The sequence below is a fragment of the Streptomyces soli genome (assembly GCF_003999195.1).
Lineage (GTDB): Bacteria > Actinomycetota > Actinomycetes > Streptomycetales > Streptomycetaceae > Actinacidiphila > Actinacidiphila soli.
The window spans coordinates 1-57,671 of sequence record NZ_RJVR01000056.1 but is presented as its reverse complement, the minus strand read 5'-3'; the positions used below and the strand labels follow the sequence as shown (position 1 = coordinate 57,671).

General features: G+C 65.5%; 40 protein-coding genes and 3 pseudogenes (1 of these 43 running past the window's edge). 29 read left to right on the top strand and 14 right to left on the bottom strand.

What is annotated here, in order from left to right; translation table 11 throughout:
• Both EFK10_RS03920 and EFK10_RS03915 read right to left on the bottom strand, forming a co-directional pair.
• Positions 1 to 803, bottom strand: the 5' portion of a protein-coding gene (locus EFK10_RS03920) for an S-adenosylmethionine:tRNA ribosyltransferase-isomerase (protein WP_127354371.1). It extends 274 nt beyond the left edge of the window; only the first 803 of its 1,077 coding nucleotides appear in the window; its start codon is at positions 801 to 803; the stop codon falls past the left edge of the window.
• Positions 800 to 1,507, bottom strand: coding sequence for an SDR family NAD(P)-dependent oxidoreductase (locus tag EFK10_RS03915; RefSeq protein ID WP_127354370.1), 708 nt, complete (start codon positions 1,505 to 1,507; stop codon positions 800 to 802). Before EFK10_RS03915 ends, EFK10_RS03920 begins: the two co-directional genes overlap by 4 nt.
• A gap of 189 nt (positions 1,508 to 1,696) precedes the next feature.
• On the opposite strand from EFK10_RS03915, the gene EFK10_RS03910 reads away from it, so the two are divergent.
• The 4 genes from EFK10_RS03910 to EFK10_RS03895 all read left to right on the top strand — a co-directional run bounded on the left by EFK10_RS03910 (position 1,697) and on the right by EFK10_RS03895 (position 4,316).
• Positions 1,697 to 2,845 carry a GAF domain-containing sensor histidine kinase gene (locus EFK10_RS03910; RefSeq protein ID WP_127354369.1) on the top strand — a complete coding sequence of 383 codons (1,149 nt, stop codon included), beginning with the start codon at positions 1,697 to 1,699 and terminating at the stop codon, positions 2,843 to 2,845.
• Positions 2,838 to 3,479 carry a response regulator gene (locus EFK10_RS03905; protein ID WP_127354368.1) on the top strand — a complete coding sequence of 214 codons (642 nt, stop codon included), beginning with the start codon at positions 2,838 to 2,840 and terminating at the stop codon, positions 3,477 to 3,479. The genes EFK10_RS03910 and EFK10_RS03905 overlap by 8 nt, the downstream gene beginning before the upstream one ends.
• Before the next feature lie 164 nt (positions 3,480 to 3,643).
• Positions 3,644 to 3,892 (top strand): chaplin, encoded by a 249-nt coding sequence (locus tag EFK10_RS03900; protein WP_127354367.1) that lies wholly within the window; start codon positions 3,644 to 3,646, stop codon positions 3,890 to 3,892.
• 184 nt (positions 3,893 to 4,076) lie between these two features.
• Positions 4,077 to 4,316: a chaplin gene (locus tag EFK10_RS03895; RefSeq protein WP_127354366.1), complete on the top strand. Its 240-nt coding sequence runs from the start codon at positions 4,077 to 4,079 to the stop codon at positions 4,314 to 4,316.
• Positions 4,317 to 4,405: 89 nt separating this feature from the next.
• Here EFK10_RS03895 and EFK10_RS03890 read toward each other — a convergent pair whose 3' ends face one another.
• Entirely contained in the window at positions 4,406 to 5,194 is a 789-nt protein-coding gene (locus EFK10_RS03890; protein WP_127354365.1) for a hypothetical protein, read from the bottom strand.
• Positions 5,195 to 5,275: 81 nt separating this feature from the next.
• Here EFK10_RS03890 and EFK10_RS03885 point away from each other — a divergent pair, with 81 nt between their 5' ends.
• The 4 genes from EFK10_RS03885 (at position 5,276) to EFK10_RS03870 (ending at position 8,485) form a co-directional block, all read left to right on the top strand.
• A complete protein-coding gene (locus EFK10_RS03885) occupies positions 5,276 to 6,085 on the top strand; it encodes an ABC transporter ATP-binding protein (protein ID WP_127354364.1) in 810 nt (269 codons plus the stop codon).
• A gap of 72 nt (positions 6,086 to 6,157) precedes the next feature.
• Positions 6,158 to 6,580, top strand: a complete 423-nt coding sequence (locus EFK10_RS03880; RefSeq protein WP_127354363.1) for an NfeD family protein — start codon at positions 6,158 to 6,160, stop codon at positions 6,578 to 6,580.
• 124 nt (positions 6,581 to 6,704) lie between these two features.
• Positions 6,705 to 7,649 (top strand): SPFH domain-containing protein, encoded by a 945-nt coding sequence (locus tag EFK10_RS03875; protein ID WP_127354362.1) that lies wholly within the window; start codon positions 6,705 to 6,707, stop codon positions 7,647 to 7,649.
• Between the two features lie 83 nt (positions 7,650 to 7,732).
• Positions 7,733 to 8,485 (top strand): sulfite exporter TauE/SafE family protein, encoded by a 753-nt coding sequence (locus tag EFK10_RS03870; RefSeq protein ID WP_127354361.1) that lies wholly within the window; start codon positions 7,733 to 7,735, stop codon positions 8,483 to 8,485.
• 4 nt (positions 8,486 to 8,489) lie between these two features.
• Here the strand turns inward: EFK10_RS03870 and EFK10_RS03865 are convergent, their stop codons facing one another.
• The 3 genes from EFK10_RS03865 to EFK10_RS03855 form a co-directional block, all read right to left on the bottom strand.
• Positions 8,490 to 8,996, bottom strand: coding sequence for an HNH endonuclease (locus EFK10_RS03865; RefSeq protein WP_127354360.1), 507 nt, complete (start codon positions 8,994 to 8,996; stop codon positions 8,490 to 8,492).
• Positions 8,997 to 9,338: 342 nt separating this feature from the next.
• Positions 9,339 to 9,893: a YbhB/YbcL family Raf kinase inhibitor-like protein gene (locus EFK10_RS03860; protein WP_127354359.1), complete on the bottom strand. Its 555-nt coding sequence runs from the start codon at positions 9,891 to 9,893 to the stop codon at positions 9,339 to 9,341.
• A 46-nt stretch (positions 9,894 to 9,939) separates the two neighbouring features.
• Entirely contained in the window at positions 9,940 to 10,722 is a 783-nt protein-coding gene (locus EFK10_RS03855) for a sporulation protein (RefSeq protein ID WP_127354358.1), read from the bottom strand.
• An 86-nt stretch (positions 10,723 to 10,808) separates the two neighbouring features.
• Between EFK10_RS03855 and EFK10_RS03850 the strand changes: the two are divergent.
• From EFK10_RS03850 to EFK10_RS03800, 11 genes and pseudogenes are all read left to right on the top strand, one after another.
• Positions 10,809 to 11,063: pseudogene (locus tag EFK10_RS03850) on the top strand (DNA-3-methyladenine glycosylase); the annotation flags it as partial.
• A 526-nt stretch (positions 11,064 to 11,589) separates the two neighbouring features.
• Entirely contained in the window at positions 11,590 to 12,345 is a 756-nt protein-coding gene (locus EFK10_RS03845) for a recombinase family protein (RefSeq protein WP_127354357.1), read from the top strand.
• Between the two features lie 903 nt (positions 12,346 to 13,248).
• Positions 13,249 to 14,184, top strand: coding sequence for a hypothetical protein (locus EFK10_RS03835; protein WP_127354356.1), 936 nt, complete (start codon positions 13,249 to 13,251; stop codon positions 14,182 to 14,184).
• Positions 14,185 to 14,918: 734 nt separating this feature from the next.
• The gene (locus EFK10_RS03830) at positions 14,919 to 16,736 is read left to right on the top strand and encodes a coiled-coil domain-containing protein (RefSeq protein ID WP_127354355.1); all 1,818 of its coding nucleotides are present in this window, start codon (positions 14,919 to 14,921) and stop codon (positions 16,734 to 16,736) included.
• A gap of 217 nt (positions 16,737 to 16,953) precedes the next feature.
• Positions 16,954 to 17,540, top strand: a pseudogene (locus tag EFK10_RS52535) (tyrosine-type recombinase/integrase); the annotation flags it as partial.
• 367 nt (positions 17,541 to 17,907) lie between these two features.
• Positions 17,908 to 18,459, top strand: coding sequence for a hypothetical protein (locus EFK10_RS03825; protein ID WP_127354354.1), 552 nt, complete (start codon positions 17,908 to 17,910; stop codon positions 18,457 to 18,459).
• 388 nt (positions 18,460 to 18,847) lie between these two features.
• Positions 18,848 to 19,060, top strand: a pseudogene (locus EFK10_RS03820) (helix-turn-helix domain-containing protein); the annotation flags it as partial.
• A gap of 520 nt (positions 19,061 to 19,580) precedes the next feature.
• Entirely contained in the window at positions 19,581 to 19,766 is a 186-nt protein-coding gene (locus tag EFK10_RS48430) for a hypothetical protein (protein ID WP_206305293.1), read from the top strand.
• A 121-nt stretch (positions 19,767 to 19,887) separates the two neighbouring features.
• Entirely contained in the window at positions 19,888 to 20,163 is a 276-nt protein-coding gene (locus EFK10_RS48425) for a hypothetical protein (protein ID WP_206305292.1), read from the top strand.
• A gap of 123 nt (positions 20,164 to 20,286) precedes the next feature.
• A complete protein-coding gene (locus tag EFK10_RS03810; RefSeq protein WP_127354353.1) occupies positions 20,287 to 20,973 on the top strand; it encodes a transposase in 687 nt (228 codons plus the stop codon).
• A gap of 433 nt (positions 20,974 to 21,406) precedes the next feature.
• Positions 21,407 to 23,149, top strand: coding sequence for an AIPR family protein (locus EFK10_RS03800; protein ID WP_127354352.1), 1,743 nt, complete (start codon positions 21,407 to 21,409; stop codon positions 23,147 to 23,149).
• A 394-nt stretch (positions 23,150 to 23,543) separates the two neighbouring features.
• On the opposite strand, the gene EFK10_RS03795 is transcribed toward EFK10_RS03800, so the two are convergent.
• Entirely contained in the window at positions 23,544 to 24,581 is a 1,038-nt protein-coding gene (locus tag EFK10_RS03795) for a hypothetical protein (RefSeq protein WP_127354351.1), read from the bottom strand.
• Positions 24,582 to 26,022: 1,441 nt separating this feature from the next.
• On the opposite strand from EFK10_RS03795, the gene EFK10_RS03785 reads away from it, so the two are divergent.
• From EFK10_RS03785 to EFK10_RS03770, 4 genes are all read left to right on the top strand, one after another.
• Complete coding sequence (locus EFK10_RS03785; RefSeq protein WP_164835813.1) at positions 26,023 to 29,133, top strand: helicase-related protein; 3,111 nt, start codon at positions 26,023 to 26,025, stop codon at positions 29,131 to 29,133.
• On the top strand, positions 29,130 to 31,907 hold the full coding sequence (locus tag EFK10_RS03780; RefSeq protein ID WP_127354348.1) for a DUF1156 domain-containing protein: 2,778 nt from the start codon (positions 29,130 to 29,132) through the stop codon (positions 31,905 to 31,907). Before EFK10_RS03785 ends, EFK10_RS03780 begins: the two co-directional genes overlap by 4 nt.
• Before the next feature lie 2 nt (positions 31,908 to 31,909).
• Positions 31,910 to 34,885: a DUF499 domain-containing protein gene (locus EFK10_RS03775; RefSeq protein WP_127354347.1), complete on the top strand. Its 2,976-nt coding sequence runs from the start codon at positions 31,910 to 31,912 to the stop codon at positions 34,883 to 34,885.
• Positions 34,886 to 35,168: 283 nt separating this feature from the next.
• Positions 35,169 to 35,546 carry a hypothetical protein gene (locus tag EFK10_RS03770; RefSeq protein ID WP_127354346.1) on the top strand — a complete coding sequence of 126 codons (378 nt, stop codon included), beginning with the start codon at positions 35,169 to 35,171 and terminating at the stop codon, positions 35,544 to 35,546.
• 357 nt (positions 35,547 to 35,903) lie between these two features.
• On the opposite strand, the gene EFK10_RS03765 is transcribed toward EFK10_RS03770, so the two are convergent.
• Positions 35,904 to 36,062, bottom strand: a complete 159-nt coding sequence (locus EFK10_RS03765; protein ID WP_127354375.1) for a LexA family protein — start codon at positions 36,060 to 36,062, stop codon at positions 35,904 to 35,906.
• Positions 36,063 to 37,953: 1,891 nt separating this feature from the next.
• Here EFK10_RS03765 and EFK10_RS03755 point away from each other — a divergent pair.
• A complete protein-coding gene (locus EFK10_RS03755; RefSeq protein WP_164835812.1) occupies positions 37,954 to 38,964 on the top strand; it encodes a helix-turn-helix domain-containing protein in 1,011 nt (336 codons plus the stop codon).
• Positions 38,965 to 39,483: 519 nt separating this feature from the next.
• Positions 39,484 to 40,581, top strand: coding sequence for a HEAT repeat domain-containing protein (locus EFK10_RS03750; protein WP_164835811.1), 1,098 nt, complete (start codon positions 39,484 to 39,486; stop codon positions 40,579 to 40,581).
• 1,894 nt (positions 40,582 to 42,475) lie between these two features.
• Here the strand turns inward: EFK10_RS03750 and EFK10_RS03745 are convergent.
• Positions 42,476 to 43,972 carry an AAA family ATPase gene (locus tag EFK10_RS03745; protein WP_240676972.1) on the bottom strand — a complete coding sequence of 499 codons (1,497 nt, stop codon included), beginning with the start codon at positions 43,970 to 43,972 and terminating at the stop codon, positions 42,476 to 42,478.
• A gap of 883 nt (positions 43,973 to 44,855) precedes the next feature.
• Between EFK10_RS03745 and EFK10_RS03740 the strand changes: the two genes are divergently transcribed.
• Positions 44,856 to 46,790, top strand: coding sequence for an AAA family ATPase (locus tag EFK10_RS03740; protein ID WP_127354343.1), 1,935 nt, complete (start codon positions 44,856 to 44,858; stop codon positions 46,788 to 46,790).
• Between the two features lie 698 nt (positions 46,791 to 47,488).
• Here the strand turns inward: EFK10_RS03740 and tnpC are convergent.
• The 4 genes from tnpC to EFK10_RS03720 all read right to left on the bottom strand — a co-directional run bounded on the left by tnpC (position 47,489) and on the right by EFK10_RS03720 (position 50,888).
• Positions 47,489 to 48,994 (bottom strand): IS66 family transposase, encoded by a 1,506-nt coding sequence (gene tnpC / locus EFK10_RS03735; RefSeq protein ID WP_127354342.1) that lies wholly within the window; start codon positions 48,992 to 48,994, stop codon positions 47,489 to 47,491.
• Between the two features lie 42 nt (positions 48,995 to 49,036).
• Positions 49,037 to 49,276 carry an SMI1/KNR4 family protein gene (locus tag EFK10_RS03730; RefSeq protein ID WP_127354341.1) on the bottom strand — a complete coding sequence of 80 codons (240 nt, stop codon included), beginning with the start codon at positions 49,274 to 49,276 and terminating at the stop codon, positions 49,037 to 49,039.
• A 622-nt stretch (positions 49,277 to 49,898) separates the two neighbouring features.
• Positions 49,899 to 50,360, bottom strand: coding sequence for a hypothetical protein (locus EFK10_RS03725; RefSeq protein ID WP_127354340.1), 462 nt, complete (start codon positions 50,358 to 50,360; stop codon positions 49,899 to 49,901).
• Between the two features lie 147 nt (positions 50,361 to 50,507).
• Positions 50,508 to 50,888, bottom strand: a complete 381-nt coding sequence (locus EFK10_RS03720) for a hypothetical protein (protein WP_127354339.1) — start codon at positions 50,886 to 50,888, stop codon at positions 50,508 to 50,510.
• A 953-nt stretch (positions 50,889 to 51,841) separates the two neighbouring features.
• Here EFK10_RS03720 and EFK10_RS03715 point away from each other — a divergent pair.
• The 3 genes from EFK10_RS03715 (at position 51,842) to EFK10_RS03705 (ending at position 54,683) form a co-directional block, all read left to right on the top strand.
• The gene (locus EFK10_RS03715) at positions 51,842 to 52,405 is read left to right on the top strand and encodes a hypothetical protein (protein WP_127354338.1); all 564 of its coding nucleotides are present in this window, start codon (positions 51,842 to 51,844) and stop codon (positions 52,403 to 52,405) included.
• Positions 52,398 to 53,507, top strand: coding sequence for a S1 family peptidase (locus EFK10_RS03710; RefSeq protein ID WP_127354337.1), 1,110 nt, complete (start codon positions 52,398 to 52,400; stop codon positions 53,505 to 53,507). The genes EFK10_RS03715 and EFK10_RS03710 overlap by 8 nt, the downstream gene beginning before the upstream one ends.
• A gap of 627 nt (positions 53,508 to 54,134) precedes the next feature.
• On the top strand, positions 54,135 to 54,683 hold the full coding sequence (locus EFK10_RS03705; protein WP_127354336.1) for a GNAT family N-acetyltransferase: 549 nt from the start codon (positions 54,135 to 54,137) through the stop codon (positions 54,681 to 54,683).
• Positions 54,684 to 55,006: 323 nt separating this feature from the next.
• On the opposite strand, the gene EFK10_RS03695 is transcribed toward EFK10_RS03705, so the two are convergent.
• Positions 55,007 to 55,606: a hypothetical protein gene (locus EFK10_RS03695; protein ID WP_127354335.1), complete on the bottom strand. Its 600-nt coding sequence runs from the start codon at positions 55,604 to 55,606 to the stop codon at positions 55,007 to 55,009.
• Positions 55,607 to 57,671 lie beyond the last annotated feature (2,065 nt).

The following is a 57,671-nucleotide window of genomic DNA, read 5'->3' as shown; positions in this document are numbered from 1 at the left end:
ACCGCCACCACCCGGCCGCCGCTCGCCCGGGCCGCGTTCACCAGCCACGCGGTGCTGGCCGGCACGGCGAAGCGCTCCGGATACGGCGGCTCGTGGGCCTCCGCCGAGGCGACGCCCGTATGCAGCACGATCGGCGCGATCTGCACCCCACGGCTCACCAGCTCCGTCACCAGCCCCGCCGTGAAGGGCCGCCCCGCGCTCGGCATCTCCGCCGAGCCCAGACCATCGGCCGACGGCACCGAGAAGACCGTCTGGTACGCCGCGAGCGGCTGGTCCCGCTCCGTGTACCCGTATCGGATGGGCCGCCCGTACCGCCCCAGGTACGCCACCACGTCGGCCACCGACACCGCCGCCAGCCACAGCCTGTCCCCCCGCGGCGAGAGCGGCGCCAGCAGCGTCAGCCGCTCCCCGCCCGGCAGCGCCACCACGACCCCGGCGGGACCGCCCGCCCGGCGCAGCGTCGTACCCCGCGCGTCCGGCGTACGCAGCTCGACCGCCCAGCGCCCGTCGTCCTGCCGGGTCGAGAAGTGCACGACCACCGGCTTCTCCCCGAGCCGCCCGTCCACCGCGGCGGGCAGCGTCCGGGAGGTGTTCACCACCAGGACGTCCCCGGCCCGCAGCAGCCCCGGCAGCTCACCGAAGCCGTGGTGCGAAACGCCCTCTGACTCCGTCGGGGGGACCCCCACCCCGGCGGCCCTGCGCCCGACCAGCAGCCGCACCGCGTCCCGCCCGCCGCCGCGCTTCTCCACCGGCACCCGGGCCGACAGCTCGGGCGGCACCCGAAGCCCCCCCATCACCGTCATCGCGCCCCCTCCAGCAGCGCCGGGGCGGAGTAGCGACCGCTGCCCGCGCCCTCGTCGAGCAGCCCCAGCAGCGCCGGCACCACCGACTCCGGCGAGGCCCGGTCCGCGAAGTCCGGGTCGTCCGGCGCGGCAGCCGCGTACAGCTCCGTACGCATGTCGCCCGGGTCCACCGCCCACACGGCCAGCGCCGGTTCCTCCACCGCGAGCACCGCGGACAGCTGATCGAGGGCGGCCTTGGTGGCCCCGTAGCCGCCCCAGGTCCCGTACGCCTCCACGGCCGCGTCCGAGCTCACATTGAGTACGGTCCCCGAGCCGGCCCGCAGCAGCGGCAGCGCCTCCTGCACCAGCGCCAGAGGGGCCAGCACATTGGTCTCCAGCGCCGCCCGCAGACCGTTCAGCGGCTGCTCGGCCAGCGGCACCAGCGGTTCGGCGCCCAGCGCGCTCGCGTTGTTGACCAGCAGGTCGAGGCCGCCGAACTCCCACGCCGCCGCCACCAGCTCGACCCGGTGCGCGGCCTCGGCGACATCGCCCGGCACCGCCGTCACCCCCGCCGCACCCTCCAGACCCTCCAGTTCGGCCGCCGCGGCCTTCAGCGCATCCGCCGAGCGTCCGTCGATCACCAGGTCCCAGCCGCGCGCCGCCAGCGCCGCCGCCAGCGCCCGCCCCAGACCCCGTGATGCCCCAGTGATGATCGCTACCGGCATGGTTCAGTCCTCCGATGCCGCCGACCGGCCCCGTGCCGGACGACTGCCCTCACCGTAGGAACGCGGCACCCCCGGCGCCTCGGCCGCCCGCAGCACCCGACGGGGGCACTTCGCCCTAGGTCTCCAGGCCCCCGCCCACCCGCCGAGCGGCCGATCCCCACGGCAACCCGCCGCCGGTACGGTGAACACATGTCCAGCCACGCGTCCCGACGCGGCATCGAAGCGGTCAGCGCGGCCGTCCTCGCCATGAGCAGGCACCTGGAGGTCCGCGAGGTCCTGCAGACCATCGTCGGCTCCGCCCGCGAGCTGCTCGACGCCGAGTACGCCGCGCTCGGCGTGCCCGACGACCACGGCGGCTTCGCCCAGTTCGTGGTCGACGGCATCAGCGACGAGCAGTGGAAGGCGATCGGCCCGCTGCCCCGCCAGCACGGCATCCTCGCGCTCATGCTCAGTGAGGCCACCACCCAGCGGCTGCCCGACGTACGCAAGCACCCCAGCTTCGACGGCTGGCCCAAGGCCCACCCCGACATGACCGACTTCATCGGCATGCCCGTCGTCGACGGCGACGAGGTGCTCGCCGCGCTCTTCCTCGCGAACAAGAGGTGCCCCACACCCGTCGACGTGTGCGGCTTCACCGAGGAGGACGAGGCGTTGCTGCGCATCCTCGCCGCGCACGCCGCCATCGCGCTGGTCAACGCCCGGCTCTACGAGCGCAGCCGCGAGTTGACGCTGGTGGGGGAGCGGGCCCGTATCGCGCATGAGTTGCACGACGCCGTATCGCAGAAGCTCTTCTCGCTGCGGCTCACCGCCCAGGCAGCCGCCACCCTCGTCGACCGCGATCCGGCCCGCGCCAAGGACGAACTGCGACAGGTGGCCGCCCTCGCGGCCGAGGCCGCCGACGAACTGCGTGCCGTCGTCGTGGAGATGCGGCCCGCAGCCTTGGACGAGGACGGCCTCGTCGCCGCGCTGCGCAGCGAGGTGCAGGTGCTCGGCCGCGCGCACACGGCGAGCGTCGACTTCGCCACCGTCCGGTTGCGGGCCCTGCCGGCCGCCCAGGAGGAGGCCGTGCTGCGCGTCGCCCAGGAGGCGCTGCACAACGCGCTGCGGCACTCCGGCGCGACCGCTGTGACCGTCCGCCTGGAAGGCCGCGCCAAGGGCGCGGTGCTCACCGTCACCGACGACGGGTGCGGCTTCGACCCGTCGGCGGTGCGCCGCGCCGGACGCCACCTCGGCCTGGTCTCCATGCGGGACCGGGCGAGCAGCGTCGGCGGCGCCCTGACTGTGCAGTCGGCGCTCGGCAAGGGCACCGTGATCGAGATGGAGGTGCCCGGTGGCTGACACGATCCGCGTCCTGCTGGTCGACGACCACCAGGTGGTCAGGCGCGGCCTGCGTACGTTCCTCGAAGTGCAGCCCGACATCGAGGTGGTCGGTGAGGCCGGCGACGGCGACGAGGGAGTGCTGCGCGCCCAGGAACTGAGCCCCGACGTGATCCTGATGGACGTCAAGATGCCCGGCACCGACGGCATCGCGGCGCTGCGCAGGCTCCGCGAGGAGGGCAGTAAGGCCCGCGTCCTGGTGGTCACCAGCTTCACCGAACAGCGCACAGTGGTCCCCGCCCTGCGGGCCGGCGCCGCCGGCTACGTCTACAAGGACGTGGACCCCGACGCCCTGGCCGGCGCCATCCGCTCCGTGCACGCCGGCCATGTGCTGCTCCAGCCGGAGGTCGCCGACGCGCTGCTGTCCCAGGAGGAGGCCGGCAGCGGCACCGGCCGGGGCACCACGCTCACCGAGCGCGAGCGCGAAGTGCTGACCCTGATCGCCGACGGCCGCTCCAACCGCGAGATCGCCCGCGCGCTGGTGCTGTCCGAGAAGACCGTCAAGACCCACGTCTCGAACATCCTGATGAAGCTCGACCTCTCCGACCGCACCCAGGCCGCCCTTTGGGCCGTACGGCACGGAATCGGCATCTGATCGTCGTCTCATCGGAGTGCAAGCGGAACGTCGTCCTCCGGGCTGAGATTCATACCGTCGGGTGTATGTAGCCCGAATGGCGCAACCTCATCGACCCTCGGCCGTTCTCCATGGCGTGCTGCGGCGGCTCGCTGCAGTGCCACATGCAAGGAAGGGTCAACGAAGTGAAGAACCTGCACAAGGTCGCCGCCGTCACCATGGTCGCCGGAGGCCTCGCCCTGGCCGGAGCCGGAGCTGCCTCCGCCACCAGCGGCGGTGCGCACGCCGGCGGCCTGGCGAAGAACTCCCCGGGTGTCGTCTCGGGCAACCTGATCCAGGTGCCCGTGCATGTCCCGGTCAACGCCTGCGGCAACACCGTGAGCGTGATCGGCCTCCTCAACCCGTCGACCGGGAACTTCTGCATCAACAAGTGACCCGGCGACAGCGCCGGGTCCAACTGTGACCACCGGCCCCGGAGGCCTCGCCTCCGGGGCCGGTCCTTTGCCTTCGGCCGTACGGGGGGTTCCCGGCCCCGGCCCGTTTCATCCGACCACGCCCCGCGTTCCTCAGGGCGTGGCCCCACGCCCGGGGTCGTACAACAGCAGGAGGAACGCTTCCATGAGCACTGCCAAGAAGGCAGCTTTCGCCATCGCCGCCGCCGGGATGGTCGCCGGTGCCGGAGCCGGCACGGCGCTCGCCGACTCGAACGCCGATGCCATCGCTGCGAAGTCTCCAGGCGTGATCTCGGGCAACGTCATCCAGGTGCCCGTGCACATCCCGGTCAACCTGTGCGGCAACTCGATCAACATCATCGCGTTCGTCAACCCGACTATCGGGAATGTCTGCGTCAACCACTGACGCCGCCGGAAGGCCCCGCGGACAACGACGTCCGCGGGGCCTTCCGCTCTGTACCGGTCCTCCTACAGGACTCCCTACGAGAGGCGGCCTCAGCCCTTCCGCCGCTCCGCCTCCTCCACGTACGCGTTGTACGCCGCGACCTGCGCCCTCCGCGCCGTACGCTCCACCGGCCGCAGCAGCTCGGCCCGCGCCGCGATCTCCGAGGCGCTCACCGCCGCCCCGTGCTCCCCGGTCGCGATCGCCACCAGCGCCGCCACCCGCTGCGCCAGCTCCAGCACCCGCGCCGCCCGCGGCGGATACCCCGGCGCCAGCACCTCGCGCCCCCGCTCCGCCCGTGCCCGGTATGCGTCCAGCGCCGCCTGCGCGGCAGGACCCGACCCCGCGACATCCAGCTTCGTCAGCGCCGCCGTGGCCTCTCTCAGCGCCTCCGCCAGCTCCCGCTCCGCCTCGCCCAGCGACGGCACGTCCGCGGGCGGCCCCTGCCGGACCTCCAGGCAGTGCCACTCCACCTCGACATGCACATCGCCCCGGGGACCGGCCTCCCTCACCTCCGGTACGAGACCGAGCGGCGGTCCCCCGACCGCGACGACCGCCTCGCCCGCCGCGAGCGCCCGGGCATTGAAGTCCGGCGGCCCGCTGAGCCCCAGCGGATGTCCCGGCACCGGCAGCGCGAGCCGCAGCCCCGTCACCCCCAGGGCGCGCAGCCGGCCGAGCCCCAGCGTGAGGCCGACCGGGGCCGGCTCACCCGGCAATCCGGAAACACGGTGGACCGTATCGCCGGCGATTACCTCATCGGCGACGTTATCTGGTGCGGCAAGTCCGGCAATCAGGGCATTCCCCCACGCCGTAAGCCGTCCTGAGCGAGGTTCCTCGAGCATCCCCCCAGCCTAGGGACTGGCACCGACACCGCGTGGCGTAGGTTTTCCCTCGGGGGCCTCGACGCCAAGACTGCGACTGCAATGGGAGACAACGCGCTCATGAGCGATGTTCTGGAGCTGGTGGACGTATCAGTGGTCCGCGACGGCCGGGCTCTGGTGGACCAGGTCTCCTGGTCGGTCGCCGAGGGTGAGCGCTGGGTGATCCTGGGTCCCAACGGCGCGGGCAAGACGACCCTGCTCAATGTCGCCTCCAGCTATCTCTTCCCGACCTCCGGCACCGTCCAGATCCTCGGCGAGAAGCTCGGCAGCGTCGACGTGTTCGAGCTGCGGCCGCGCATCGGCATGGCCGGCATCGCCATGTCCGAGAAGCTGCCCCGCCGCCAGACCGTCCTGGAGACCGTGCTCACCGCCGCGTACGGCATGACCGCCCACTGGCGGGAGAGCTACGAGAAGGTCGACGAGGACCGCGCCCGCGCCTTCCTCGACCGGCTCGGCATGTCCGACTTCCTCGACCGGAAGTTCGGCACCCTCTCCGAGGGCGAACGCAAGCGCACCCTCATCGCCCGCGCCATGATGACCGACCCCGAACTGCTGCTCCTCGACGAGCCCGCCGCCGGCCTCGACCTCGGTGGCCGCGAGGACCTGGTCCGCCGCCTCGGCCGGCTCGCCCGTGACCCGATCGCCCCCTCCATGATCATGGTCACCCACCATGTCGAGGAAATCGCCCCCGGCTTCACCCACGTCCTGATGATCCGTCAGGGCAAGGTCGTCGCCGCCGGACCCCTCGAGACCGAGCTCAGCTCCGTCAACCTCTCCCGGTGCTTCGGCCTCCCGCTCGTCGTCGAGCGCCGCGGTGACCGCTGGACCGCCACCGGCCTGCCCCTCAGCTAGAGCCCAACTTCCGCCCGGCCCCCGGGCTTTCGCGCTCTGTCACGATCACCCCAACGCCCCTACGATGGGGGCGTGGACTCATGGTTGTGGTGGCTCGTCGCGGCAGTAGGGCTCGGAATTCCGCTCGTGGTGACCGCGATGCCCGAGTTCGGGATGTTCGCGGTCGGTTCGGTGGCCGCCGCTGTCGTCGCAGGCCTCGGCGGCGGAATCACCGCGCAGGTGCTGGTCTTCGTCATCGTCTCCGTCGCACTCATCGCCGTCGTACGCCCCATCGCCAACCGGAACGCGAAACAGCGCCCCGAACTGCGCAGCGGCGTCGACGCACTCAGGGGCCGCCAGGCCGTCGTCCTCGAAAGGGTCGACGAGAGCGGCGGCCGCATCAAGCTCAACGGCGAGACCTGGTCCGCCCGGGCTCTCGACTCCGGCCGGATTTTCGAGCCCGGCGACAAGGTGGACGTCGCGGAGATCGAGGGCGCGACAGCCGTCGTCATCTGACAGCTGACCTGGCCGTACGGGGCCCACGGGAATTCGCCGAACCCCAGCGCCGCCCGGCCCGGGTCTGACAGACTTGATCATGTCGTAATACAGGCAGCAGCAGGCAAACGGCGTGGGAGCAGACGTGGCACCGATCGTCATCGTCCTGATCATCCTGGTGGTGCTCGTCTTCATCGCGCTCATCAAGACGGTCCAGGTCATTCCGCAGGCCAGCGCGGCCATCGTCGAGCGATTCGGCCGCTACACCAGGACGTTGAGTGCGGGCCTCAACATCGTGGTCCCCTTCATCGACACCATCCGCAACCGCATCGACCTCCGCGAGCAGGTCGTGCCCTTCCCGCCCCAGCCGGTGATCACCCAGGACAACCTGGTCGTGAACATCGACACCGTCATCTACTACCAGGTCACCGACGCCCGGGCCGCGACGTACGAAGTCGCCAGCTACATCCAGGCGATCGAGCAGCTCACCGTCACCACCCTGCGCAACATCATCGGTGGCATGGACCTGGAACGGACGCTGACCTCCCGCGAGGAGATCAATGCGGCGCTGCGCGGCGTCCTCGACGAGGCCACCGGCAAGTGGGGCATCCGCGTCAACCGCGTCGAGCTCAAGGCCATCGAGCCGCCCACCTCCATCCAGGACTCGATGGAGAAGCAGATGCGCGCCGACCGCGACAAGCGCGCCGCGATCCTCACAGCCGAAGGTATCCGCCAGTCACAGATCCTCACCGCCGAGGGTGAGAAGCAGTCCGCCATCCTCCGCGCCGAAGGCGAGTCCAAGGCCGCCGCCCTGCGCGCCGAGGGCGAGGCACAGGCCATCCGTACGGTCTTCGAGTCCATCCACGCCGGCGACCCGGACCAGAAGCTCCTCGCCTACCAGTACCTGCAGATGCTCCCCAAGATCGCCTCAGGCGACGCCAACAAGCTCTGGATCATCCCCAGCGAGCTCAACGACGCCCTCAAGGGCCTCGGCGGCATCGTCAACATCCCCGGCGCCCCCGGCGCGGGCGGCGGCGGCAACGGGGACGGCGGCACGCGCCGCGAGACCCCGCGCCTCGACAAGGACTGAGAAAGCACCAAGACATGGCATGATCGCTGCGCGTCCCTCGACCTCAAAGGCGGGGAGGCGTCGCACCGATCATGGAGAAGCACATGTCCGTCTGGGAGATGCTGGCCGTCTTCGCGACCGGAATCGGCGCGGGCACAATCAACACCATCGTCGGCTCCGGCACCCTGATCACCTTCCCCGTCCTGCTCGCCGTCGGCCTGCCCCCGGTCACCGCCAACGTCTCCAACACCCTCGGCCTCGTCCCCGGCTCCCTCACCGGCGCCTTCGGCTACCGCCGCGAGCTGGAAGGCCAACGCCCCCGCGTCCTGCGGCTCGGCGTCACCGCCCTCGCCGGCGGCCTCACCGGCGCGATCCTGCTGCTGGCGCTGCCCTCTGCGGCCTTCGACGCGATCGTCCCCGCCCTCATCGGGATCGCCCTCGTCCTCGTCGTCCTCCAGCCCCGGCTCTCCCGCGCCATGGCCGGCCACCGCGGCCGTAAGGAACACGGCGGCCCCCTGCTCGTCGCCGGCATCTTCCTCAGCAGCGCGTACGGCGGCTACTTCGGCGCCGCTCAGGGAGTCCTCTACCTCTCCCTCATGGGCCTGCTCCTCAGCGACACCCTGCAACGCATCAACGCCGTCAAGAACGTCCTCGCCCTGCTGGTCAACGGCGTGGCCGCGGTCTTCTTCCTCTTCGTCGCCCACTTCGACTGGACGGCAGTCCTGCTCATCGCGGGCGGCGCCGCCATCGGCGGAGTCATCGGCGCGCGCGTAGGCCGCCGGCTTCCGCCGACGGCCCTGCGCGGGGTGATCGTCGTGGTCGGTATCGTCGCGATCGTCCAGCTGATCATCCGCTGACCGGCTACGCCGGCCGCGCCAGCCACTCCGGCAGTGCGGCCGCGCCGTCCTTCATCCCCAGCGCCAGCAGCAGTGTGTCCGCCGGTGTCGGCTCGAACGGCTGCGTCAGCAACCGCATCCCCGCCTGCTCCGGCGTACGGTCCGCCTTGCGGTGGTTGTCCTCCGCGCACGACGCGACCGTGTTCAGCCAGGTGTCCCCGCCACCGCGCGAACGCGGTACGACATGGTCCACCGTCGTCGCCCTGCGACCGCAGTACGCGCACCGGTGCTGGTCACGCACCAGTACACCGCGCCGCGACCACGACGCCCGTTGTCGGAACGGCACCCGTACGTAGCGGCAGAGCCGGATCACCTGCGGCACCGGTATGTCGACCGCGGCCGCACGGATCCGCAGCCCGGGATGCGCCTGCTCGACCACGGCCTTGTCCCGCATGACCAACACCACCGCACGCCGCAGCGACACCGTCGACAGCGGCTCGAAGCTCGCGTTCAGTACCAGCGTCTCGCGCATACCGCCCACCCCTCAGGTCCGTCTCCGCCCCATGGCGAAGTGTTTCCCACTGTGACCGGGCGTTACCCGCGCGGACAACGCAATTTCCGCACGTCAGGGTGAACGGAGAAGAAATCGGAGGATAACGCCTGCCACTCCGGGCGCCCTCCCCCGTGACTCGCATCGGGCGCCCGGAGCGCGGCGGTCGACGCGGACACCCCGGCGATAACAGGGCTCCGGCGGACAGCTCGGCGTCCACGTGGCGAGAACCGCACAGCGCAACGCCCCGCCGTCCCCGCGACTGCGGTGCCGACCGGCACCACTGTGCGATCCGGAACGCCGGGGCGCAACGCAATTAACCGACTACTGACCGCTGGTGTCCTCGAACTCCCCGATCAGCTGGGCCCGTCCGATCGCATGGAAGCGCAGATTGAAGCCGACAACCGCCGGCGACACGTCCGCATCGGGCCCGAGCTTCTCCTGGTCCACCGCGTAGACCGTGAAGACATACCGGTGCGATCCGTCACCCGGCGGCGGCGCGGCGCCCCCGAAGTCCTTGCTCCCGTAGTCGTTCCGCACCTGCACGGAACCCTCCGGCAGCCCCTTGCTGTGTTCGTTCTCAGAGGCACCCGATCCCGCACCCGCGGGCAGCTCGGTCACGTCCGCCGGGATGTCGAAGAGCACCCAGTGCCAGAACCCGCTGCCCGTGGGCGCGTCCGGGTCGTAGCACGTCACGGCGAAGCTCTTCGTCTCCGCCGGGAACCCCTCCCACCGCAGATGCGGTGAGGTGTTCCCCTCCGAGTACACCTGATCGGCCTTCAGTGTCCCACCCGGCTCGATGTCGTCGCTCACCACAGTGAACGACGGCACCGGCGGGTGGAAGTCGTGGGGGAGCGGCCGCCGCTTCAGCTCGGACACTCGGCACCTCCTGATCGCATCGCGCGAAGTCCTGACCAGACCGACCTTAGAACCAGTTGCGCTTCCCGCCGACCTCGGCCAGCCACTGGTTGAGATACGCCGCCCAGTCGGTCGCCTGGAAGCTGTTCAGATTCACCGTGAAGGAGCGGAAGGTGTCGCTCCCCTCGGTGAACAGCCCCGGCTTCTTGTCCATCTCCAGGATGACATCCATCTCGTGGCCGTCGGCGATGAACGTCAGCTCCACCTGGTTCAGCCCCCGGTACTGCTGCGGGGCGTGGAACTCGATCTCCTGGTAGAAGGGCAGCCGCTGCCGCGTCCGCCTGATGTGCCCACGCTCCAGGTCCGCGTTCCGGAAGGAGAAGCCCAGCTGCCCGAAGGCGTCCAGAATCGCCTGCTGCGCCGGGATCGGATGCACGTTGACCGGGTCCAGGTCGCCCGAGTCCACCGCGCGGGCGATCGCCAACTCCGTCGTCACCCCGACGTTCATCCCCGTCAGGTGCCGCCCGATGAAGTGGGTGATCGGCGTCTCCCAAGGGATCTCCAGACCGAACGGCACCGTGTGGACCGCCCCCGGCTGCACCTCGAACGCCCCACCCAGCTGCTGCCGGTGGAACTCGATGTTCTGCTTGTACTCCTCGTCCCCGTGCTCCACCTCGACCCGCGCCTGCAAGCCGACCGACAGGCCCTCGATCTGCTGTGCGACCGAGCCGCCCTGGATCCGCACCTCGCCCTGAACGACACCGCCCGGCACCACATTCGGCTCGTTGAGCACGGTCTCCACGGACGCGCCCCCGGCGCCCAAGCTCGCAAGCAGCTTCTTGAAGCCCACGTTTGTCCCTCTCCCTTTACGAACGGTTGTCCCGCCCTTTAACGAACGCGACCCCGTCCCGAACGGTTCCACTACTCTCGTACCGCATGATCCCCGCTCCCGAAAGCACCCCGCTCGCCCGGGCCTTCTTCAACCGCCCGGTCCTCGAGGTCGCCCCCGACCTCCTGGGGCGCACCCTCGTACGGAGCACGGGTAACGGCTCGATCGTCCTGCGCCTCACCGAGGTCGAGGCCTACGCCGGCCCCGACGACCCCGGCTCCCACGCCTACCGCGGCCGCTCCGACCGCAACGCCGTGATGTTCGGCCCACCCGGCTACGCCTACGTCTATTTCACCTACGGCACGGTGACGGTGCCGAAGCAAACACAGCCTCTTGCGTCTGACCTGCGGTTCTCTGTTGAGCAAGCCCGACGAGGAACCGCAGGCTCTCCGCTTCGTTCCCTTCGACACCGTCGAGAAGTTCGGCCAGAAGGGCGAGCTGTGAGGGGGTCAATGTGAGCGTCTGAGCACCAGGTCCCGCAGCGTGGTTGGCCTGGAGCTTGTGGGCGTGTCTCGCGAAACGAACGTGTGCGGCCTCTGGGGGCAGCTCGAACGTCTCCACAGTCACCCTCCCGCTGGAACCCTTGTGAGGCCATCCTAACGACGCGCAGAGACCGATCAACGCGTCCGGAGACACGAACGCCCAGACCGGGGCGTGACGGCGCCGCCAGCTTGGCCGGAATATGGCCCCTTGTGCCTCTTCCTCCGTAAAGCACAAATTCTGGGTTTATATCATCGGTGTCCCGTACATCCGATGTAGCCCCAGGTGGTGGCAGGGAGTGACCACCGATTTCTTATACCAATCTGTCGTTTGGTATGAGATCGGCTCATGACGACGAAGACCGGGACCGCTCGCCGCGCTCGCAACGCCCGTACTCCGAACCTGGCCGTCGGCTACCTTCGTGTCAGCACCGAGGAAGAGGTGAAGTCCGGCGCTGGCCTGGACGCGCAGCGCACGGAGATCGACACGTTCGCTGCCGCGCGGGGACTGACAATCGGTGAGTGGTATGTGGACGAGGGCGTGTCGGGCGGGACGGCGCCAATGAAGCGCCCGGCACTCGGCGCTGCGCTGGAGGCGCTGCGTACAGGTCCGGCGAGCATGCTGCTGTTCCGCCGCTCCGACCGGGTCTGGCGTCGTGCCTCTGACCTGCTGGCGCTGCGAGACCGGGCCGAGGAGGAAGGATGGCAGATGGCCGCCGCTGACGGCTCAGTCGACAACTCGACCCCGCACGGTCGCCTGATGTTCACCCAGCTGGCCGGCTTCACCGAGGTTGAGCGTGACCTGATCCGATCGCGGACCCGCGAGGGATTGGCGGCGAAGCGCGCGGCTGGCGTGCGTCTGGGGCGGCCGTCCAGCTTGCCGCCGGAAGTGGTCGCCCGGATTGTGGCCGAGCGCACAGACAGCCGGGGCCGCGTGCGCCTCTTCGAGGACCTCGGCGACTCTGTCAGCGCCAACCCTGCGTTCACTACCGTGTTCGATGGCCAACTCCTATTGGACAACGACGCCTGGCTGTCGGCGACGTGGAAGGCCTCACGCGCTGCGTGTACCAGCTGGGGGACCGAGCAGCCTGGAACGTTCGCGTAGCGGTGGACAAGCCGGGTTGGGATGCCCGTGCCATTGATGTGACTGTTGGACGGCCCAGCACGTAGCTTGATCAGAGTGACGGGGCGCTTAGAAGGCGCTTTGCGAGTTGTGCACCATCGCCCATTTTGACCTGCGACTCTTCTCCAACTGAGCGCTCCGCCTGCTCGACGACTTCGCCGACGAGGAGCGGACCGCCGCGGCCGAGAACGTCTTCGGGCTGGCGGCGATGGGGTCGGCGAACGAAATCTGCGCTGACGTGTGGATACCGCATTTCACGGACGCGCCGGTGGACGCCCGCCCACGCACCGGTGACGGTCCGCGGGTGGTGCGCGGAGGTGCCGGCGACCTCTACCCGTGGCAGGGCTGCGACGAGTGGCTGCTGCTGCTCTCCGCCACCCGCTACGAAAGCCAGGACTTCACCGCGGTCCGTCCCGTTGCACCTGTGCCAACCGGTCCCCGGGGTATGCCTACACAGCGCGCGTGACAGCTGCCTTGTAAGTTCGGGCCGGGCTCTGTACGGCCTGCCGGAAGGCGCTTGCGCTGGCAGCCTATGGTCGGTCTCCGGCTGTCTCGTCCCGCACTTGTCTGTCGGCGTTGATGTCATCTGGTGATGTCAGCCACGACTGAACCGGTGTTGAGGAAGCGGGCACAACCCGTCCGACTCAGCCTGGCAGACACGGATCACCTTCGTCTTGCGGCTTCTGGGATGTCGTGGCCGTCCGATGCTCAGCTCCTAGAGACGGCGCCTGCGTGGGTGACCTCTCCGACAGCGCGCCTCTACTCGTGCCACGTCCTGGGTAGTCAAGGGCCTTGAGAGGGCGCCAGCATGATGACCAGTGGCGGGGCCATTACGTCGTGCCAAGTCCGAGACACGTGACTTGACCGATCCCTATGATCTGTTGCGTGACAGGGGCATCTGGCTGGGTTTGGGACCCAGACACGTGGCAGGAGTGGGCCATCCGCTTGCTCCGGCAGCAGCATGGCGCCGACAACGTGATCAAGGTTCCCGATCAAGATCGAGGCGACCTTGGAATCGAGTGCTTTACTCGAAGCGGCATCGTTTATCAATGCTATTGTCCAGAAAATCCAGACCTTAGCCCTCGGGCGCTGTATGACAATCATCGCGACAAAATAACCAAAGACATAAATAAGTTCATCAAGTACGAAACGGAACTTATTCGCCTCTTTGATAGCGTAAAGATTAGATCGTGGATTCTTTTCACGCCTAGACATCAATCCCATAAGACCGTGCAGCATTGCAGCGAAAAGGCGACGCTCGTACGGCAGGCCCAACTTTCTTATGTCACCGATGACTTCATGGTTGATGTTCACGAACTTGCGGACTATAAAGAGTCGGCTGAAATTCTAAGTCGGGGTCCGGTGCTCCCTGCTCCGGTCGGGATTCCTGCAACGGTTCCGACGAGCACGGCAGACGGTATCGACTTTGGGCAAGTTCAGAGCCCGCTGATTAGCGTAATGGATGAGAAACTTTCCCGCATCCCGCAACTTGCTAACCCTGCGAAGCGGACCACCTATCGGGCGCATTTGTTGGGGAGTCAACTCGCCGGAGAGGGCCTTCTGGACCGGTATTTGGAGTCAATCCCAGAGGTCCATCAGCAGATCGTTGATTGCGTTGCAAGCGTGGAAAGAGGCTTGCTTCTGGCATCCGGACCGGGTGATCTACCTCATAAAGTCCTGGGTGGGGTGATCGAGGAAGTGCGCCTCAGGGTGGAACAGGTAGTACCGGGAATCGCAAGGAGTAACGCCGAGAGTATTGCTCTAATGGCTGTAACGGACTGGCTGCAACAATGCCCTCTAGATTTCGAAGAGGCAGGCTGAAATGTCAACAGGGCCCATGTCGATAAATGAAGAGGTTCGCAGGCAGCCTGTGGTATTTCGAAATAGGCCGAGGCCTGTCCCGCCTACCAGTGATACATCTTGGCGCTTGGGTGCCTTGGTCCTTGTTCTGAGTAAGTTCCGTGGCGCAGCAGCTGATGTCGACGATTTGAACGTAGTAACTTACGCTCTCAGAACTTCTACCACTAGGGCCCGCTTTTTGGCCTGGTGGGAAGGATCGTTCGTCGCCGGAGTGGGCTCGTTCAATCTTGAGCCTTCGCTGGACCTAACGATTCGGCTGGCGCACGCCGAGGGCCTCATCTCCATTTCCCCAAAGGGGCGCGTAGCGCTTCTCCAAAGAGGGAAAGACTTTGCGCAGGCAGTGGACCGAGATGAGGAGATATTTTCCGAGGAAAAATCTTTCTTGCTTCGCCTCATGCCGATTTCGACGGCCAAATTGAAGCGTGCTCTTGCACTGATTCGCTGAGGAGCCTGTCTTGCTGCGTATTACGGCCGTTTCTATTAGGTCGATCACACCCGAGGGTGCTGTCAGCTTTGCTACGCGATTCAATAACGGGCTGACTGTGATTCGCGCAAAGAACAGTTCCGGTAAAACTTTGCTATTGAATTCAATCATGTATGCTCTAGGTCTTGAGGGAACACTGAAGCCAGGTAAGCAGGGAGTTCTTACCACAGCCCTCACACACAGCGTGAGGGTGAATGGGGCGGAGCGGCCCGTGCAGCAGTCCTGGGTCGACCTAGAAATTTCAAATGGTTCAACTTTCGTCACCGTCCGCCGTTACGCAGTTCCCCCCGAAGGTATTAATTCAGACCTGATCACGGTGTGGGAAGGACCTCTTCTGTCGGCGCCCGATAGCGATGTCCGCGAACCGCGTTATTACTACGTCGGCAGGGGTGGGACAGCGCAAAATGAGGGCGGTTTCCATAATTATCTAGCTCGCTTCCTCGGGTGGGAACTTCCGGTAGTTCCCACTTACAGCGGGAAGGAAGCTCCCCTGTACCTGCAGGTACTTGCGTCACTGTTCTTTGTTGAACAGAAGCAGGGGTGGTCGGGCATCGTACCAAGGATGCCGACGCAGTATCAGATCAGAGAGCCGCTCAGACGCTCGATCGAGTTCTACTTGAAGCTTGACGTCATGGAGCGTGCTCGCCGCCGGTCTGAACTTCAGCAAGCGTTGACGGTGCTCCGGGCCGAATACTCATCCCTTCGCGGTGCCTTGGACGCTGCGGCTCATGTCTCTAACGCTCGCGTGCTGGGTGCAAGTGAGTTCGGGTCAGCGGCGTTTTTTAGAAGTCCCCTGTTTGATGCAGTGTCAGGTGAGGCGGAGGCCGGCACGGTAGTCACGATTTATCGCCAGGATCAATGGGAGACACTTCAGGACGCGCTCGGCCGCCTGCAAGACGAAATTCGTGAAGCCAGCACGTTCGTGCGGTCGCGCATTAGTAACGACGAATCAGCTGCCTTGGAAGCTGGCCTTGCTCAGGCGCGCGAAAGATTGCGACGCATCACCATCGAGCTGCAAGCGCTGGATGACTCTGCCAACATGATGGACATGCAAAGGGGAGTCCTCGAAAAGAGGCGCCGCTTGCTTGAACAGGAACAAAGGCGATACAAGGATATTGTTGCCTTGGAGAGTATGGGGGCGCAGTTCTCCGCTCACGCAATCGCGCATCACGACTGTCCTACGTGTCAGCAATCACTCGACGGGACGGAAAGTCTATCGGGTGCGCCAGTTCTTTCAACGGTTGAGAGTGCTGCACTGGTTGGCCAGCAGTTGGAAACAGTCTCGAATGTAATCAACGATGCATCAGTAAGCGCCCGAGCCAACGATGCGGCACGTGGAGCACTTGAACAGGAAGCAAGCGCACTGCGCGCTCAAATCAGGGCAATCCAGGCGGATCTTGAAGCGGAAGCCCCCAGCATTTCTGTCGCGCGATTGCAGGCAAAGCTTGCGGCTGAAGCCAGAAACCAAGAGCTGATTCGGCTACGCGATAATGCGCAAGTCATCATCAATGATCTTCTTGACGCGCAGAGAAGGGCTAATGAGATAAAGGGTGAACTCGACTCGCTTGGAGATGAGGTATTCACGGAAGAAGACAATCGTAAGCTTGGCCGCTGGCAGCGAGAGCTACGGGATTTTCTGTCAACATTCAGTTTCTTGGTCTTCGCTCCCCGCGAGATTTCAATCGATCCTCAAGCTATGCGTCCAGCTCACGGTGAGAGCGATCTTGGCTTCCAAGGTTCGGCTAGCGATGGCCTGAAATTGCGATGGGCGTATCTCCTGAGTCTCGTGCAGACTAGCGCCAGCGTTAGTGGTTGTCATCCCGGGCTGCTACTACTTGATGGCCCGCGAATGTACGATGTCGAGCCCGCGGCGATGAAATCTTTCCTGAGAGCTTGTACGCAACTCATTGGAGAAGGTGGTCAGGCGCAAGTAATTCTTACCTTGAGTGAGGACCCTGCTGTGATTCATGATTGGTTGTCTGGCTGTGAATACGGGGTCGTTAATGTTACGGAAAGACTTCTCGCCTAAGTCGGTGGAGCGGCTTTGGGCAGGAGCTGCCATGGGGCGAGAGATCGGGGCCCGTAAGCTTGCGGCGACTCGGGCGGTCTGTGGACCTGCCCGCTAAGGCCCGATGTGGGCCCCGATCTTCGAGGCTCGCCCCATGGTGGCTGCCTAAGGCATCGGAGCGCCGGCCGCCCCAGCCACCGCGGTTCTCACCTCATGCCCCTGGCCTACCTTGCTGGCGCGCGGCGGCGGACGGCGCCTCGTGGGCCTTTTCGCCGCGATGTACTTCGGGGGCTTGCGCCCGGCCGAAGCGGTCGGCCTCGCCGAGACTGATCTCAACCTGCCCGCCAACGGTTGGGGTTCCGTCATGCTGCACCGGACGCGGCCGAGCGTCGGGAGGCAGTGGATGGATTCCAGGGAGAGCCACGACGACCGCGGGCTGAAGAACCGGCCGGCCGAGGACGTACGGCGGTGCCGATTCCCCCGCAGCTGGTGGCCATCTTAAGGGAACACCTGACACCTTCGGCACAACTGGCGACGGGCGGCTGTTCTTCAGCGAGGGCGGGGGAGCGGGGGAGTGGTCTCCTCATCCTCGTACTACCGGGCCTGGCAGGAGGCTCGCCTGCTGGCGCTGCCGCCAGCGGTGGCCGCACACCTGCGGCACTCGGCGCTGTCGACGTGGCTGAACGCTGGCATGGACGCCACGGAGGCTGCCGAACGGCGGGTAACAGCATGGAGTTGCTGCTGAGTCAGTATGCGAAGTGCAGCGACGGTCGGCAGGAGGTTGCGAACCGCCGCATTGAGGATCTGCTGCGCGAGTACGAGTGACGAGCCGCGGACTTCTGCGGGTCGTGTCCCACGACGTGGTGTAGGGGATCAAGCGCGCCGGAACGAGGCCCATGACGATCTCCGTTACAGACGGCAGCTCGAAAGTGAGACAATGGGGGCAGTGCCCGCCGTGAAGATCTTGTGTAAGTAACATGTGGTCATGCGCCCTTCCGACGTGCCGATGTCAACAGCCATTGCCGCTCGCCCCCGTGACCCTCGGGGGTATCCGATTCCCGCGATTACCCCGTGGAGGGATGGCGTTCCGCAGTTCGCCGAGCTGAGCTCCATGCGGGTCTTCCTCTGCGTCAAGGAGCGCAGGTGCACCGTCTGCGGACTGGAGATTCCGCCCGGTCCCATTTGGCGGGTCGTGGACACCGAGGAAACCGAGATGCTGAGCCAAGTTCTGGCTGCTGACCTCGGGCACAAGTTCCATAACCAGGCCCCAAACCAAGAGGGCCCTGGTCATCGGGCGTGCATGATCTACAGCGCGATGATCTGTCCGTTCCTCGCTGGGCCAGGGGCACGTCGGGGCCGGGCCGGGAACACCTATGGGATGGAGATGCCGAAGGGTGATGTCCGAGGGGGCAAAGCAGGTGTCGTCGCCTATGACGGCTATGAGTTCACCTCGACGCCTGCCGGGCCTGGAGTCGTCTACGGGCACCCGCTGGAACTCATCGAATACGAGAGTGGTGAAGATCTACTCGGCGAGCTTGAGAAGTTGCTGCAGAACGAGGACGCGGACGACCTTGCCCCCTGTCCGCCATGGCTGCTCGATGATGAAGCCGCAGTCGAGGTTGCCTTCAAGCGCGCCATCCGTACCCCCGAGGACGTAGCGCGGTTGAACGCTGCGCGCCATGCTGAGCAGACCCGAAGGAAGAAGCAGAAGCAGGCGAAGGCATCGCGTCGCCGCAACCGTTGACTCGCTTCTGCCGCCCCTGGCTTTGCAGAGGGCCTGTCTGATCGGAACAGAAGTTCCTGCGAGCCCCGCAGGTAGGACGCGCATTGCACCTGTCCGTGGAGCCCTGGCCGAAGCCGCCAGTGCGGTCGGCCCCGATGAAAGTCGGCAAGCTGACGGCCAATCTCGGCGACGGGTGAATACTGGTTCTGGCACACATTCCGTGCAATGAGGCATCCTCGCGGCGCAGAGCGTGGTCGTTGGTGGCGTTGCCGCAGGTCAGGCGGAACGGGCTCTGACCGGCGATGAGACGACAGCAGTGGCTGCACGGAATGTGTCCCAGAACCCGAACGGTGACCCACTTCGCGATCTTCTGATCATCCTGATCTTCATCGAGGGTCAGGAGGAGAGGGTGATTCACGTGGAGGACTGGGCCGAGATCCGCCGGTTGCACCGGGCCGAGCAGATGCCGATCCGGGCGATCGCACGGCACCTGGGCATCTCGAAGAACACGGTGAAATGGGCCCTGGCCGGCGACCGGCCGCCGGTCTACCAGCGTCCGCTGAAGGGCTCGGTCGTCGACGCGTTCGAGCCCGCCATCCGCGAGCTGCTGAAGCAGACCCCGAACGGCGCTTGACGCTGGCATCGGCCGGGAGCTGGTGGCCGCGGTGCATCGCAATGCGGCGTAACTCGCTCACCAGGCGCCCCGACTGCTACGCGCCTGGCGCAGGCGAACGCCGATCGACTGCATCGCGGATGTAGCCTCCCATCCCCGCAAGGTGCTGGTGTGATGACTGGGCCATGCACTCGAATGTACGCGCTGGTGTCTCGTGTGCACACGGGGTAACAGAAGATCCAGGCGTCTCGCTGGCGGATGACAGGGGGATGACGCATCGGTACGCCATGCGTCATCCGCCATCATCTCCCGTCATCTGTCCTGGTCAGAGCCCCTGGACCGAGTGGTCACACGGCGACCGGACCGGTCGCCGAGAGGCCGACTGAGGTGAGATGACGTGCAGAGGATGACCAGGAGGGGCGTCGAGAGGCTGTCACTGCCGCAGACGACCCGGTGATGTGCCGCGCGAAGTGGGCCGACAACCCGCGACGGCCCTCCGCTGCCGACAGGGCGTCTCTTTGAAGTTGTCGTGATCAACCAGCGCATCGGCATGGAGACCTTCGACCAACTCGTACGCCGTGACATGCCCCTCGGCCCGGTCACGCTCGACCAGGGATCAAAGCAGGTGGGCTTCTTCCTCAACTCCCGCTGGGGCGAATGCTTCGAGGCCTTCCTAGCCAGGGAGACGGATGGTCCCCGCCGTACAAGTACCTGAGCGAGGGCCCGCTCGTCGTCGCCCCTGGCCCCATGCCCCTGTCCGGCGACCGCTTCCAATGGCTCCGCGCCCCGTCTGTCGCCCGGAAGCCAACCCCCTGCGGGCGGCAGCCCTGGCCGTGATGTTCGTGGCTGCAGCCGAGCTGATCGCTCGCGCCGACAACTACGGCATGGCCCTGTACACGGACGCCGACTACGAGGAGATCATCACCGAACTCTCCGACGGGCTGGACCGGCTGGGCTGCTGGGATGCCGACTGGGAGGTCCCGGCAGCGGCGCGATCACCCGGGCCCGCCAGCGCCTGGGCGATGCGGTGCTGGCCGATGTGTTCGACGCCGTCGCGCAGCCGGTCGCCGAGCTGCTCACTCCCGGCGCACTCCTGGGCGGCTGGCGGCTGATGGCCGTCGACGGCTTCGGCTACGCCGGCGGCAGCCAACACCCCTCGGCGTTCCCCAAGGTGCGGGTGGTCACGCTCTCGGAAGTCGGCTCACACGCCAAGGCCGGGAGCGGCGATCGGGCCGGTGACCGGCGCCGGCTCGGGCGAGCAGGCCCTGGCCCGCACTCTCTACCCCCGCCTGGAGGAGGACCAGCTGCTGCTGGCCGACCGCAACTTCTACTCCTTCACCGACTGGTGCCAGGCCGCCGACACCGGCGCCGAACTGCTGTGGCGCATCACCGACACGGTGCGGCTGCCCGTCCTTGACACCTTCGACGACGGCTCCTACCTGTCGGTGGTCTTCGACGCTTCGGTACGCGGCGTCGCCCGCGAGCACCTGCTGCGCGCTGCCCGAGGCGGCGAGGCGCTGCCGCCCGAGCAGGCCCGGTATGTGCGGGTGGTCGAGTACGACGTGCCCGACCGCGGCGAGGAGCAGGGGCGGGAGCTGGTCTGCCTGCTGACCACCATCACCGACCCCGGCCGCGCCGCGGCGCCGCTGCTGGCACAGGCGTATCACCAGCGGTGGGAGCACGAGCTGGCGAACAAGGAGATCAAGCAGGTGCTGCGCGGTCCGGCGCGCATCCTGCGCTCGAAGAGTCCGCAGATGGTGCGGCAGGAGATCTACGGCTACCTGCTGGCCCACTACGCCCTCAGCGACCTGCGCTGTCGCGCGGCGACCGAGGCCGGCATCGATCCGGACCGGATCAAATTCACCCGTACCGTGCGCATCGTGCGCCGCAGCGTCACCGACGCCGCAGCCTTTTCCCCCTGACGGCCTGTCCGCCCTCACCACGTCCATCCACCGCAACATCACCCGCAGCAAAAACCTCAACCCCCCACGCCGCCAGCGCAGTTACCCGCGAGTCGTCAAACGCACCCGCCACAACAGCTACCGCCTCAAGCGGCCCGAGGACCGCGGCCGACGACATCCACAGCCACCAACCGTCCGCCTCGCCAACCCGCCTGCCCACACAGCCCCAGCAAGATCAACTTAACGTCAGTGGCATTGCCTCCGGACCAATCCCGCTGACACTGGCCACACGAACCAGCGCGGCAACGAGATGCTGGCTTCTGCCTTGTGGTGGCTGAGGTCAGGTATGGCCGCCGTCGACAGGATCGCAGCCTGCCTCTTCCATATCACCGTGTGCGATCGGTACGGTGCTCCTTGCAGGGACGAGCCTGGTGATCTTGGGTGCGGGGGGCGCATGAATAAGCTGTGGGTCAGGCACATCAAGGATGCGCTGCACACAGGTTTCGCGGATCACATCGATATGAGTGATTACGAGAAGGCTAGCTCCTCCATCCGGGAGAAGGCGTTCCTGAGCAGGTCCCTAGCGGCCCTCACCGTTCAGAGGTTTACAGAACTCTCAGCGGCGCAAGCAGCCGCCACCGTTGTGGATGGCAGCCATGACAACGGAATTGACGCCATTGCGATCGATCCTATACAGCACAGGGTAATTCTTGTGCAGTCCAAGTGGGATGGCTCCGGAGACGGCAGTCTTGGACTAGGCGATTCACGGAACTTCATTGCAGGGTTCAAGGACCTCCTCGACACGAAGTTTGATCGCTTTACCCCTCGACTGAGAGCCCGCGAGGAGCAGATCACGGCGGCGCTCGACGATGTCGATGTGACATTCGTCCTTGTCGTGGCCACGACTGGTCGAGCGGAGTTGGCGAAACCATCTGCTGCGGTTTTTCAGGACGTGGTCGACGAGATGAACGAGACTCAACAATTGGTCTCGGTGGAGTTGCTGGGCCTTGCTGAGTTTCATTCCTTTGTAGCCGAGGGGCTAGGTGGCTCGCGCATCGATTTTCACGCACAGCTGGAGAATTGGGGAACTGTAAGTGAGCCGTATGAAGCTTATTACGGTGTTGTGGCGGCTTCGAATGTCGCCGAGTGGTACGAACGTTTTGGTGATCGGCTATTCTCGCAGAATATTCGAAAGGCCCTTGGTAACACTAGCGTGAACGACGCGCTAGCGCACACCATCCTGGATTCACCTCATCATTTTTGGTACTTCAATAATGGCGTCACAGCTCTCTGTGAGAGCATCAAGAAGACGCCACGTGGTGCGGCAACTCGCACTTTCGGTGATTTTTCTCTGGCCGGGGTAAGTATCGTCAATGGTGCTCAGACTGTGGCGAGTATCCATAAGGCATGGCAGAAAAGTGGTAGTTCTCTTGACGGTGCAATGGTGTGGGTTCGATTCATTAATCTTGAAGCCTGCCCCGAGGGCTTTGCAACGGCAGTCACGAGAGCAACAAATACGCAAAACAGTGTAGAGACGCGAGATTTTGTGGCTTTGGATCCGCAACAGGATCGGTTGCGTACCGAATTGGTGCTTTCACTGAAGAAGACCTATGCGATCAAACGCGGAGAGCCTATACCGAGCCCAGCGAACGGCTGCACAGTCGTGGATGCCACGGTCGCACTGGCATGCGCGAATCGAGAGCCAAGTTTGGCAGTCCTGGCAAAGAGCAAAGTCGGAAGTCTTTGGGAGTCAACGGAGAAGCCTCCGTACCGTACGCTGTTCAATCCAACTGTGGGGCCATATCGAGTGTGGAGATGCGTTGAGGTCATGCGTTCCGTGGACCTCACGTTGTCTGACCTAAAGAAGAAGCTGGATGGGCGTCCGCGGTCGGTATGTCTGCAGGGTAACCGCCTTGTACTTCACTTGGTTTTCCGAGAACTCGACTTACAGCGGGTCGATGACGCCGAGTACGACTGGTCTTCAGAGTTAAGGCGAGTTCCCGCGCTCACGGAAACAGCTCTCTCCTCTCTCGTGCAACATGTCGATGATGTGCATCCGAGCAGTTACGTGACGAGCCTATTCAAGAACATCACGAAATGCCGTGATATCGTTCAGAGGGTTCGTGATGACTGGCCCAAGGACTCCGACGACAGGAAACCGGAAGTAAGGGCAGGACGGCGATTCCTCCGGAACTAGGGAACCTCGCGGCCAGGTTATCTGCTACTTCCGGTGCATCGGCCTCGCCCCTGAGTCGAACGAGCCGTCAGGTGCCACTGCTGCACGCAGTCGTTGCCATCAGCAGCTTAGCCGTATGAGCGAGGCGGGAGAGCGCATCCTGGCGCGCCGGCCTTGCCGGGTCAACGGCAGGAGAGCACCGAGCAACGCGTCCTTGAGCCGCCTGGGATGGCCATGTGACACGAACGCAACGGGCCTTGATCAAGTAGGGAAGTTCCAGGCCCTGCTGTTCGCCCCTCGTGAGGCAGAGCGGATCGGAAGTCGCCTCCCGCTCCTACGTCCATTGAGAGGTCGGCTTCGCCGACGGGCTGCAACACCCCAGAGTGTTACAGCCCTCTCTCCGCACGGCGCACGATCAACCGGACAGGCGCCCAATGGCCCGAGCCAACAAGGCGGTGTCCTCATCGCCCTGCCACTGCACTACCTCGAAGCGAGGTTGAGCATCGTAGGTTCGGTTGAATTCACGCACCTTTTCGGGGAGTGGCGCATTGGTCACAACGAGGACATTCTCAGAAAGGGAAGAGAGCTTGGAAACCAACTTCTCGATATCGCGCATTTGCAGCGCCCCTCGGCGGCGAAATCGCACCTCCACTGCAACTTTGGTTCCGGTTGGCGTTTCCCCGTAAGCGTCGAATTCATCGTCCCGGTATCCCGGTTCGGCACGCAAGCCCGCGCGGCCCATGGCACGAAATACGGAACGCTCGTATTGAAGCGCCTGGAACCTTGAATCTTGCGCCAGTTCCAAGGCTTCCACGATGCTCTGCGCAGCAGTGATATACGACCGTGCGCCACTCTTCGTTAGAAGAATATCGCCTTCCTGGACGACTCGGTTCCGCAGGCTGCGCAGATCCTCGACCGATCGGGCGAGTTCACCAGAGAGCAAGCCGATATTGTACAAGGACTCCGGAGAAACCCGCGCAACCCCGTGCTTTGCAGCGGCGGCCTTCAAAGCCCTTTCTACCTCCCGCCACGCCGCCATAACCGCAGCAGTTGTTTCCGTCTCTGCAAGCTCAAACAGGTCGGAAAAATCACTACCCGAATATTGCGGTCGCGCGATCTGCTGCAGTTCTCTGCTCGGGATTTCCGGGGTTTCCGCATCCTCTACTTCCGGATGTACCGTCTCTGCTGCTGCCAGTTCGCTTGCCATCTCGCTCCCGATTTCGGCAGCTTCCTGAGCGACTGCATCAGCCTGCTTTTCAAAGGCTACTGTTCCCAGAGGAGTCTCAACGGACTCGACGCGGCCGAACAACGATGCCAGTTGCTTCCTGAAGGTGAAACCGAGAGCCAGTACAACGGCTGGCCAGACGAGTGTGCGAAGATATTCCAAAGCCATCTGCCATGACATGGCGAAATGCTTCCATAACTGCGCGCTGTACGTCAGTGCTTCGAGCAAGTTCCCTCGCAGCTTGGCTGGCGGGGCATGCAGCGCTGGGGTGCACCTTGGGGGAGCCGCAGCTTGCGTAAGCGGACAGCCCGGACACCCCATCCTTCACCTGTCCGGTCTCTTGTCGCAGGTCAGGGGCTTATCCGGACGGTCGGACAGGTAGGACACTGCCTGTCCGATGACGTGCCATGTGCCTCGTCGCACCCTTGGCAGCGAGCGATGAAGAGCGAGAGGAGCCGAAGTGCGGGAGGCCAGTCCGCGCGGAACCTACCTGGTCATTGCGGAGGCGTTGCGAAACGAGATCGAGGCGGGGGAGGGCGTTGACGCCCTCCCGTTAGAGGCTGAGTTCATGGAGGCGCACGTCGTCTCGCGCAACACGATCCGCCGTGCACTCAGGACGCCTCCGGGGCGTCCGCCACGATGCTGCCTTTCTGCCTCCGGGGCTGTTGCTTCCCGGGCACCCTGAGTAACGTGGATGCACGTTCTGTCCAGGGGGACAGCTTGAACACTCTCGCATGCAGCCAGCCGAACTGCCGGAACACGGCACGAGCAAAGCCATATCCCGAGGGTTACCTGTGCCGGCAATGCCACCAGAAGATGCAGGATGCCGCGACACCTCCGGCCCGGCGGCAGCCACGTCCTAAGTCCAGAAACCAGCGGGCCCGGGAACGGGTACAGCGGCAAAAGGACCAGGCTGCCGAGACGCGCGCCCTGCTGGAACAGAGAGCAGCCGCTCAGGCAGCACAGCGTCGCCGACATCGCATCGTGCAGGCCAAGCCGGAGATCAAGGGCGCAGCGCTCAAGCCGCCGGGTCCGCTCGCCGATCTGCGCCCCATGTGGTGGGAGTTCGACGGGTAGTCCGCACTGGCGTACCGCGTGATGTGGCACGACGCTGGCACGGGTTCGCGGCCTCAGGACTGGACGTTGGCGAAGGGGAGGGTGCCGTGCAGCTCCTTGAACTCGGCGAGCAACGCCTTTTCGGCTTCCCGAGGGGAGTGTGTGGTGGATGCCGCCGTGATTGCGGTGCTGACGCATGCTCACGGACGCCAGCGTTCGCACCGCCGCTTCAGGTAGATCACGCTTTGATCACATAATCTCCACACTGCCTTCGCGGTAGGCATGATGATCCACACGACCGCTCACCAGCGATGTTCCATCCCGGAAACCACGCGTCAGCAACGTCCGCAAGGACGGCCCCTGAGGGCTTGTGTAACTGAACTACCCGCCAGGGTCGTACAGTTCTGCACGATTGGCTGCTGTGTGGGGGGTTCCGGGCGCAGCGATGGACTTCTAACGTGCGTAGTCCGGTGGGCACTGTCAGCTGCGGGCGGGGTGAGATATGGGCACGAACGACTCGGACGATCTGCCGTCCCCTGGTACCCAAGTCTTCATCGACGGCGGGATGGCTACCGTCGTCGCGGCTACCGGTGCTGGCGATGGAGTGGACCTCGTGGTGCGCCGCAGCGACGGTACACTCACCGACACGGCGCTGAGCCTCGCTGAGTTGCGTGCTGCTGCTGTGCCTGTCAACGACGCCCACGGCGACCCCGCCCGGGCGCTCGCGGCGCTGTGGGGCCGGTGGATGCAATACGCCGTCCCGCGCATTCGGTCCGCGGTGCTCGCCACGCGTCCTCTGCGGCCGTACGCGCACCAGGACGAGGCCGTCTTCAGCCACATGCTCGCCCAGCCACGTCTGCGATTCCTGCTCGCGGACGAGCCGGGCACCGGTAAGACGATCATGACCGGCATGTACATCGCCGAGGGCACCCGTCGAGGGCTAGTGCCCGGCAGGACAGTGATCATCGTGCCCGCGCACCTGGTGGAGAAGTGGAAGCGGGACTTGCGCCGCTACTTCGCGATTGAGGGGGCCACGATCACCCCCGAGATCGCGCGGGACCCTCGCGACCTTGATCCACGCGTCAGCGTGTGGGTCGTGAGCGTGGACCTGTACACCTACAACCCCGACGTCCGGCGCAAGGTCTCCGGGGCCCGAGCATCGTGGTCGCTCGCCGTCTTCGACGAGGCGCACCGGCTGACCCCCACCTCCCAGTACCTCGGCGCCGCGAGAGAGGTGGCGAATCGTACCCACCACCTCCTCCTGCTCACCGCTACGCCGCATCGCGGCAAGGAGCACTTCTTCCGCGGCCTGCTCAATCTCCTGGATCCCACGCTGTACCCCTGGGACCCGCGGCAGACCGAGCACGACAATGCGCTGAGGCCCTCGACTCTGTCCTTCCTGCGGAGGATGAAGGAAGAGCTGAAGGACTTCGACGGCAACGACCTCTTCCCGCCCCGGTACGCCGAGACTGTGTCCATCGACCTCAGCGGCACCGAACTCGCTGCCTACACCGCGGTGATGGACTACGTCGACACTTACTACGGCGAGAACGCAACCCTTGCCCGCTCGATTTACGGCAAGCGAGCCGCCTCTGCACTGGTGGCCGCCGCCGCCACGATCACGCGACGGCACGAGGCCCTCAAGGGGCCGGCGTCCAGCCGGGTCGACGGCCCCATACCTGACGAGTTCACTCAGGGCGACGGGTCGGTCAACCTTGCCGTCGAGGACGACGAGGCCTGGGAGCGCGCCGAGGGCATCGTCGTCAACGCCCGCAGCCGCAGCAAGAGCGAAGAGCTCACGGAGATCGACGGGGTCATCGCGACCATCCGACTGGCCACGACCGCCGGCCCGTCCACGAAGTGGCTACGCACCCAGAAGCTCCTCACCCAGCACGGCATCGCACCGGGGCAGGGTCAGCTGCTCATCTTTACCGAGTTCGCCGACACTGCCCGCTGGCTTGCCAGTCAGTTCGCCCACGCCGGGTACAGCGTCGAGACCCTCGAGGGTGCAGTCAGGCACCACGAGCGCGACCAGCTCCAGCAGCGGTTTCTCGCCGGTGAGTTCCAGGTCCTGGTCTCCACCGATGCCGGCGGCGAGGGTATCGATCTGCAGTCTGCACACGTCATGATCAACTGGGACATTCCGTGGTCCCTCGTTCGCCTCGAACAGCGCATGGGCCGACTGCACCGTATCGGCCAGACCAAGCCGGTGCACATCTACCACCTCGTGGCTCCCGATACCCGGGAGGGGCGGGTCCAGGAGGTCATGCTCGGCAACCTCGAGGCTGCCGGAGAGGCGCTCGAGGGACGGATCTTCGACTTGCTCGACGCGACTGCCGCCCGCACTGGCTTCGACTACACCCGCGCGCTCGTAGACGCTCAAGCCGGTCAGGCTGTCACGGTTCCCGATACAGCCGAGCTGCTGTCCAGGGCACGGGAGTTGGTCAGCGACGAGAACCGGCTCCACACGCCCGCCAACACCGAGGCCGCGCTCGACCGGTTCCGTAGCGACCGCCTCGAGGCGATCAACCCCGTCATCGTTGACGGCTTCGTCGACCAGCTCGCCCGTGCCGAGCAGTGGCGCCTCGGCCCGGGCCCGGCCAAGGGCATCCGCCGCGTTACTTCGGCCCGGCTGCTGCCGCCGACACTCGGCGGTGAGCACGAGGCGCTGGTCGCTGCTGACGGTGCCTCTGTTCGGCAGGCGATCAACGACGGCTCTCAGGGGCTGGATGACGTCGTTGTGCTTGGGCCTACCGAGGAGTCGTTCGCCGAACTGACCGACCTCGCGCTGCGTACTGGCGAGAGCGAGCTCATCCGGGGCACGGTCCTCAGCGACCCCGCGTCGCTGACGAACTACACCTTCCTGGTCTACGACGCTGAGGTCGAGGTGCACGACGGCATCCGGCGGCAGCGGCGCAAGTCCCCGGTCCTCATCCGGTACTCCGGTGCCGGAGCGTTCGAGAGCGCCTGGGAGTCCCTCATGCTGCTCAGGCCAACCGGTGCCAGCCATGGCGCGCCGCCCCTGTCCCCGGCGCTGCGGCACGACAGCGCGCTGGAAGCCCGCGCGGCGCTCGCGCGTGAGGTTGCGCGTGCCCGCGCGGAGCGGGAGGCGTGGGTCGACAAGGCGCGCCAGCAGCTTGACCAGGTCGAGTACCGCTACATGGATGAGCTTGAGGATCTGCCCGCCACCGAACGGCGTGAGCGGATGTCCCGCTTCGAGGAGCTCAAGCGCAACCGTCTCGCCCAGCTCGACGACATCAGCAAGGTCGGGCAGAGCGCTCCCCGCTTGGTCGGTTGGGCCCACGTCGTCGGTGAGGCCCGCGCCGATCAGCTCGGCTACGACCCCGACAGTGAAGCGGTCGCGGTGGCCACCGTCCTGGCTGAGCTGGACCGGCTCGGTTTCGATGTGGACGACCGCCAGACCGCCGGCGTCGGCTACGACCTGCTCGCCCGGCACCGCACGACCCGAGAACAGCGCCTGGTCGAGGTCAAGGGCTTCCACGCGGGCTTGGAGCCGGTGTGGTTGGAGCAGCACGAGTGGGCTCAGGCGCAGCAGCGCGGCCAGGACTACTGGCTCTACATCGTGGCCAACTGCGCCACATCCCCGACAGTCCTCGTACGCGCCCAGGACCCAGCCAGGCTCCTAGCCACCGGGCCACGGCGCATCGAGCGGTTCCAAATCAAGGTTGCCGACCTGCGTCGGCTGATGGGAGAGCAGCGGTGACCACCACCAACCAAGCGCCGTCGACTGACACGACGGCCACCGCGGACACCATCGGTGACGTGCACAGCCGCCTGATCGACCACTGGTTCCCGTGCTCCTCGGTCGACGCCGCGGTCGGCACCCCGGCCGGATCCGGCCGCAGCGAAAAGGCCCTCTTCACCTGGTTCGCCTCTCGCCCCATTGCTCAGGCGCGCGCCGCTGTGCTGGCGGCGCTCCTGCCGAACCAAGCGATCCACCACAACGATGTGCGCCTTGCGATCGAGCGCGGGGACTTGGGCGCGCAGCAGCGTCTCCGTCAGGCGATCGCCGCTCAGTATCCGGCGGGTCGCCCTGTCGTTCTCGATATGTTTAGCGGTCGCGGCATCATTCCGCTCGAAGCCGCGCGCCTCGGCGTGACCGCCGTGGGCACGGATCTGAGCCCGGTGGCCACCTTGGCTGGCCGTCTGCTGGCTGACTACACACTGCGCGATTGGTCTGCGGAGCCGGATCTCCCCTTCGAGCAGCCTTCGACGGATGAGGGCCTGTTCGACGAAGACGAACCTCGCCTGCTCAAGGACGTACGTCTGGTTCTGGCTGAGGTCGGGTCTCGGGTCGCGGCGGCCACATCTCCGCTGTACCCGCGTAGCAGCAACGGCGCCTTCCCCTGGGCCTACCTGTGGGCCGTCACCATCCCCTGCGACAACTGCAAGCGCCGTTTTCCCCTGATTGGTTCTCTCGTCCTACGGCACCCGTACAAGTACACGGAGGATGACGGGCAGTCGCTACGGCTGGTCGTTGAGCAGGACACGTGGCGGACTGAGGTCATCGAGGGGCCGCCGATCCAGGAGCCAACCTTCGCTGCGGCTTCCGGCAAGAAGGGGAAGAGCGCGCGGTGCCCGTTCCCCACATGCGGTCACTTGCACACGCTTGAATCTGTGAAGAGCATGGGGCACGCAGGGCAGTATCGCGACGCTCTGCTAGCCGTCGGCGAGGAGCTTCTGGGATCCCGCAAGGTCTTCAGGGTACCGACCGAGGAGGAGGTCAACGTAGCGACATCGGTTGACCCGTCCTCTTTGCGGTCATTGGCTGGCCTTTGCGCCGTACCCGATGAGGTCATACCTGCGGGGAACCAGGACACCGTGAGGGCCAGTGCGTACGGCTACCGCACTTACGGAGACCTGATGAATGAGCGGCAGACCACCAAGTTCGTCGCAACCGCTCGTGCTATTCAGAAGGCCGCTGCTGACTGCGTCGCGGCGGGCGTCAGCACCGAGTACGCCACAGCGCTGGCCGGGTACGCAGCCGCGAACCTGCAGCGCCAGCTCCGCCTGGCCACCCGCGGCGCCAAGTTGCGCAGTCACGGCAATCCGAACGGCACAGCTCAGAACCGCGCTCAGGTTGACCACGTCTTCTCCAACGAGAGCAAGGTCTCGTTCAACTTCGACTACGTCGAGGCGGGGCCCGGGAATGGCCCAGGCACGTGGTCCAGCGTCAGCGATAGCGGCATCAACGCTCTTAAGAAGGTCCTTGCGGAGTCGCCCGCCGGCCGCCCCGGGCGCTTCCGGCGAGCCTCTGCGATCGCCCTTCCCTTCCGGGACGGATCCGTGGACGCCGTCATCACTGACCCGCCCTACTACAACATGATCGACTACGCCGACGCGTCGGACCTCTTCTACGTCTGGCTTCGCCGCGTGCTTCGCGAGCTGATGCCTGACTTGTTCGACCACGCCGGACGTGACGGCCTGCAGGACAAGACCGACGAGATCATCGTCAAGCGCGGCAACGCCCCGGGTGAGCACCGGACTCGCGACTTCTACGAGCAGATGCTGAGCCGTGCCTTCGGCGAGGCACGGCGCGTGCTGCGCGCGGACGGCCACCTCGTCGTCGTGTTCGGGCACTCCGACCCGGACGCGTGGCGACGGCTGCTCGGTGCCCTGCACGATGCCGGCTTCGTCGTCACCAGTTCCTGGCCGTCGAGGACCGAGACGGCCTCGACTGGCGTGGCGAGCATCAAGGTGACAGTCGCGATCGGTTGCCGTGTCGCCGCCGCGAACCGGCCGCTCGCCACCGCCGCTCAGGTCGACCGTGAGGTTGCCGAGCGGGTCAAGGCCGCTGCACGGGAGTGGGACCGCGATGGCCTGGCCCTCACTGACCAGCTCATGGCTGCCTATGGGCCGGCGATGGAGGTCTACGGCCGCTACGCCAAGATTCTCAAGCCCGACGGCAAGCAGGCCGAGCTCGACCGCTACCTCACGCTGGCGCGCGCCGCGGTCCGCGATGCCACGGCGCTCAAGCTGGATGAACTGCCGCTTGAGACGTTCGACGCGCCGACCCGCTTCGCCGTTTTCTGGCAGCGGCTGTTCGCGCGCTCGGACGTTCCCAAGGGCGAGGCTCGATTTCAGGCGCAGGCGGACAATCTGCACCTCGAGGATCTGCGCGGCGCGCTACTCACGGAGAGCAAGAGTGGCTACAAGTTGCGACTCGACGCCCCGAGCGCTGTCAGCGACAAGTCCTCGACGTTCGAGGTGGTCCGGGCCATGGCCGCCGCCTGGGACCAGGGCGCCACCGAAGGCGTCGCCGCTGTCGTCGCCCAGTCCGACCGGCAGCCCACTGACGCACACCTGTGGGCCGTCGTCGGGGAGATCCTCGCGCAGCTGCCGCCCAGCGACACAGTGGCTAAGGCTCTCACCGCCGTTCAACGCAACGCCGGCACCATCGCCAACCTCGCGCACCGCGTCGCCGCCGCGGAGCGCGACGACCAGCTCACCCTGTCGTTCACCACCAAGGAGTCCTGAGCATGTTGACCGGCACCGCTTCGCACTGGGCCGATGTCCTAACGCTGCGGCCCGAGGTCACCGCGTCTGATGGCTCAGTGGGCGAACTGCAGATGAGCCTGCATAAGGCGGTCTATCAGACCATTGACGTGCCCTACCGCAAGGTCGACTACTACGGCGACATCACCCAGCCCACCCCGAACCTCGTCGGCTTCTTCAGTCGCGTTGCTCGTCGGCTAGGCAGCGACGCCGAGACCAGGGCTTTGTTCCATCTCGACCAAGGCATGGGTGGAGGCAAGAGCCACGCCCTCGTCGGGCTCTACCACATGGCCAACTCGCCGCGGGAGTTCTTCGCCACGGAGCTGGGCCGGAGTGTCCGAGGTGAGGCGCAGCATGGCGGCATCGACGTGGACTTCACCGGTGCCCAAGTCGTCGTTCTCACTGCTGACTACTTCAGCCCGGGCCGGACCAGTGAGACGTTCGGTCCGGCCACGAATCTGTTCGAGCGGTTCCTCTGGTCGCTGACCAACGGCGACATGGACCGCTACAAGCGCTACGTCGAGGCCGGGATACACAAGGGGACGCTGCAGCAGGCGCTCAGTGACGCGGGACGGGCGGTGCTCATCCTGCTCGACGAGCTCATGGACTACGTGCTGCAGCTCTCCGACGCGACCAACGTCGACAGCATGCCCAACGAGCAAGCGTTCCTTAACGCCCTCATGGATGCCTGTGACGACGTTCCCCGCGTCGTATGTGTCGTGGTCATGATACGCAGCGAGCTCGACGAGCACGGCTATCCCCTGCTTGCCGACCACTTCCGCAGCTACGTTTCCGACCGGCTCGTGCGTAACGGCCAGGACGGGAGAGTCGCGGTGACCGAGTCCCACGACTTTGCCTCGATCATCCAGCGCCGCCTGTTCGAGCCAGCCAAGGTGGGCGCTGCGGCGTCGCACGTGGCCAAGCAGTACGACGCGGCAAGCGCAGTTGGCTGGCGGGACAAGGTGCTCGACAAGCTCGGCCCGACCCGCGGACTGACCGGTTTCGCAGAGCGAGTCGAGGCAAGTTACCCCTTCCATCCCGAGCTCATGCGACTGGTGCGCGAGGAGTGGTCACAGGTCCAGAACTTCCAACGCGTCCGTTCCACGGTCGCAATCTTCGCCCGGACCGCGATGCACTGGGTCACCGAACACCAGGCCGGGCGCTGGGCGCCAACCCTCATCGGCGTCGGCGACATCCCCCTCACCACCGCCCTCGAGCAACTGCTGTCCTCTGGCCTGTTCATGGGCAACGACCGGGCCATTCAGGGCTACCGCTCGGTCGCCACCACCGACATCACCAGTACCGACGGGTCCGCAGGACGCGCCGTCGCCATCGACCAGCGTCTTCACGCTGCCAGTGTTACGGCCCGCCAGGACCACGCGGGCGTGCGCATGGCCGCCGCCCTGTTCTGCTACTCGATGGTTGCCCGCTCGCGCGGCGGCCGGGGGGCGACCAAGGCCGAGATGCTTGCCGCCATCCTCGAGCCGACTCCGGCCCCCGGTACCCCCTACACCGACGCTGAGGAGGTCTTCAACGCTCTCACCGGCGAGGACGGCCTCGGCGCACTTGAGATCACCCAGCCGGCCAACGCACCCGGGCGCTACTACCTGTCCATCAGACAGACGCTCCGGATGTACTTCACCGCCTCCCTCGCGCTAATAGACCCACCCTCGTGCGAAAAGCTGGTTTGGGAGCAGACACAGAGACTCGCTCGTCGTGGGACTTTTGACGAGATCCGCTTCATCGACGCGCCGGCCGCCACCGGGGTCATCGACCCCGCGCGCACGTTTGACGGAGTGGACTCGGCCGTCACCCGCCTCGTCGTGCTCGACTCGCGCCGCTGGACCCTGCTCAACGGCAAGGACACCCTCAGCCGCGCCGAGATTACCGCTCTCCTCGGGCTCGGACCCGACGCGCTGCGCGTCGACAATGCCGCCAGCTGCATTGTGGCCTGCGTGAACACACAGCGGCGGGACGTGGCTCGCAAGCGCGCCAGGGAAGTCCTCGCCTGGCGCAGTGTCCTCAAGCAGATCAACCCTGAGGACGTCGACGAGTTCCGCGAGGCCACCACCAAGGTGACCGAGGCTGAGGACAAGCTCAAGAAGGACATCGAGAAGGCCTTCCAGCACTACGCCTACCTCGTCCGCGCCTCGGACGGGCTGCATGTGGAGTTCAAGCGGTTCGACGACGACAGCAAGTCATCCCTGCGCGGTGACCAGGTGTGGGCGGCGCTCGTCGAGGCTGGTCGCGCCACGAACATGGCCGGCCTCTCGGCGGACTACCTCGCCGCCCTGCTGGACACCTTCGAGCGCACCCTGACCCCCCGCGAAGTCGTCCAATCCTTCTACAAGAACCCCTTGTTCCCGCTGGTTACCGCGACCGACGAGATACGCCAGGCAATCTTCGCTCTGCTCCGCAACGGCTGGGAACTGGCGGACTCCGACGGTGACAAGCTCGCCATCGCCTCTCCGGAACACATCTCGATCGGCTCCATCAGCCAGAACCTTCGCCGCGCCGTCAAGGCGGCCGAGACCGTGCCCGCCGCCGGTGGTGTGTCCAGGGGCACCACGACGATTTCGATTCCTAAGCAGCCAGGCGAGTCAGTCAGCGGCGGAGAGCACGGCGGGCTGTTCGGCGTCGGCGACCAGGAGTACCGGGCCACGACGGGACAGGCCAGCGAGGCCAGCACCGGAGATTCCGCTCCGAGCAGCTCGGAGCCTACCTCCTTCAAGCGGTACATCATCGAACTCACCAACCGCAGCATCACCGCTCCAGAGGCTCGTGAGCAGGTCTGGCAACTCTTCAAGGAACTGAGCAAGGTCCTAGATGCACCGAGCACTAACCACCAGCTCATTAGCCTGAGCGTCACGCTTATTACGTCGGAGGGCGCACAGGGGGCCATCGAGCAGAAGGCGCAACAAGCTGGTGCACGCGTCAGGGTCGAGGACGACGACTTCTAGCTAGGAGCGTGGGTGAGTAATGGTTCCCGGCGAAAATGACCTCCACACGGGGCCGATTCTGGCCCCCGCCGGAGCGATGACCCTCCACTGGATGGTCTTTCGCGGCCATTTGATGGCTCGCACGCCCCCCCGGGAACGCGCTAACCCCGTTACGGGGACACGCTCCTAGCCGCGACAGTGAGCGGCACGCCAAGGGTACTGGTACTGCTCGCAGCCGGTCAGTGTGTTGCCGTGTGCCGTGTGCCGTGTGCCGTGCGACGGGGGTGAGGAGGATGCGCCCCTCGTGCGTGAGAACTTGGGCGTAGCGCGGCAGGCGCTGGCCGATCAGAGGAGAGGGGCACGAGCAGTGGCGTACGAAGATCTAGTGCGGACGTTCTGGCGGACGTACCGGCCGGCCGAGGTGGAGCGGATGGGCAACACCGGCCTGGAGGAGTTCGTGCGGGGGAGGTCGGAGGAGATCGTGGAGCAGATCGGCGAGGTGGCGGACGATCTGGTGCCGACGCTGCGGGAGGGAACAGACGTGGTGGAGCGCGCCGGCGAGGTGAAGAACGCCAGGTTCCGGGCAAGGTCGATGGTGCTGCAGGAGATGGTGTATGGGATGGAGAAGGAGCCGGGAACGGAGACGAAGGACATGCCGCGCGTGTCTCTGCCTCCACTGTGACCTTTGGTACCCCGAGCAGGAAGCGGCTACCCCGTACTTCGAGCCTCCGGCCAACGGGGAGCCGCTTCGCTCCCGCCAGGCCGCTCAACCGGGTGAAGGCGAACATCGCCGCTATCGAGATCCTTCACCGCCTGGAGCAGGGGCAGCGGCCGGCGACTCCGGAGGAGCAGCGTTCCCTCGCCCGCTGGTCCGGCTGGGTGCCAGCCCGCAGGTCTTCAAGCCTTCAGCAGCTCGCGGAAATGGTCCGGGGGTGTCCGAAAAGCGTTGAGGTGATGCAAGAAAGGCAAACTCGGCAGCGGCGTCTGGTCGGGCCATGATCGGTACCCGTGCTGGGTGTTCTGCTCATCCATCATGCCGTCAGCCGCCGGGGCGGGTGGAGCGCCATCCCTGTTCGGTGCGGCTGATCGCTCCTTCTTCTTCCAGTTTGCGGAGTTGATGGAGCACGGATGAGGTGCTGGAGAGGCCGACTTGCTTACCGATTTCCCGGATCGTGGGTCCCTCTCCGCGTTCGACGATCCACTACGTGATGCAGCGCAAGATTCTCAGTCTTGTCTCGGTGCTGCGATCGGTCATGGAGACTCCCCTCCTCCTCTGTCTGGGTTTCCGGTACGCGGGCCTGGTGGCGCAGTTCCACGCGCGCGGCGGGGGAGCGGCCTGGGTCGGTTCGCCAGAACGGGTGCCAGAGCAGGCGGGAGGACAGCCACAGCAGGCGGCGTCGGAGGAGCGCGGCGTGAGCCGGGTCCCCGGCGAGCCGTGCGTAGGTGCGGTTCCAGTCGCGCTGGGTCTGCACCAGGTCGGACGGGAAAGCGGTGTGGGCCATGTCCGAATTCAATCACGTGTTCGATTTCTGCTGCCATGCCATCGTTCTCACTCGATCGGGTGGTGTGACCGGGTAGTCGGACACCGCGGGCAGCGTCGAGTCCCAGCGCATCAGACCCGGACATTCCGTCCGGGTGGTCCCTTGTTCCGCGCCGCACGCTGGCCCTGGTGGTGAGCGACTGAGATCAGTCGCCCGGTTTCACCACGCCGTCGGTACCTTGAGAGATGCCCCTACTCAGACGCGGAGGCAACACCCCATGCGTGGTCTTGGAGATCACCTCAGCATCGGCGAATGAGGTCCTTCCGCGCGTTCGTCTTCACCGAGCTGGAGCCCGACGCGGTCATCGTCCACGACCGCTACCAGAACTACGACAGCAGGTAACTGGGCGACCTGACACACCAGTTGTGCCTGGCCCACGTCCTGCGGGACCTGGCCGGCGCCGCCGAGTCTGCGGAGTATTACTGGAGTACTACTGAAGAGTCCGCGACCGCGCCGCCCAGCTCACGCCTGACAGGTCAATCTGGCACGCATTGCCGAGTACTGAGCGATGGGCGCGACCGTCGGGCTCGACCAGTAGGTCAAGCTCGACGGCTGCTACCGGGCGGTGGTTGCAGCGGAATGCGCCGGGCCTAGGGGGGCCGCCGCAGCTGCCTGCAGGGCATGCCTGCAAGACTGCTGCCACGGGGCCCCTAGCTAGGGTCGTCCTCAAAAGAAGATTCAAGCAGGGGCTGCGAAAACGGCGTCAGGGCCCTGCAGGCCGCCTGGGCGGACGCAGAAGCCTTGGTGTCCGCCGGACCCTTTTGCGGCCGCCAGAGGGGCCTTTATGGGCCGCTACGGCACTCCGCGGGCTCTATGCCTTCCACATTGCAACGTGCCGTGCCTGAGAGGCCGACGACGGTCAGCCGGGGCCGGGAGGGGAGCAGGGCGCACCCGTTATGTCACGTAACGATTTCGAAGCCCCGGCGACCTCCACCGCGATCTGCGCATCCCTACGGGACTCGTACACCCACTTCCTGAAGGACCTCCGGCAGTACAGCCGCGTCCGGCCAAGGCCTGACGTCTGCTGCACCACCCCCCGCATCACTCGTGTGCTCGCTCATGCCGGCCATCCTCCCGGCCTGGCGCAGCGATCAGCCCAGCAGCTCCCAGCCACGATGCGCTCGCAGCACGGGCCGACGTCGAGGCCGCACCGGGGACTTGGTTGGGAGACCAGCTGCTCTCCGGCGCTCCCTCCACTGCCGCGAGTAGCAGGGGTTGCACAAGCCCGTTGCGTGCACCGGCCGGGAGCAGCCGACCTCCGAACATTCCGGCCCGGCCGGAGAGGGGGACGAAATCTGGGGAACGGGGAGACCCTTCCGGCGTCGGTAGTCGTCCAGCGATATCACGGTCATTGGTGCGCCCTTCCTGGTTGGCCATTACCAAGGATTGTCCGCGTCCAGCGAGACTACCTAGGAAACGCAATCGGCCCGATCCCAACGCCGCGAAGCAGAGGACCGGGCCGACCAACCAAACAGAAGGTACCTCATGTATTCAACCACGAACGATGCGGCCACTGACAAGCACCCTTACGGCATGGTGCCGCGAGACATGCTCAGCGACCTCCGGCCGACACACTTCCGCCAGTGGTTCATCTTGGAGCGCTTCGCCGGAAAGCGGGACTACATAACCTCAACCATCAAGGACCTGGCCGCAATCTGGGAGATCAAGGAACGCGCAGCCAGGGACAGCCTCAAGGCCATTAAGGATGTTGGTTGGGCGGCCGTCGACCCGAATACCGGAATTGAGCACACCAACCGCATCTGGCTCCCCTGGTACCGGCTCTCTGTCACCGCCGATGACTACGACCCCGCCTATGAGTACGACCCCGACGGGGTCAACGCGTTCATCTCGAAGATGGAAGCGGAAATGGCAAACCGGCGCACCTGGAGGGAAGAGCGGGCCAAAGAGCGGGCCACTGCAACTCTCATCGACAGCGGGGCACGGTCCGTCCGCGAAAAGATGATGACCCGGAGGGGGACGGAGTTCCCCTACATCCACGTTCCCGTGGCCGTCGAAGCAGCGCTGCCCAAGGGAAGGCAAGGAGACACGGACTTCCTGGTGTGGACCGCCCTGCGGTCGTTTCTGAGGTCGAAGAAAATCTACCCATCGGCCAAAACCATCGCAGAGATGACAGGACTCAAGAGGGAGACAGTCGCCAGGTCGATCAAGCGTCTGGTGTCGGCTGGCCTGCTGCTCCCCACCGGCCAGACGGAATGGAATGGCGTGAAGGTCTACACGGTGCCAACAGAGCTATCCGGCAGGAAGATCAGGGCCGAGCAGGCCCAGGCCGAGCAGGCCCAGGCCGAGCAGGCCCAGGACGAGCAGCACGCCCGCAATCTAGCCAGGCTTGAGAAGTTCGCAGTGGTGGCCAGCCGTAGGGCGGATGCACGCCGCGAGGCGGAAGAGGAACGCCGTAGGGCAGAGGAACGCAGGGATGCCGAGAAGAAGGCCGCACAGGCGGCACTCACCGCCAAGTTGAGGTCCCAGCGGTCCCAGCGGATGGAAGACCTAGAAGAGAAGGAGGAAGTCGAGGAGGAGTTGGAAGAGGTTGCGGTGTGATCTCTTCCCCTTACCGCGCCCTGCGCGGTGGTTTCCCGGCATTCTTTAACCTTCCCGGTATCTATTACTGTTCCTGGTATTCATTGTGTGACTTTCACTGCCGCCGAAGCCCTGGTGGTGTGACTTTCACTGCCGCCGACATGTGACTTTCACTGCCGCGCTGCCATGTGTGCACCACCAGGCCGACGTCCCAGGGCCGGGTTTCCGGGGCCGGTGAAGGGCTTCCTCGGTGTCCTGTCGAATTGCATCTGTCAGATAGCGAGCCGTCGACCTGCTGGGATGCCAGGCCGTTTGAGAAGACGGAGGCTCGGGGTTCTCAAACGACCTGGCTTTCGTGGAGGGTGGTTCACAGAACCGCCCAAAGGCGGCAACAGGTGAGACATGCCTGCGGGGACCCCCGGCACCCCGGTGCAACCGGTTGTCAGTGCTGTTCGGCAGGGTGTGCATGTGACGAATCGAGACGAGGAACGTGGTGCCCCCATCTGGTCTGGACTGCCTTCGACGGCCAGAGAGCTGCTCATGGCAACCGAATGGGGCGCCCTGCAGCATGCATATGGGAGCGCCGAGGACACCCCGCCGTACCTGTGTCAACTCCTGAACGAAGATCCCGAGGTGCAGGCCGAGGCACTGGGAATGCTCGATATGTCCGTGTTGCATCAAGGATCCTTGTACAGCTCCACCCCGCCGGCCGCACTGTTCGTCGCAGCGATCCTGACCCACCCCCAGACTTTGGCCGAGCACGAGAGCTTCTTCCCCTGGGACGACCGGACTCGACCCCTACGGGCCGCACTACTCGACTGGCTCGGCCAGATTGCCGACTCGGCCTCCTACGGCGAGGACCCCGGCAGCGAGGACGAGTACGGGGATGAGTACGACGGCGAGGACGAAGACGAGCTCGAAGCGATCCACGCATGCCGGAGTATCCGACGCGAGCTCTACGACGCGGTCGAACCGTTCCTCGACGATCCGCATCCGGACACCCGAGAGGCAGCCCTCGGAGCGGTCACCCTGCTTCTGAAGGCACCCGACCTCACCGAGCTCCTTCCCCACGCCGCCCACCGCCTGCGTAGCGTTCTCGCAGCGGACGGCAGCCGCCGAGAACGCTCCTCTGCAGCTCTGGCCATGGGCGCCTGGGGCCAGGACACCACCGGCCTCCTCAACGATCCTGATCCAGCCGTGCGCGCCTGCGCCGCTCTGGCCACAGGATGCGCGCACATGCCACGCGCCACTGCCGTCCTGCTCGAAGCCCTGCAAAACCCGGTCGAGGCAGACCACTGGTTCCCCGACCCACTCCCTCAATTCGACGGCTGGCTCCGCTTCACCCTCCTGAAGGCCGTCCTTGACCGCGTCGACGCCTTCGAAGACCTAGCTCCGGCAGCCATGGCCCTGATACCGCTCGCCAGCGACTACACCGTCGACCGCGACTGGGGTCCGCTGCTCGTCAAAGCCTTTCCCACCGGCTACAGCCCCGGCCTGCCACTGTCGGCCGCGCAACGAGAGCTTCTGAAAGCCGTCACCGCCAATGACAACTGCTGGGGGAACATTGGCAACAAATTCCGCTGGCTCAGGGAAGTCGGCCTGCCAGAGCAGCGCGACGCCATCCGAGCCCTGCTCTGATCACACGGCCACCGGCTGATCTGGTCCAAGAATAAAGCCTGTCCGCAGTCCGCTGTGTACGGGGCAAACGTCGTCGCTCAGCGCGCGACGCAATGAGAATCCGACAGCACGAACGAGAAGCAGTGAGAATCCGACAGGCTCAGTGCGACAGGACACTCGGTACCGTGTCCGTCGTCATCATCCACGCTCAGGGAGGACACCAGACATGGGACGAGGACACCAGACATGGGACGCAGGAGGCCGAACAAGCCGCGCCCGGAGAGGCCGTTGGTTACCTTCCACGAGGTACGCACGGAGGACGATCTCCAGGCCACCATGGCGAAGATGATCCCTCAGCCCAAAGGAGGGAGACTGGCGACCCGACGTCCTCGGTGTCAAGAAGGTCTCCATCCAGCCAGGCCCGGATGGCTGGCCCCTGATCAACGGCCACCGGCTAACCCGTGAAATGAGCGAGGCACTCAAGGCCGACCGGCCGGAGCAGGCCGATCACTTTGACTATGACGACATCGTGGAATTCGCGCGGGATATGGGACAACCCGTGTTCGACGGTCCCCTGTTTGGGAAGCCCTGGTTACCCTCTGCCTGGTGGTGTGACTTTCACGCCGCCGTGGTGTGCGTTTCAGGCCCCACCGGTGTGACTTTCGCTTTCCCGGCCAGACCAGCCGGCTGCCCAAGACCAGGAAACCTCCGGCGGGCCCCATTCCCACAGGGGCGGGGCTCCGTTGCTGGGTGCACGTTTCGGGGTGGCTGGGAAGGTCTCGGCCCGTCTCCCTGCCGGCCGGTCGGCACCCAATGGGCTACCACGGAACCTACGGGCCTTTCTTGGCCTGGGGGAGTAGCTGCAGCACGGCCTGAGAGCAGGGGACGGCCTGTAGAACCCGTGGTATGGCTGGCGCTGCCGACCGACCAGAGGGGGATCCGTCCCGAGAGGGAGGCCCGTCGCTGGCGCTGCTCCCTGGACCGGTCCCCTCCATGGTCGAGAATCCGGGGCCGAAGGGAGGCAGACCACTCCCACCACCAGGACATGAGAGACACAGCCTCGTAGACTCTCTCCCGGCGCAGAAGTAGCAGCTCCTTTGCCTACGGCCATAGATGCTATTTCGCTCAATCGACCTGGCAACTAGTTGCTATGCCGGCATGTCGCTACGTCTCTCGTTCAGGCCATTTCTCCCGGTTTCTGGCTATTCCCAGCGCCACCTAGTAACTCTTGCTGGCATTCCACCTTTGGAGACCGGGTATTGGTCGTGTGTTTCTGCCTACAGGTGTGGCGCAGTGGCATAAGTGGCCTCGAATTCGAAGAGGGGGTACCCTTAAGTGAATTGGTCCCAAAGGTGCCGCCCTAGTCGCTCGAATAGGTCCATGCGCGAGAGATCAGACAGTGGCCTTGAACCATGAACGAAATTGCAGCCACATTCCCGAATGGGCAGAAATCTCAGCGCAGCCCGATTAGGCGGGAGCATCGCCCAAGCACTCAGCACGGTCGTAGGGGAGATCGCCAAGCGGAGCCCGACGTGGGCAGGGAAACCGACGAACCCGGAGCAGGAATCCGGGGGCAGGAGAAGCCACTGTAGTACCCCGTTGTGTGTGAATGTTGGCATCGGCGTTGGCGTACAACTCGCTTGATCCTTCGACGGTCAGACTGCGTTGTCTAGGGATTTCAGAAGGGGAGAAGGCCGATGAAGTCCTCCAAGCGCTCGGGATCGACGCTCTGGCCAGGGCCAGAAGGAAGCAACTCAGGATCTCGACGTGGCCACCTCGCTCGCGGCCGGCACTCGGATCGTGACCATGGAGAGCCTCCACACGACTTCAGCGATCCGCTCTGCTCGTACGGGCCGCTCTGCTCGTACGGGAGTTCTCACAGGCCGTGTAGGTGCCAGGCCCGCACGGTAACGGTTCAGCGGATGGAGCCGACGAGTTCGACGAAGGCGTCGTTGAGGTCTTGGGTGCGGATGCTGGTCAGCTCTTGTCGGGTGGGGGTGCGGTCGCCGAGGGTTTCGGCCAGGCGCAGGTCGCGCAGGGCGCGGGTCTTCTCGCACCAGGTGCGGACGAAGCGACCGTTGCCCAGCGAGTCTGCCCAGCCCTTCTCCTCCACGACTATGCAGCAGTCGGCGAGCTTCTTCCGCGCATCCGTGGTGAGCGTTTCTCCTGCGGCATCGAAGAGGCGGTGGGCGATCTGGCCGAGCTCGCCTGCCGAGTAACCGGGGAAGTCGACCCGGGTGTTGAAGCGGGAGGACAGGCCGGGGTTGGTGGCCAGCAGCTCGCGCATCTCCTTCTCGTACCCGGCCAGGACGATCACGAGTCGGTCGCGGTCATCCTCGGCCCGCTTGAGCAAGGTCTGGAGGGCTTCGTCACCGAACGTGTCACGGTGACCGTCGCGTCCGCTGGTGTTGGACAAGGCGTACGCCTCGTCGATGAAGAGAACGCCGTCCATGGCCCGATCTATGAGCTCCTTGGTGCGTCCAGCGGTATGACCGACATAGCGCCCGACGAGGTCGCCGCGGTGGGCCTCAACGATATGGCCTCGCTGCAGCAGGCCGAGGCCCGCGAAGACCTTCCCGACAATCCGCGCTACCGTGGTCTTTCCCGTGCCGGGCGGCCCGCAAAAGACCAGGTGATGCGGGGTCAGGCCGCCGTTGAGCCCTTGCGCCTCCCGCTCGGCAGCCATCCGCAGCTGTGCGATCAGTATGCTGACCTGCCGCTTCACGGGAGCAAGACCGATCAAGCTGTCGAGTTCCGTCCGCGCCTCACCGAGCAGCCTCGCACGCTCCGCCTCGGTCAGCGCGGGCGCGATGGGGACATCGACGTGCTGGTCGTCGTGCTGGGGCGGCGAGACGGCTTCCGGTTCGGCCGCGCCGCTCCAGGTCGCGCTGCGGTGCCCGCTGAGCCGGCTGAGGTCTCGGTTCACCTCGATGTCGATCGCCGCAGCGGTTCCGGGCTCGAGCGAGTAGCCGTAGATGCCAGTGGCCCGCTTGCCAGGCAGCACAGTGCCGGAGAGCCGGGCACCCGCGCCGTGCAGCGCCTTGGCGCTGCACCCTTCAGGTCCGCTGCGCACCGTCGGATCGATGTTCAGGAGCGCGAAAGCATCGGAGGTGTTGTTGGCGACCGTGACGGCGAACTGGACGGCATCCCCCCGGTCCCGCTCGTACTCGGAGGGCGTGTAGCGGCGCAGGCTGGACACTCGGATCTCCAGCCCGTCCTCGTACGCGGAGGTCTCGCCGACCGCCAGCGGCCGCGGTTGTGCGGGAACGGGGAAGATGACGCGGTCTGTCACATCAGCCGTCTTGGAGTTGAGCTGCTGGATGAATTCAATGGCATCACGGATGGCCGCATCCCGCGCGCTGTCACCGTTTGCCGCGTTGCTGGTGGGGACTTCGGGGCCGCCGTACGTCACCAGTTCTCGCTCTCTGTACTTCCGCTCCGTGGGGTTGGTGCGCCAGGCGCGGTGACGGAGGGTATCGATTTGTACGGGCGGTGCCAACGTTTGTGGCGTCCAAACCCACTGGGGTTCAGATGTCGTCCTCGTCGATGAGGTATCCGCGTAGGGGACGGGGCGAGGCTTTCGTGGAGGTCATCGGGCCTGGGCGGGGGTGAGCTTGAGCATAGCGAAGTCGTCGAGGATGAAAATGTCCGGGACGGATGGGTTCGCGCAGACGTTTGACCCGGGTTCCGTCTGCGGGGCCTCCGGCGAGGTCGGACAGGGCCTGACTGGTCTTTGTGAAGCAGACCTCGGCTCCGCGGCGGACCGGTCCTGGACACGGGCGACTATCTCTCGTACTGGCTGGAGCACGTCGCCACGCCCCGGAGGCGACTACGCCCATTGACGATGGCCCCCAATCTACGTGGTGTTAGGGGGCCGTCCCAGCAAGCAGATTAGTGACCGGAGCCAGGTGAGTTGCTCGTCGGTCGGGCAGCAGCTTCGCCGCGACCGTACTTGGCGCGGGGAGACTGAGGCGATCCTGACCGCCCTCCAGGGCCACGCTGACGCCCTCTCCACCGATGAGATCCGGGACCACGCCCACCGCTTCGACAGGGACTCCGATGACATCCTCATACGAGCCCCAGGACGAAGAGACCGACGAGGACCGGGCCCGCCGCCTGGTCTCCAACACCGTGAAGGATCTAGACGAGGAGCACGAGCGTTACGCCGTTTCGAACTGCTACCACGCCCGCAGGGGTGCGGACTGTCCCGGACCAAGGTCCCGCGCACTGACGGCCGGGCGCCGCAGATTCTGGAAGGATTGTCGCCAGCAACCACTGGACGGGCGGGGCGCAGGGTGAAAATCAGCAGGATCACGGCACAAGGCTTCTTGTCCTTCGCCGAGCTCAGCATGGACTTGGGGCAGGGCCTGACCGTGGTCACTGGTCCCAACGCTGCGGGCAAGTCGAACCTGTGCCAGGTACTCAGCGCTGTATCCGCGTTCCTGGGCCGCCACCTCGACTCGGAGCAGCGCGATCTGCTCTCCCTGTACGAGCAGGCCGGCCACCACGGGGCCCCCGCCTTCACGTTGACGGTCTCCTTCGAACTGGACCAGAGATGGGAACAGGACCTGGTCACCAACTTCGTGAAGGCCTCGTACATCAGCATCGCCTGCCAGAAATACGACGGGATGGGCCCCAGCACCGAAGAGTTGGAGCAGGCCGCCGAAACCTGCATCACCACCGACTCAGTGGCCGCACTGTTCCACGGCACACTCCGGTTGGACTTCGACTCCCACCGGCACACTGGCTGGTCCTGCGCCTGGCAGTTCAACCACGGCGAGGACCCCTTCCACATCCAGTTGGAGGGCCCCTGGCAGCAGCAGCTCCGCCCCGGAGTTGCCCAGGGCTGGAAGACCGTAGCCATGGAACAGGTGACCGAAGAGCCGGCGCCCGAACTGGTCAACTTCCCGGCCATCCTGGACCGGCTTGAGCAGCCGGTCATGTTCAGCGTGCCCACGCTCAACGACGCGTCCAGCCCCCGGCCCGTCTCCATGACCGCGCTCGCCCAAGCGCTGGGGCTGACCGAGCGGCATTCCGTACCTTTCGTCGTTGTGCTCGAGAAGATCTGGGCCGCGGGCGTCTCGGTGACCGTCAATCGGCGCCTGCCCGCACGCCGGCACTTCTCCCTCGATGAACTGACGGGCCCCCTCGACCTAAGCGACGGCAGCCGCACCCCGGCCGAGTTGTACCGGCTGAAGAACGGTGCGCGTGAACAGCAAGAGGGCTTCCGCAGAGCCCAGAAGATGTTTCACACCATCACCGGGGCGCACCTGGAAGTCCAGGCATCTCCGGAGACTGACGGGATGGCCATCGATGTCGTGATCGACGCTGGTCACGGTGAACGCCGTGCTGAGTTCAGCGGAGCAGGACTACAGGAGGCGGTCCTGCTGGCGGCCCTGACAGTGGGTGGACCCGGCCGCATCATCGTCCTGGACGAACCGGCGGTCCAGTTGCATCCGACCATGCAGCGACGGATCGCCACAACCGCCCTGCGTGACGTACAAGCCCTCCTGATCACCCATAGTGCGGACCTGGTCCCGGTGGCCACGACGGCCGACCTCAAGCGCATCGTCCGTCTAGCCCCAGGGCCGGACGGAGCGACCACTGTCCGGCGCGCCTCGGCCACGACCGCTTCGGACCTGGCTGGCTGGATCCAGAACCTAGCCGTCGCCGACACCAGGGCCCTGCTCTTCGCCCGAGCCGTGATTCTCTGCGAGGGCGCGTCGGAGACCGGCGCCCTGGGCCAGTGGTGGAACACAGCCACCCAGCTAGGGCCGGAGGCGGCCAACGTCCCGCTGCTGGACGTCGGAGGCCAGAACAATTTCGGCGGCTACATCAACTACCTCACCGCCTTCGGCATCCCCTGGGCCGTCATCGCCGACGGGCCAGCTCTGCGCGGCACCAGCGCACTCGCCAAACAACTTGCCAAGCAGCGACTTCGACCCCCCAACCCGCCTGACGACACGAACGATTTCACCGCCTGGACCAACTATTGGAAGACCGCAGGCGTGTTCACCCTCGCCGACCAGTTCGGCGACGACCGCAGCAAGTCCGGCGAACTGGAGGCGTACCTGCGACGCCTGGACCCCCAGGTCCTCGACCAGGCCAAGAGGGACACCACCAGCAAGCCGCGGGTGGGCGCCCTCTTCGCTATCCGCTACCACCACGGAACACCGCCGGAGGTGGCCGCCCTGTACAAGGACGTGGCCGCGCACCTGAGTCTCGACTGACGCATCCGCTGCACTCAAGCCTTCCCTGCCGCTGAGGTGCTGATGAGCACTCTGCTGTCGTGCTGCCGACTCAACGGGATGTCCGCCGAGACGTGAGCGGAGCAGGAAGTCCGCAGACATACTCCCCACCTCAGGAATCAGATCAACTGAGACTGTCCCGTCTCATTAGATCTTGCAGAGACGGGGCCGCTGACCTGTGAAGTGACAGGTTGAGTCGCGACTCGTGGCAGGTGGAACAAGGCGTCTCGGGAGAGCCGTGGCCAGAGTCGAGTGCTCGTCTCACCGATCATGGCAAGAGAGGGGTGTCCTGAGCTGGACTCCGTCAGGATGGTGAGACTCCCTGGTTTCATGATTCGCAGTGAAGGTGGCAGTTTCCGGGTCAGGCTGATGGCTGACTTCGTGACCGAGAGCTGGCGGCAGCACCCATTCCGCGGTCAGGAAGGCGAGGGATCAGAGTCGTCCCATTTCCATCCAGTTTCGGGGAATTGCTCAAGCAGGACAGAGAGCGAAGTTGCTTGATGGATGGCGGATGACCAGTCCTGAGCGGAGACGTCGAGTAGGACCAGCGGCGGGGGTGTCTGCCGGAAGTCGTAGGTGAGCATTTCGCGGCTTCCGTCCCCGCCGATGACGATGCTCCCGGGGAGTAAGCATTCACGAGGAATAGTCGCCGATGTGTGATGTTGTGTGATGTCTGCTGGTCAGGTGCCCAGGGCGATGGGTGGCATCCAGAGGTTGCCGGTGAAGGCTCGGTGGATGGCGTCGAAGGCGTTCAGGCCGTGTTTGCGGGCGGAGTCCAGGTAGGAGCGCACGGCGAGCCAGGCTGCGGCGCCGGTGTCGGACTGGTGGCAGCCGGAGATCTTGACCTGTGTCTTGACCGGTCTGAGCGCGCGCTCCCCGGTGTTGTTGGTGAAGGGCACGTGCCGGGGGTGGTCGGCGAAGCGGAGCACGTCGCCTGCCTGGTCGCGGAGGCGTTCCAGCAGGTTGCGGGCCGGGGACTGCTTGCGTCCGGGGGCTCGGGGGTGCAGCGCCAGTCCGGCGGTGACGCCCCGGTGGTAGTGCTGCAGGTAGAACAGCAGCGATTGGGGGCTGATCCCGGGGATTCCGCCGCCTCGCACGCGCTGGGCTTGGCGGTTCAGGCCTGCCAGGGCCCAGCGGATCTGTTGGTGCCACTTCTGTTTCGGGTGGTCCTGCTCGGCGGCGGTCAGCTCGCGGATCAGGTGCGCGCCGCACAGCTGGTGCGCGGCGCCTGGGTAGCCGGCGTAGAGCGACAGCGAGTCGTGGACCAGGGTGCCGCGGAAGGCGGGCAGGATCCCCAGGGAGTTGGCGCCCTCGCGCGAGCGCGGTGCCAGGGCCAGGTGGGTCAGGAAGTCGGTGCAGGCCACGTGCAGCCAGCGGCGCTTGCCGCTGATGCGGGTGGTGGTCTCGTCGGCGTGCAGGATGTGCCCGAGCACCAGCAGGGCCTTGATGAGGTTCAGCGAGTCGGCGGTCAGGCCGGCGGCTTCGGCGACCATGGTGTTCACCCAGCCGGTGGACACGCTCGCGCCGGTCAGATCGCAGATCAGCCGGGCGGTCCGCTCGACGGGCACGTGGTGGAAGACCACCAGGTAGACCGCCAGCGCGCGCAGGTTCGGGCCGTAGGACGCGGGCGAGCCCGCCAAGCCCGCGGGTGCTTCGGCCGTCGTGGTGTGGCCGCAGTCGCAGCGGACCTTGTGCAGCCGGTGCTCGGTGACCTTCACCGTGACCAGCGGAATGTCGCTCACCTGGCGGCGGGCGAAGCCGACCGAGGGGATACCGCGCAGACCCGTGCCGCAGTCCCCGCACGCACGCGGGCGATGGTTCCTGACCTTGTCCGGGCTCTCGACCATGCCCAGCCCCGTGCCCGGCGCGCCCTTGCGCTTGCCCCGCCTGGCCTCGGACTTGGGCTTCGACTCGGGCTTCTCGTCCTTGGGCAGCCCGAACACATCCTGCGAGGGCGGGAAGTTGGAGTTGCCCGAGTTGCGGCCGAGCCGCCGCTCCAACTCCGCAACCCGCTTCGTCAACCGCTCATTGGCGGCAGCGAGCTGCGCGTTCTGGTCCTCCAACAACGCGCCCCGCTCCTCGAGGAGTGCGCACCGCTCGGCCAGCGCCGCGTTCTGCTCGCGCAGCACAGCGATCAGCGCGAGGAGGTCCTCACGCGACGCAGCAGGCTCGGCGGCAGCAGACACGATCCCGCAGCGTGCCAGAGACCACGGCAACCTGTCACATCGTCAACTCGCCACCGACGGACAGAGCACGTGAATGCTTACCCCGGGGAAGCGTTTCTGGAACTCGCCAGACTCATTGACTTCCATGAGCTCCGCGATGGCATTGATCATCAGGAAGTCGTCCGCAGGAGGAATGAACTGGCTCATGCTCCCTTCCGTGGCCAGGAAGTGTCGGTAGTCCTCGGGGAATCGGACTCCGAAGCGGCGCTCGGCCTGCGCGATCTTGTCGTTGTTCGAACTCATGGGCCCGTTCTATCAAGGCCGGGTATGCCTACCCGCGCGAGAGTCTCAGCAGACAGGAGTTGCTGCGGAGCGATGCCGAAACGCTGAGCGGCCTCGGTCGGCAACTGGGGGTGGTCTCGCCAGTGCGGTGAGGCGAACAGGCGGGTGAGTACGACGACTTCGGATTGAGACAAGCCACCTGTAACGAGACAAGAGCCACCCCAAAGTGGGACACAGTCTCACTCAAACCTGTCCCGGCCCTCCCGAGACAGGCTCAGTGCACAGATCACTGCGACAAGCCGCGGTTCGATGCGACGGGACAGAGACGTCAAGGAAATCGGACCAGATTCTGTGAGACAGAGACACGATCACTTGAGACGGGACAACTAACTCGCTGTCCGGCCTGGGCGTTAGGGCTGTCCGTTGCCAATGAAGCCAGCCGGGCGGAAGCCTCCGACCTGCGACGACTAACTTCATTGGCAAGGTGGCCCCGTGGCGCCGAGAGCCATCCGCCCAGCCGCGACCTGCGGCGACTGGATTGGATGACAAGGAACGCCGCGGGCTGGGTTCGATGTCGGCGGACAAGGGCGTGACCGTTCTCATGCAACGCAGTCGCCGTCTCACCGAACGCGGTCGGGTCAAGCTACTGATACGGCAGCACGAGGTAGGTCGGGTCCTCCTCGGGCCGGATCTCCTTCGCTCCCCTGGCGTACTGGCGACAGAACTCCACCGGCTCTTCAAAGCTGACCGCCGTCAGGGCATCTCCACCTGGCATCGGTACCACGGGCCTGACGACGTAGTGATGACGCGTCACCTCGTCCACCTGCACCGCCGGCTCCATCGAAGAGAACGTAGGGGATGCGACGCCTCGGCTGGGCGTTCCCTCCACCATCCACTTCATATGCAGCTCTACAACCCCCGGTTCGGGACACGCCCATCCAAAGCGCGTGACGCACAACGCGCCGACATTGAACCATGAGCTCCATCCGCGACCGTCGGGGAGAAGTCCCAGTTCAGAGGCTTCCATAACCCCGTAGGAGAGCGGGAGGCTGCTCCAGCGGCCTACCAGCAGGTCATCCAAGTCCATCCGCAGATCCTCGCTCATCAGGTTGTCCCAATCGACTCCCTTCGATGAGACAGGGACTGGGTTGAGTGATAACGGACAGGGCGAGCTGGCCAAGATAGTTGGCAGCATCTGGCCAAGATTCTTGGCACGGCCAGTGAAGTGCCACGCTTGTTGGCACCGCCCCCGTTACCAGATCCACATCGATCTCGCGTCAGTCTGGCCTCTCCCATCAACGCCGATCAGATGGGCTGCCTCGGGGCCCACACGCGAAGCCAGCTCCAGGGGGATGGCGAATCGGTGTTCGCCGAAGTCCACGGCGAGGATCCGATCTGGGTCCAGTTCATAGTCGTCGACGGTCTTGCCGATGTAGCAGCGCATGAGCTCCAGCGACCCCCGTGCAGGGAAGCGCCACCCGTGGCAGCCGTACAACCCGAAGGGATCGCTCAGGGCCCGCAAGACCGGTCCATCGAAGTGCAGCTCGACGTAATCACGCACGAAACACACAGCGCTCACCTCCTGGCCCATCAGCAGCCGGAGCGGGTCATCCGAGTCGTCGACGGTCTCCACAAGCTCATGCTGCCAGAAGCTTCAATCGATCTACGCGTGCGACCACCGAGGAGCCGCTGTGCCGAGACGCGATAGGTGTCACCAGAGCGATGCTGTGACCTGCCCGAGGGTGACGCGTGTGCCACGTTTGTTGTCACCATGTGGCCACGGTTCCTGTCACCTGTGGTGAATTGCCAGTCTTGTTGTCACCAATTTCGAAGCTTGGGGCCTGGCGGCGGCGGCCGCTTTCCTGGGGGCATGGCCTCGGTGTTCGTGTGGGCTCGCGTCACCATCTCGCCCAGGCGATCGACCCTGATGCCCTGGAGAACGATGCCGGATGACCCACTGTCTGAGTATCGTTGACGCAACTGATCCGACTCTTGGGAAGTCCCATGCCTCGCCGGTCACCGGGCGAGATCCGGGCACAACTGCCCCACCGCATCAACCGCGGCACGCGCTGCGGCGCGGCGCCAGCCGCAGGGTTCCGGCGGAGTCCACAACGAAGGTGAACGGCTCGGCCAGCTCCTCCGCTGTCCGCCCCGACGCCCAAGCGTCGAAGTCCGCTGGCGAGCCCACTTTCCAGCCCGCGCGACCCGGCTGGACCATTGCCTTCAGTTCAGCAGGCCCTACATACCGATAGTTCCACCCCCACGTGCTCACCCTGACCAACCTACCCAGGCCAGGCCCTGGGGCAAGAACGGTCACGAGAATCGGTCGTGGAGCCTACTGTGCCAACGCACGATAGTTATCCGCCATGATCGGCGCTGACCTGGGGGTTCCGCGTCGGCGAAGCACGGCAGTTGTCACCGGATCGGCACGCTACTTGTCACCGACAGCCCGGTCGGCGCGGTTGTTGTCCGCCCTCACTCGGCCACGGCCAGTGGTGCGGTCCGCTTACGCGGTTGTCGGCGTGACGGTGGCGGTACGGCGGCCCGCCGCGTGGCTCGGACTGGGTCCTCCGGCAGGCTGCCCAAATGGGCTTGAAGTGGGGCCAGAACTTCCGGTCGGACCGCTCGGGACAGATCGCCGAGTGGGGCCAAGAGGTCGGTCCGGTGGGGCCGATTCACTGGGCGTGTTTTGTGCTCTGTTCCATGATCGATGTGCGTTCACGCCATGCGGGGAGCAACCTGGCAAGAGGGGAGTTTCTGGGCGGTGTGGGCTGCATTCCACACCTAGTCAACGGGGTGATGCCTATGGCTGCGGTGCTGATAAGGCTTCCGGATAGTGAGCTCACGGTCGCCCTGGATGTCGACGAAGGTCTCATACACGACGGCGACAGTTGGGAAGAGGCCGGGGTTCGCGAAATCGCCAGCAAGTTCACAGATCTAGGAGTCGAGGTCATAAGGAAAGGACTTCGCGCGGCGTTGTCCTTGGCTCAGATAGCCAAGGACGAGATGCAAACCAGCAATCTAGACTACGAAGCGGCAGAGCTTAGCTTTGGAATCAGCTTTAGTGGCGGCTGCGACGTCAAGGTCGTAAAAGGAGAGGCTGAGTCGGTATTTAACTTCACCATCCACTGGAGGAGCGACCATGCCTGACGGTGCCAACGGCGGACTCGTGACTATCGCGGGGTCCGGGCGACCGAACCATCAAGGATGTGGGATCTATACGATCAGCGACCACATCTTCACAGCTCGGCACGTGATTGAGAAAGACATCCTAGATCGGCACCTCCAGCGTTCCGACCGCAACACAGTACAGGTGGACGTCCGCTTCCCGTACGCGCGCAATGCTCAGCGAACAGCAACCTTGGTCAAGTGGTCGGACATGGGCGACGACGTGGCAGTCCTGCTGCTGACGGGGGCGGCACCCGCAGGCATACAGCCATGTCAACTCATACCCGATCCCGAGAGATGGCTCACCGGCCAGGATGTTCGGGTGCATGGCTGCACCACGGCCGCAGGACCTCAGTTCGTCTCCAGCACCGTTATGGGACACCGAGGGAGCCACCGATACCAACTGAACAGCCAACACCTACACGGTTTCGCCGTGGTTCCTGGTTTCAGTGGCGGTCCAGTATGGCGCGGAGGGGAAGGGGATGGTTACGTCGTCGGGATGACGCTGCGTACCAACCGGGACGCACGCGGCGTGTCAGAGATGATCTCCAGCGAAAGGTTGATACAGCTATTCCTGTACACATCCATCGGTCCGGCTGCGGATAAATTGCTATGGTTCCGCCGCAGAGCGATCAAGTCCCTACTGCAGGACCTGGCCAACGCGGAGCAGAACGGTTTCGACCCGGAAGTATGCCGCGCGGCCTATGACGCACTCGATGAGATTCACGTCCTGTTTTCCGACCTCGATGGGCTCGGGGCGTGGCGCAAGTCGCCGGGGCGGCAGATGCGGCAGCTCCGCGACTCGTACGAAGAGTGGAACAACAAAGCCGAGACACCCCAAGACCGCAGTGCCGCATTGGGCCAGCTGAAGAATCAAAGGCGCAAACTGTGGGAGGACATCGGCAAGAAACGTGCGTTGATTCTCCAGGACCACGGCGTCGAGCACATCGTGGATGAGTCGATACAACGGCTCGAAAACCTGTGCAGAGAGCATCCTGACGTGTTCCACCAAGTGGAAGAGATGACACGCAGGTATCGCCGGGACTATGGCCCTCCTCAGACGCAGGATGACCCTTCGGCGTGACCGGCACCCTCCCGCCAACAGCAGCAGAGAGGCTGGTGACAGAAACTGTGGCGCCAGGTGACACCTATCGCGTCCCGGCACAGCCGCACAGGCCGGCTCCACCTGCTCTCGGTGCCGGCAATTTTGGCCAGGCGCCAACTACGCGCGCTCAAGGTTCGTGTCCCGTCTCAGTCGAACTGGTCCCTGTCTCAGGTGATCTGGTTCGATCCGCTCTTCGTCTCAGGTGATCTGGTCTGGCGGGGGCTACTTGTCCGGTCTCACTGGACCTGGTGGTGTCTCACATATCTCAGGTGGTAGTCGGCGGATTCCCGGCGTGCGTGGCTGGCCACGCCCGGTTTTCACCTTTCAGGGTTGATTGAGTCTCATCTGATCTGTCTTGTCTCACCGGACCCGTGATGGTCGTTCCATGGACAGGACACGCGCGCTGTCCGATGAGGCTCGGCGACGACCCCAGGTGCGCGTGACGGTGGCCGTCCGACCCGACACCACCGAGCCGCTGCCGCGATCAGCGCCGGACTGCCCGGCCATGGACACCGACATCCAGATCGGGCCGACGGGTTCAGAAGCTGCTGCCGCTGTCGGTCGTCTGAGGCTCCTGCCCGGCGGGCGTGCGATAGGTTGCCCGCCATGACTGAGCTCGGACCCGTCGCCTGGCCACCTGCCCCGATCAGGACCGAGCGGCTCGTGCTCCGCGAGCCCGAGGCCCGGGACCGTGCCGCGATCATCGAGCTGTTCGCCTCGCCAGAGGTGGGCACCTACATCGGTGGCCCTCGACCGCGTGATGAACTCGAGCGCGCGGTGCCTGAGACGCCCGAGAGGCGCCCCGGCCTTTTCGTGATCGATCTCGACGGAGCGATGATCGGCACCATCGAGCTCAACCGGCGCGACGCGGAGCATCGGAGTCATGTCCGTCCGGATGCCGGGGAGGCCGAGCTCGGCTACCTTTTCCTGCCAGAGGCATGGGGACGCGGGTACGCCGCCGAGGCGTGCGCAGCGGCACTCGACTGGTTCGCCGACGCGCTTCCCGGCGAGCCGGTGGTGCTCTGCACCCAGACCGCCAACGACCGCTCGATGCGCCTCGCGGCGAAGCTGGGGTTCACCGAGGTGCAACGGTTCGAGGAGTGGGGCGCCGAACAGTGGTTCGGCGTGTGGTCCCCGGTCACGCCGTCCGGTTGAGCTTGTGCTCGACAGCGCGGATCCGCGAGGCCACCGATCGGTCGTCGGCCTCGGCGCGCCGCTTGACCCAACCCCGGGGTCCACTCAAGCTGGCCCAGCCCCCGGAAAATGCCATGTCCAGCGAGAATCGCCTCTTCAGCATCTCAGCCAAGCTGACGAACCCCAGCTCAGCACACCGGCTTCAACCATGATCGATGAGACTGTCGACGCTGCCCAGGCAGCGGTCCGTGTCCCGGCACGTCACCCACGAGACGAATCTCAGTCAGACCTGTCAGCGCCCAGTTCACGGCGCGTCTTCATGACGTGATCAATGAGACGGAACACTACTCGTAGATGCGCGCGACCGAGAGTTGCAGGGCGACGGATCTCCACGTGACTGGGTCGAGTTGCGCGTGGAGTGGCGAGTTGGCGCCTGCCCAGGCGGCCCAGGAAGCGAGCCAGTCGTAGAGGGTGCTGTGTGCCCAGCTGCCTCCGTCGCCGGCCCATTGGCCGCGGTCGGTCTTCGCCTGGCGTTCGCGTTGGTCTCGGGCGAAGTCGGTGGCGAGCGTCGCGGCGTACATGCGCAGGTCCTGGGCGGTGTCGACTTCGTCGGGCTTGGTGTCGGAGTCGGCGAGCACGCAGTTGAACACGGGCGGGGTCGTGCGGACCGTGTCGATTTGGTAGGCCAGTCCACGCCAGCCGGGTCGGTCGAGGGCTTCTTCGTGCAGCAGGTCGGTGCCGTCGATACGGCTGCCCAGCAGGCGGACCCAGCCCCACAGGAAGCCGTTGATGCTCTGATGGGTCCAGCGCTGGGCCGTGGGCGCCTCGGAGTCCTGGCCGCCGCAGGCACGTTCGCAGTCGAAGGCCAGGAAGCGGAGGTAGGCGGCGAAGCCCGCTCGGGAGTCCACTTGCTGCCAGGAGTTGATGCTTTGGGATGCGGGCACATCGAGAGGCTACGATCCCCGCTCGCGCGCGTCGATGACATTGTCCGTGGAGGTCGGCTTCATCGACGCCCACGGTGCGGAGCTGGACCAGATCATCTGAGACAACACGCACATCCCGGCTTCCGGGACCAGATCGCCTGAGATTCCTGGCGCTCCGGCGTCTCAACTGATCCGGTCGCCGCAGGTCACAGCGCCGGCCACGGACCAGATCATTTGAGACGGGACAGTTCGGTGACACGGGACACCGGGCATGACGAAGGCCCCTGCCAGAGGTCAGCAGGGGCCCTAGCTCAGTCGGCACGTTGGTCCATCAGGTCCAGGATCTTGTCGACTTGCTCCTTCGAGAGGGGCGGTGCTTTTGCCAGCCAGTGTTCCAGCCACTCTTCCTTGGTCATGCCGGGGAGCCTATCAAGTCAGGCTGCTGACTTGCCCAGATGGATCGTAAACGCAGGCTGCGGGCCACTCATCGATTTGCTGCGCAGTGCTTTCGTGTGCTGCCGCGCGGTCTGCCATCTGAATCTGTTATGTAGCACATCCAGGCCTCGCGCGTGGGCTGCACCGATTCCCGCGCTGCACGACACGGTAGGTGCCAGGCAGCGCCGTCCATGCCGTGCACATGCGAACGATTGGAAGCGCCGCGTCCAGGTCGAAGCTGAGGGCATCAGTAAAGTGTGGCTATGCCTTTGCGACCGGGACTCGTCGAGTGCGCCGAGGCAGCCACGTTCAGCTTCGCCCGCCTGTTCGGCTGGACCTCGATGGAGACCTTCGCGTCCGCTCCGGCTTCTTCCAGGCGCACGGCCATCTGCTTCCATGCTGTTGAGCGACTCCGAGGATGAGCACGTCCCGACGATCGTGGTGACGCTGAACGCCTCTTTCCTGACGGAGGTTCACGTTCACGCTGTCGTCCGTCGTGTGCGGCGACAAGGACAGGGGCCGGGACCTGGCGGGACCCACGCGCGGACGTCTCCATGTTGTCGCATCGGGGAGTCGGAGCTGCCATCAGGACCGGCGCCGCCAGCACACTTGGCGCCCGTCGCTGCGACGGCATCCTGCAACACCAGCCGCCCCTGGCGCGCCGGGCACCCGCCGGCCCACGGTGGAGACATGGGAGGACGGCAGCAGAAGATCGTGGTGACCGACGAGCGCGAGGCGACCCTGCTGCCCTGCCCGCCCTGCGACGGACCGCTGCGGCCATGGGGCTTCGCCCGCGCCCGCCCAACATCGCCAGCGCCATCCGCGAGATGTTCTACGACCCCTTCGTCCGCCATCTCGACCTCCTCAAGATCCGCTGACCAGCGAAAACCAAGATCAAAAGACTTTGCGACAGCCCTGGGAAGAAGCCGACCCAGATTTCGCGAAATCGGCCTCCCTGTGAGGTGAGATATCCCCCCACCCACACGAGGCCCGGCGGACAGTGTCAGGGTCCGATCAGCACGGGGTCTCGGCCGAGTCGACGTTGACGCCGGAACTGGTGGACGTGCTTCGGCGGACTACCACCGGTGCGCTCATCCCTCGTCAGGTTCGCCTGGGAGCTTCGGCCTGGGACCGAAGAGGATCTTCGCAAGGCGCAGCCTTCTCCTTCGTCCACTCCCGGTAGGTGATGTTGAGCGTGATGTTCGGCTTACGGGGCCTCTCGTGGGGATCCTCTTAGACATGGCACTCCCTTCCTGGTCCGCGCTTGTCAGGGACTTCGGGAAGATTGGGCCTAGTACTCCAGCCGTAGATCGTGATGTGACGGACGAGTGGCGGAAGATGCGGCTAAGGTCTACGCGCTCGGCGGTCCTACGCAGCGCCTTCCTGCGTGTCGGGCTGTGGCTCACCAGAGCCAGGGGCCCGTGCTGTTGGAGGATCTCCGGTGATCGGCAAGCTGCAGTGCGTGGTTTTGGACTGTCCAGATGTCCTTGAACTGAGTAATCGTCAATACCTGTGAATCGGTTGAGGTGGTTCAGGCCGCGTGAGCCTCAGGTCGTTCGACGAGGTGGCCGCGTTCGAAGCGGGCTCCGGCCCGTCGCTCGTTTACGGGTCCGGGGTGGCCGCGGGCTCGGAGGTCGCAAGGGCGAGAGTC

Excerpts from the sequence above, each read along its gene's own strand:
- EFK10_RS03725 (WP_127354340.1), bottom strand. The coding sequence starts at position 50,360 with ATGAGCGAGGATCTGCGGATGGACTTGGATGACCTGCTGGTAGGCCGC.
- EFK10_RS03750 (WP_164835811.1), top strand. The coding sequence starts at position 39,484 with ATGGCAACCGAATGGGGCGCCCTGCAGCATGCATATGGGAGCGCCGAG.
- EFK10_RS03845 (WP_127354357.1), top strand. The coding sequence starts at position 11,590 with ATGACGACGAAGACCGGGACCGCTCGCCGCGCTCGCAACGCCCGTACT.
- EFK10_RS03730 (WP_127354341.1), bottom strand. The coding sequence starts at position 49,276 with ATGAGTTCGAACAACGACAAGATCGCGCAGGCCGAGCGCCGCTTCGGA.
- EFK10_RS03885 (WP_127354364.1), top strand. The coding sequence starts at position 5,276 with ATGGGAGACAACGCGCTCATGAGCGATGTTCTGGAGCTGGTGGACGTA.
- EFK10_RS03775 (WP_127354347.1), top strand. The coding sequence starts at position 31,910 with ATGTTGACCGGCACCGCTTCGCACTGGGCCGATGTCCTAACGCTGCGG.
- EFK10_RS03705 (WP_127354336.1), top strand. The coding sequence starts at position 54,135 with ATGACTGAGCTCGGACCCGTCGCCTGGCCACCTGCCCCGATCAGGACC.
- EFK10_RS03910 (WP_127354369.1), top strand. The coding sequence starts at position 1,697 with ATGTCCAGCCACGCGTCCCGACGCGGCATCGAAGCGGTCAGCGCGGCC.
- EFK10_RS03870 (WP_127354361.1), top strand. The coding sequence starts at position 7,733 with ATGTCCGTCTGGGAGATGCTGGCCGTCTTCGCGACCGGAATCGGCGCG.
- EFK10_RS03865 (WP_127354360.1), bottom strand. The coding sequence starts at position 8,996 with ATGCGCGAGACGCTGGTACTGAACGCGAGCTTCGAGCCGCTGTCGACG.
- EFK10_RS03800 (WP_127354352.1), top strand. The coding sequence starts at position 21,407 with ATGAATAAGCTGTGGGTCAGGCACATCAAGGATGCGCTGCACACAGGT.
- EFK10_RS03755 (WP_164835812.1), top strand. The coding sequence starts at position 37,954 with ATGCTCAGCGACCTCCGGCCGACACACTTCCGCCAGTGGTTCATCTTG.
- EFK10_RS03915 (WP_127354370.1), bottom strand. The coding sequence starts at position 1,507 with ATGCCGGTAGCGATCATCACTGGGGCATCACGGGGTCTGGGGCGGGCG.
- EFK10_RS48425 (WP_206305292.1), top strand. The coding sequence starts at position 19,888 with ATGTTCGTGGCTGCAGCCGAGCTGATCGCTCGCGCCGACAACTACGGC.
- EFK10_RS03895 (WP_127354366.1), top strand. The coding sequence starts at position 4,077 with ATGAGCACTGCCAAGAAGGCAGCTTTCGCCATCGCCGCCGCCGGGATG.
- EFK10_RS03890 (WP_127354365.1), bottom strand. The coding sequence starts at position 5,194 with ATGCTCGAGGAACCTCGCTCAGGACGGCTTACGGCGTGGGGGAATGCC.
- EFK10_RS03715 (WP_127354338.1), top strand. The coding sequence starts at position 51,842 with ATGGGCTTGAAGTGGGGCCAGAACTTCCGGTCGGACCGCTCGGGACAG.
- EFK10_RS03710 (WP_127354337.1), top strand. The coding sequence starts at position 52,398 with ATGCCTGACGGTGCCAACGGCGGACTCGTGACTATCGCGGGGTCCGGG.